Raw genomic sequence first — 57,671 nt, 5'->3', positions numbered from 1 at the left:
ATTAGTCGTCAGTTGCTTGTTGCTTTGTTGCCAGATTTCTTTATTTTCAACAAATAGATGTGTTTTAATAGTTAGGCTCGCCACTTCCCATAATAAGTTATATTTATCAAATGCTTACCCCTATTACCAATATATCATCTACCTGCTTTACTTCACTGTGTTCCGGCAAATAACTCATCCAGTTTTTCAGGGTATTTTCCAGTATTTTTTGTTGCTCCTGCATAGGCTTTTGATGAATCTTAATTAACAATTCTCTTAACTGTTGCTTCATAAATTTTTTACCTTTTTGGCCACCAAACTGGTCTTGATAGCCATCCGAGAATATATACAACACGTCTTTTGGTTGTAAATCAATGGCATGCAAATCAAATTGTTTCATTTTTTGGTATTGCGAGCTCCCTCCTATAGGAAACCTGGAACCTTTGTACTCTATCAGTTCACCATTGCGTATGAGCCATAGTGGGTTTTTGGCTCCGGCAAAATCAAGAGTCAAGCTTTGAGGATCAACACTAAGGATTGCCATATCCATACCGTCGTTTACCTGATCGCCTTCATTTTTTTGCAATCGCTCTATTACTCTTTGTTCCAGCTGCTGTAGTATACGGTCGGGCTGGGTCATTTTTTCTTTGCATACAATGTCATCCAGAAAATCGCTCCCCATCAAAGTCATGAACGCCCCTGGTACTCCGTGCCCGGTACAATCAGCTGCCACCAGTACTATTTTTTGTTGTGCCTGTTCAGTCGTTACTTTAGTGCTCCAGTAAAAATCACCACTCACTATATCTTTTGGCTTTAGCAATACAAAAGCATCGCTAAAATACTGGGCAATATCTTTGGCTCTACCCAGAATAGCTTGTTGAATTTGTTTGGCATAGTTAATACTTGCCGTGATATTTTCGTTTTTAACTTCTATCTCTCTTTTTTGAATTTTCACCTGATTGAATACATTTGAGTTTTGAGTAGCAATTGCCACATAAGCGCTTAGGCTGCGTACCATACTTACATGATAATCAGCATACGCATCAAGCTTTCGTGCTTGCAGTGTCATTACCCCCAATGCTTGTTCTCCCTCTAGAATAGGTACACACAACATAGAACTCAACAAGCTACCTTCAATGTATGCATCTTTGGCACTGGTATAATTCACAAAATCTTTTTTTACATCACCCGATACCAATTCTTTTTTATTTAAAAAACAGTGCACTGACAAACGCTTTGTTTGTGTGAGTGGCAATGTTACCTGGGGCAAACGATCATTGCCTACATAAATCAGGTCAAAAACCAAAGCTCTTTGCTCTGCATCATACAAACCAATCCCAAACTCATCTACCTCCATTACTGCAGTTATTTGCTCATAAAAAGTTTCAGCAATTTTTTGTACCGAAAGATTGGCAGTTACTTTTTGCCCTATTTCGCTCAATAACTTTACATTTTGAAACGACCGTTCTAATTGATCACGCTGCACTTGTATTTCTTCATTTTGCAAATGAATTTGCTCATTCTGTACTAGTATCTCTTTTTTTTGCTGCTTTAGTTCTGCGTTTTTCTCAAGTATTTCTTCATTTTGGGTTCTCACCTCTAGAGTCTTTTCATCTACCAAACGTTGTAGCTCTTTTTGCCGAGCTTTAATGGTACTCAAGCGCCACCTAAACCCCAGCACAATCAATAGCCCTGCTATCAATGCTACCAATGCTCTAAACCACCAGGTTTGCCAGTAAGGGGTCATTACCTCAAACTCATACACATAGTCTTGCCCTGTCCACTGCCCCCAACTGTTACGGGCTTTTAATCTAAATGTATATTTGCCCGGGGGCAAGTTGGTATAAGTTGCTTTTTGTGATGTGGATACTGGTGACCACTCTTTGTCTAAACCGTCTAGGCGCCATTTATAAGCTACTTTTTCAGGAATAAAATAACTAATCCCTTCAAAATAAAGAGTAATATGGTTTAAGTGGTAAGGGAGCTTCAATTGACGAGGCACTGGAAAAAATGCGTTTATTGACTGGGCATATTGCTTGTATTCATCGCTTTGCCAGTCTACTTTTTTCAAAAACAACCTCACTTCCTTAATATTTAGTTTGGCTTTTTGATGATACAACCTTCGGGCATTAGGAGTATATTTCACTACCCCACCCAAGGTGCCAAACCATAGGTTTCCTTGGGCATCTTTATACACTGCTTTGCCGTTATTTTCTATGCCCATAAAACCGTCTTCTTGCCTGAAGTGCTTGATAGAAACAATTTTGGCTTGTTTGTCCAAAATAATCTTATCTACTCCTCCTTGTACTCCCAGCCAAATATGCCCCTCATCATCTTTTATAATAGAATAGATGGTATTATCACTAATTCCTTGTTTAGTAGTCACATAACTAAACTTGCCACCCGAATGCCTGATCACTCCTTCGCCATAAGTAGCAATCCATACACCTCCATTATTATCAGTCGTCATTTGCATCACTAACTCTGTCTTGAGAGTATCTGACTTATGCCAAGTAGTCACTTTTTTGCCATCATAGCGAGATAAACCACCTGTGGCATTGCGAAGGGAACCAAACCACATGTGACCATTGCCATCTTTAGTAATGGACGTAATGATATTATTAATCAAACCATGCTTTTTAGCACTTAAAGTATCTACTCCGTCAGGCGAGTATTTGATTACCCCTAAGCCAAATACACCAAACCAGTAAGTGTCACCATCTCTAAAAGAAACCCCTACCCCCCGATTTGCAGGAATACCATAACTCGTATTGGCAGGCACAAACTTTTCTCCATTGTACTTTAAAATCCCTTTTCGGGTGGTTGTTACCAAAAATTGTTGATCATCTATCCTTGTAAAATCATGTACTCTTCCTACCTCGTTTTCGGCAGTACTAAAGAAGCTGACTGCACTTACACCATCAAAGCGGGTAATGCCTCTGCTATTTGTTCCAATCCAATAATTACCTACACCATCCTGATAAATTGCACGAGTAAAATTAGAGGCTATTTTGGTGTGTTCCTGATCAAACAATGTAAAGGTGTCTCCACTGTACCTTATCAATCCTGCTCCTATAGTGCCTATCCAAATATTTCCTTCGCTGTCTTCCAGCAAACTGGCAGTAGTGTTAGCAGGCAAGCCGTTTTGCGTAGAAAAATGCTGAAATACCTTACCGTCATATTTCAACACCCCATTGCGGTTAGTAGTCAGCCATAAGTTCCCCTGGCGATCTTTTAGACCAATAGCGTTCACCCTAAATGGAGGTATTTGTGGAGGCAAGGTTATTTCTTTAACTTGTCCTTTGTTATACCTAAACAAACGCCGGGTAGCAGGTTGCCCGTTGGTGGGTGGCTTGGCTGCCCACAACCATAAATTACCTGCATTGTCTACTAAAAAAGGATTAAGCCTTGCTCCTTTAAACTTTGGATGCAATGCTATGGGGGACTCCCGAAGTACTTTGCCATTGTATTCAAGCAATGCTTTGCCAGTGGCAATAAGAAAATTACCGTTATTAAGTAAGATGAAATTTAAGAAAGGAACATTTTTTAATTGTTTAGGATATTGGTCGGTAAAATCAACTACTTGGTCTCCATCAAAATACTGAATCTTTTGGTTGAGTATAGACATGCTCCACACTCTGCCAGGTTTTCGGGGGTCTTCGCAGAACTTAAAAGAAATCTCACTAGAGGCCGTAAGCGGCAAAGGAAAGCTTTTGGTCAATTTCCCATCAAAACGGCTAATACCAGTCGTAGTGCCTATCCAAAGCCGATCTTTACTATCAAAAAAAAGTTGATTTACTTGGTCATGAACAAACCCATGGGTTCGCTTGTTGAATACTTCAAACTTATGTCCATTAAAGCGAGCAACTCCTCCCCCATTTGTTCCCAACCAAATTCCACCTTTGGGTCCATTTACCAAAGTATATACCTCTGACTGGGGAATACCTGCTTTTAGTGAATAGTTTCGAAAGAAATATTGCTGTGCAGAGACCTGAAAAAAAACACAAAACAAATACAGTGTAATCCAAAACCTCATAGGTTGTTTTTATAAAAAATCAATGATAAGATTATAGCTATATTCATTCTATAACTTATCCTACTGGCACATAGTTGCAGCAATGTGCTATAATGAAGGATAGTTTGCGTTTTATAACTTACTTAAAAGCCCCGAGAGGGGGTAAGCTTCAAGCAACAAGTCGCAAGTCCTTAGATACCGATGAATATCGGTGCTAGACCCTATCGGGGCTTTTAACTCTGAAAAACAAACGCTCATATCATCTCTTGTCTCAAAAATTATGCGCCAATAAACAAAAAAGCCCTGAGTAAAAACTCAGGGCTTTTTTGTTTATTAATATCAAATATAAGGCTTTGTTTAGATTGAAAAACCTAAAAAACTCAAAAACCCAAATGACATTAAACCTACCAAGATAAATGTGATTCCTAAACCTCTTAAAGGAGGAGGCACATTTGAATATTTAATTTTTTCACGGATGGCAGCCAAGGCAACTACTGCCAATAACCAACCTATACCTGAACCAAGACCGAAAACAGTGGCTTGTCCTAAGGTATAAGGCTTACCTAACATAAAAAGGGCACCTCCTAGAATTGAGCAGTTTACGGCAATCAAAGGTAAAAATATACCCAAAGCTCCATATAATGCTGGGGAGAATTTCTCTACAATCATCTCAGTCAATTGTACAAATGAGGCAATTACTGCAATAAACACAATCAACATAAGAAAACTTAGATCTATACCGGGTCCAAAGATAGATGCCAATGCATCCTTCTTTAGCACATAGTTGTAAATCAAATAGTTGATGGGGATAGTCATTGTCAGTACGAAAATCACCGCCATTCCAAGTCCTATGGCTGTTTTCACGTTTTTTGATACAGCCAAATATGAACACATACCCAAGAAATAGGCAAAGATCATATTTTCGACAAATATAGAGCGAATTGCAATGCTAATTAGTTCCATAATATATTCTTAAATCCTTAGTTCTACTTAAAAATCAGGCATCTTCACGATAGCCATTAAACGAACGTTGTGCCCAAATAAGCACACCAACTACAATACAAGCACCAGAAGAGTAAAGCATCAAACCATTGGTGGCAAGACTCTCTGGAAATACTTTTAAGCCGAATAGTGTGCCAGACCCCAACAACTCACGGAAAAAAGCTACCAATAAAAGAATAATAGCGTACCCCATTGCGTTGCCTAACGCGTCTAAAAATGAAGGCCAAGGCTTATTAGCCATTGCAAAAGCTTCCAGGCGTCCCATTACAATACAGTTAGTAATAATCAAGCCTACAAAAGCTCCCAAATCTTTAGCTGTATCGTATACAAAAGCTAAAAGTAGTTCGTTTACCAAAATTACAAATGTAGCAATAATGGCCAACTGTACTACAATACGGATGCGTGAAGGAATGGTGTTTCTCAGCAAAGAAGTAAGTACACTTGAACCAACCATTACAAAGATAACAGCAATACTCATTACCAGTGAAGGCTTCAATTGTGCGGTTACAGCAAGCGCTGAACAAATACCCAATACCTGTACCGTAATCGGATTATCTCCATCTAACGGGTCAGTAAGAATTCGTCGGTTTTTCTTAGAAAATAATGCCTCTTTCTTTTTAGGCTTTACTTCTTCAATTGTAGTTTCTGCCATAATGATTTATATTTTTAAAAGGCTTGATACCTCAGGGTTTCTATAAAATTTTATTAAATATTATGAGGCTTACTTCTTATTCTTTTTTTGAATAAAGCCATCATACAGTTTCAAATACTCTTTGAACATCGCATTTACTCCGTTTCCGGTAATAGTAGCACCAGACATTCCGTCTACTTTGTGCTCTTGCCCTTTGTAATGCTGAATACTCTTCCCCTGATGCTCGCCTCGCTGCATTACTACACGTTGTAACTGCCCTTTGTCGTCATAGATTTTTTTACCAGTATATCGGTCGTGAATTTCTTGGTCAGAAATTCTGGCACCCAAACCGGGAGTTTCACCTTTTTGAGCCAACACTACACCTTTGATCGTATTTAGATCTTTAGCATCCAGTGCAATGTAGCCCCAGATAACGTCCCACAAACCAAAACCATATAAGGGAAATACATAATATAACACCTCTCCTTTTCCGTCTTCACCGTATATTTCATATACAGGCAAGTTTCTTCTTCTGGGGGTTTCACGCTTTGCCGAATACTCTTCTCCTACCTTTACTTTAGAGGCCTTCATTCCTTTTATTACCTCTCCTTGAGCATTTACAACATAGTTTTTTACCCGTTTGTTGTAAACTTCTACTATTTTCTCTTTAGACTTAGGTAACTCCATAAACGTGTTTACAATGCTCTTCTGGAGTTCCAGTTTTTTATTAGCATCCTTGTAACTCTCCAGCCCCTTTGACGCCATTGCAAGCAACGAACCTGAAATGATGGTAATCAACAGGGTATATGTAATAAGATAAGCTTTAGAATCCTTTTTCATTGTTCCTTATTATGCTTTTTTTAACTCTAATCTTTTCAAACGACGCTTTTTGTTAGCAGCTACTACGTAGTAGTCAATCAATGGAGCAAAAACGTTCATCAACAATACAACCAACATAATGCCTTCAGGATATGCAGGGTTAAATACACGGATCAAGACGGTAAGCGCACCTATCAAAAAACCATAATACCATTTGCCTATTTCAGTTTGAGCGGCAGTTACAGGATCAGTTGCCATAAACACTATACCAAAAGCAAGTCCTCCCATTACCAAGTGATAATGCGCAGGCATTGCCATAAATGCGTTACCTCCAATGGCGTTAAATAAAAGTCCCATGAGATAAGCTCCTCCAAAGGCACTGACAATAATTTTCCAGCTTCCTACACCTGTCAATATGAGAATGATTCCACCAATTAGACACATTAAAAAAGAAGTTTCGCCAATAGACCCTGGGATAGTACCTATTACAAAACTTTTGAGCGAATAGATGCCTCCTTTCTTAGACTCAAAGGCATTGGTGACGTGAGAAGGTATTTGTTCTTTAAGCTTTTTGACTTCTGGTAAATTATCCGCTTCCTTGTACATTTTTTGGTTAAATGCCACAGGGTCCTTTATTTCACCCTTTGTTTCAGCTTCTTTTACCTTTTTATCTACATAAGCTTCGCGGGCATTCTGTATCTCAGCCGCCAAATTACTGGACTGCTCTGCAGCCAGCCCAAGTGCAGTGGCACGAGTGTATCCATCTAATTTTTGTTCAATGACAGTAGGCTCTCCTGCAGTCCATACTTTGATATCGCCAGCCATATAAGTAGGATAAGCAAAATACAAGAAAGCACGCGCAGTCATAGCTACATTCAGAATATTCATACCTGTACCTCCAAAAACCTCTTTGGCAATAATTACCGCAAAGGCAGAGGCTAAAGCTACTTGCCATAAAGGAATAGTTACAGGTAAAATGAGGGGAATCAACATTCCGGAAACAAGGTAACCTTCGTTGATAGCGTGTCCGCGCATTTGGGCAAAGGCAAATTCAATTCCTAAGCCTACACCATACGACACAATCACTATTGGTAATACTACTTTGGCTCCATAAATGATTTTGGCCATCAGGTCGGCTGTTTCGCCAATTGCCAAATAGTGTTGGTGCCCGGTGTTCCAGATACCGAACAATAAGCAAGGCACCATAGCTACCACTACTGTGATCATCAGACGCTTCATATCTATGGCGTCGCGTACCTGAGCACCTTTGTCAGGAGTAGTATGTTTGGGGACAAACAAAAAGGTTTCGAAACCATCAAAAACAGAGTGAAGAAAATGTAGTTTCCCCCCTTTTTCGAAGTTTGGTTTCTGTTTATCTAAGATATTACGTAAGAATTTCATATCATTAATAAAAGTTCAATAGATAGCAATCCGCTAATGCTGCTTCTTATCAGTTGTTGTATTTCTCTTGATTGTTTCAATATGCTTGGTACAAGCAAAAATTAGGCATCCATGAGCGCGTTGATCCCTTCACGTACAATTGCCTGCACATCTATTTTAGATACATCCACAAATTCGCACAAAGCAAAGTCTTCTTCTATGACCTCATAAATACCCAATGCTTCCATTTCTTCAAAGTCATTTGCCATAATGGCTTTCAGCAGATACACCGGAAAAATATCCATAGGCACTACTTTTTCAAAGACTCCAGTTTGTACAAAGGCTCTTTCTTCGCCTTTCATATTGGTATCGAGAACATATTCTTTTTTAGGCGTCAGAAAAGACAACAAACCTATTGGACGATGTATGCTCAACTTGTTTTTGCCTGGTGTGATCCAACCCAAAAACTCATATTGATCGCCTTCAGGTATTACTGTAATGAGGTTGTTGTAATAACCAACGGAACTATCCATTTCTATTTTTTCACCAGTAAGTACATTGCCAGACACTATTCTCACATTGTCTTGTTTGAGGTTGTTTTTCAAAAACCCAATCACTGTAGCACCTACACAGGTATCATAGTAGCAAGGGTTTTTAAGTTCCGAACCAGCCACTGCAATGGTTTTAGAAGCATCATAACGTCCTTCTAAGAAAAGCTTGCCAATTTGCTGTAAGCCATAAGGAGTGGTGGTCCACACAATGTCACCTTTAATGATGGGGTCAATGTGGTGAATCTGTATACCTACGTTACCCGCAGGGTGTTTTCCTTGTACTTCATGCTTTTGTACCCCAGTAAGGTTTTTAAGTACCGAGGCTACTCCTGCTTCAGTGCTTAGGTGTACTTTACCAGAGGTAAGCTTGCTGAGTATATCTATTCCTGCCTGAAGGTACTTTCCCTGATCTTTGAATACAAAATCGTAATCAGGAGCAAGGGGACTACTGTCAAACCCAGAAATAAAGATAGACTTGGGTGTGTTTTGGGGGTTTGCCACTATACCATAGGGGCGTTCAATAATATTTGGCCACACACCGCTTGCAGAAAGGTTTGCAATGATTTGTTCTTTGCTCAAGCCAGACAGCTGACTGCTATCGTATTTATCGAACTCAACGTATTGAGTTTCACGATCAGCTTCTATTTTGATCCCCATTGGTTTGCGTTTGGCACCTCGAATTACTTCGGATACTCTTCCACTTACCGGAGCAGTATACTTTATCTGCTCATGGAGTTTGTCAAAGAAAATAGGGGTTCCAGCTTTTACCTCATCCCCTTCTTTCACCATCACTTTTGGTCGCTTGATGCCCATAAAATCAGTGGGCTTAAAAATGTATGACTCAGGATGGATGGTATCTCCCTTTTCGGCTTTCGCTTTTCCAGCCAAATTTATATCAAAACCACGTTTTAATTTGATAGACATCTTCTATACCGTAACTTTCTTGTGTTTTATAAACTGCGCAAAAATAGTAACTTTTTCAAGAAAAAAAATGCCTTCTTTTAGTTTATAAAAGAGGGATTGTTCTTTTTATTCTCAAAATGCAACATACTGAATGTAAAATGCACTTCGTTAACTCATGTTTTGTGCTTTTTGTTAAAAATTAATGGCAAAAGTATATGTTTGGTATGTGGGAAACAATTAATTAAGGGCTTTAGATTCCATTTATTGGAAAGTCTTTTTTGAAGTGAAAAGTTAAAAATCAGCCACTATTCACAAAAAAAGGCTGTATTTATCCCTTAAACCTTTCGTTATGATGGTATGCTAAAAACTCTTGATGAGGCAAATATTTTTTTGGTAAAATGATGGGTTGATTGTGATAAGGGAGAAAGAATGAGGTAAGTTTTTTGTCTTTTGACTGCCTGATTTCTGTAGCTACTTGTACATAGTAGTCTGTATTTATAGTAATCAGCCCAGTTTCAAAGGCTTTGTCATGCAGTGAGTTGAGAAGAATGCCATTATGAGGGTTTAGCCTGTTTTGTTTATCTAATGCCCAAGGTTTAATATGCCCTGCAACTAATAATTGGGGTTGTTGCATACCAGTGATACAACAAGTATTGTCGTAAGAAGCCAAAATGCTTTTTCTGAAGAAGTGTTGATTTACCCGTTGCTTACGTATTACTTCTGTGTCTTTACCTACTGCCTTAGGGTCTATCAATCGTTCATCTGGTTGAACAAACTCAGTCATCAAATGACTTTGACTAATTTGCTCTCCTTGCAAAACTAAGCTTTCCCATTTTTGATAAAACTCTGCCCATATAGTTCTATCTAGTTTGCTTACATTTGAAGCCCCCTTCACCCCTCGTTTTTGCAAATCAGAATCTAAACTAGCAAAATTAACCAGTTTGAAAGCTATAGAACCTGGTGTCCTGTTCAACCCCTTGGCAAGTTGCATCACTTCTGTATTCTTTGCGTGCATTTTACCGAAAGGAAGCTTGTAATAAAGACATAGAGTCAATATCAACTCTTCACGTGTCCATAGTTTTTGTCCTTTTTTCATTCTTGACTAGTCATCATCATCAATTAACACAAATTCAAAGAAACAAGATAAACATCTGTGTAACTGACAGTAAGGTCTGGTTTGTGTATACTCTGCAACTATTTCCGTTCTGGCACCACACTTCGAACAGCAAGGAGTTTCGTCGCCCATAATGAATACATTATCAAACTCAGAAACTCCACTCATTCTTCATATATTTATAAAGTATTTTCTAACATCTCACCAATGACTCTACCAACCCTACTATTTCTTCGCTTTGTTGCTCTATAGTCATGTGGGTAGTATCAATGGTGTGGGCATCAATGGCTTTAGTCAGGGGGTTTTCTTTACGGGTGCTATCTTGGTGATCGCGTTGGCTCAGGTTATCTATAATTTCTTGCAGGGCTACCTCTTGTCCCTTAGCGGCTAATTCTTTCTGACGACGCTCAGCCCTTACTGCTACATCAGCTTCCATAAAAATCTTTAGTTCAGCATTTGGAAAAACATTGGTGCCAATGTCTCTGCCATCCATTACAATGCCCTTGCCTTTGCCCATTTGACGTTGTTGTGCTACCATTGCTTTGCGCACTGCAGGAATCGCACTTACCGGACTCACCTTTGCCGATACATACATTTTACGTATCTCGTCTTCTACTACTTTTCCATTCAGTAGAGTAACATTTTGCCCAGAAGAAGTATTGTACTCAAACCGGATTTCGATATTTGCCAAGGCTTTATCTATTTGTGCTTCATCGTCAAGCACAATATTATTTTGACAAAAGTACAAAGTCACAGCTCTGTACATAGCACCTGTATCTATATATATATAGTTGAGCTTTTTGGCCACAACTTTTGCGGTGGTGCTTTTGCCACAACCTGAAAAACCGTCAATGGCAATGATGATTTTGTGTTCGTTATCCATTAGATTCATATTAACCTGACTGGAAAAATATTTTAAAGGGTGATAAAATTGTCGACTTACAAATATACCGTTTACAGCTTGGTATTGCTAAGTTTAATATGCATTTTTATGGTGTATGTACAGAAAATGCATAAATAACTATTAATCAAAAAACTCCTTTTCTATCAATCTATTATAAGAGCCTGGATAAAAGTTTATTCTGCCAGATAGCAAGACAAATTGCATGTGGGCAACATGTTATCATTTAGCTATGCCTAAAGCCTCATCAACTGCTATTTTCCCCTTTTAGGAATGGACAAAGCTTTAAGTAGTCTCTTATTTTCTAAACTTATCAACAACTATGACCACTATCAATGGAAACTTTAGGGTAAACGGTGTACCATTTGCCGACTGGTTTAACCAAACATTTCGCCTTACTAACCCACAAATCTACTCTCACTTTGTAAATGCCTCCAATTTTACCAAACTGATGGGCTATATTCCTGATTTTACAGGTAAGCAAGCCATTACCTTAGGAGAGTTTTGCGGGCATTTTGCCATTATGTACAACGAAACCGGAGGCACTTTCACAGTTATTCGCGAAATGGGAGGCCCTAAGTATATGTTTGAGCCAACCTCTTGGGGTAAAGTTACCTATAATAAAGCACCTAATAAATTGGCTGGAGATCAACTTAAGGAATGGGGACTCATTAGCAGTGAATTGGATGTAGCCAAATGGAATGGCCATGTATACCCTGGCGACTTGCCTAATAATGCCCAAAACCGTTGCGATTTCTATCGCTATCGCGGGTATGGCTTCAACCAACTTACCTGGCGCAACAATTACGAAAAATACATGCAACCCGCCTTGCCCAAGCCATTAGATGATTATGAGGCAGAAGAGTTTGAAACAGCCATCAACAGTTTAGATGTTGCCTGTAAAACTTTTCATAATTTTATCTCACAGGGGGCTACTGCACAACAGGCAATTGCTAATTTGACAAAGGGTAGTTTTCAAGCTTATGGCATGCTAGTAAGTGGGGGTTGGGTAGCTTATGTAAATAACAAGTATACGCCACGTGCACTTAATTTATACAACGTACTAAAAACAGCTGCCATTACACCTGACAATGACAACCAGGCTCCACCTGATACAGACATACCATCCAAATACGCTATTAATGGTATGCACCTCACCCCTCAACAAATTAAGATTATTCAACAAGCTATTATAAACTCAGGCAATACACAATCTGCTCAACTGATGAAGAGCAGTGGAGGCGCGGACGGTATTTGGGGGAACTCTACCGAAAAGGCTTTCCAACTAACGGGTAAAACTATTCAAGAATTACTCAAGGGTGCCAGTGATAACCACATTACGCATATTAGTGGGCTAAGTCGTGAAGAAGTAAAGGGTGTACAACAAACTATCATAGATGCAGCTAATTTAGTAGCCTACAATGGAGGTGCCGATGGTATTTGGGGCAAAGACAGTGCTATAGCATTTGCAAAGTTGGCAAGGTTGATTGAAATGACTGAACAGCAAATACAAAAAGACAGTTTAGCCATTGGCAAAATGTCGCCTAAAGAAGTAAAAGGTGTTCAAAAAACCATTATGACTGCCGGAAGTATTGTAGTAAAAAGTGGAGGAGCAGATGGTTTCTGGGGAGATGCGAGTGAGTCAGCTTACAAGTTACTTATTCAAAAAATGAATGCCCTGTTTACCTAAACCTTTCCTATCAAGGTTACCCAAAACTATCACTATTCATTTATCAAATACCCCTGATTTTCAGGAAATAAACCCATAACACAGATACAAAAAAGCAAAAAAACTTACATCATTTTTTTTGCTTTTTTTCTAATTTTCCCCGTCTTTTGGCCCTATTCACTGCATTTATTAAGTAAAAATCCACTATCAAGCGTTTTTTGAAAGAAAAAATAAAAGCTAACTCATTATTTAACTATACCACTTTAAATTATAATTTTTTTAATAAAAAACTTGCTTGTATACCTTTTGTTTACCCTAAAAACCTCAAAAACACCCCTTGTTTACTTTTTGTTTACTTGCTTTTTTTTGTGAATCGCTAAAAAACCTCGACCTTTGGAACATACTAATAAAATCACCCAGGTTATATTACACTTTTTAAAAACACTTATTATAGTAAAAAAAATACATCTAAATTTTATTATACTTTTTGAACTTTTAAATTTATACCTTACCTTTAAACCTAAACTAATCCACGGTTTGTATTTTGCCTGATGGTACAAACTTATCACGAAGACAGAGATTGAATAAATCTCTGTTTTCGTTTTTTATACCCCTATCAAAAAAAAACGTTTCCCCTCTTACTATTCTGCTTGTCCAATCGCTTGATAACCTCTTGGTGGGTAAGTACTTTTTAGCACCTGCTTTACTCAAATTTACTTGTCATAATTCAAACAAAACTACGGCTAATGAGTAATTTTGTCGAGATTCACTCATCACCTATTCAAAACAAATTTTTATTATGACTATCAAAGAAGCCCAAGAAATTGTAGATCAATGGATAAACACTACTGGTATAAGATACTATAATGAGTTGACCAATACTGCAGTATTAATGGAGGAAGTAGGCGAAGTAGCGCGATTAATGGCACGTATTTATGGTGAGCAGTCTTTCAAAAAGTCGGATGAAGCACATAACCTTGCCGACGAAATGGCAGATGTGTTGTTTGTATTGATTTGTTTGGCAAACCAAACTGGCATTGACTTGACAGAAGCTCTACATAAAAACCTGGATAAAAAAACTAAACGAGACAAGGAACGCCACGCCAATAACGAGAAGTTAAAGTAGTGTAAGTATTGCCTATAGATACGCTTTAAGCGTACTCTAAGCAACCATAAAGTCCCTAAAAAGTCATCATCTTTTTTATGGGGCTTTTTGTGTAACTTACAAAATCTACTATCAAATAGCCCCCTCCTTCTATAAAATCAACACCTAACAAACAATTAAACACTTCTCATAATAATCGCAAGGGGTATTTATGCCTAGTGCACTGGGTACTAAGTTACTCACTTATTAGCTATGCTGAGCTCGGCACAGTAGAACTGTACCCTCGGTTCTTTGGCGACTTTTGCCTCCTGACTTCCTCATCAAAAAGTTAGATAGCTATGGCTATCCGCCATTTTAATGACTCGTCAGAAAACAAAACCGAGCTTTTCGCGAGCTCAACGTAGTTAATTCATCCAAATTAATAGGCAACTTATTTAATACCCAGTGCACTAGTCGCAAGAATCTTTTCTAACGCTTGAGCAATGCCTCACCCACCAAAGTAACTGTATACCTTAAATAAAAGTGATATTATACACAAGTATCATTATATAATTTTAGTCATAGTACTTCGATTTATCCTATTCATTTTAGTTCATCAGCCTAATGGTTAACAGGAGTTTTTATTAAAAAAAAACTGTTTTTCACGAATTTTTGAGTAAAAAATTGGGGAATGAAAAAAAGTCAAGGAAACAAGGAAAAAAAAACTTTACTCTTAAACTACTACAAAAATTATTGTAACCACCTGTAAATAAAGCTGATGCAAAATATGCAACCTAACGAAACTTTTTGTTTAAAAAGTTTCACCTACTATACAATATGTAAACACCCAACATAAGCTATTGTATCCTATCTTTACTCCTCCTACTTTTGCATCAGTGTAATATAATAACCTACTATGCAACAACTTAGTTGTATATTGAGTGAATAGGGTATTTTTATACCCTACTCACCTTATTACACCCTGATACATCAATTGCACTTAATATACTTAGGATAATGATTGAACAAAAAGTTTTAATCAATACAAATGAAGCCGCTGAGCTTAAAGTATTGATCGATAGTATCTCTTCTTTTTTTGAGATTGACACTGACACTGAAAATGTGTGGCTGTTGTGGCTTGATTTCTTGCTAGAAGTACAAGCAAAACTAATGGTAGTAAGTGAACAAACGAATGATGAAAGCTTTGCCTTTAGATGTAGTGAAAACTTTGCCTCACTCAGAAAAACGCTGAATACTCTTGCCCATAATAAGGTAGGAATAATTCAATTAGAGGCTCTGAAAACAACATTGACTCAAAAAAAGACTTAGCTGTTTTGTAGTCCGAGTTATGAATAAATATTTTATTCTTAAACAATCGCTTTCTCACATTTTAGCCGGCTCTGGTATTATTCAATAGTATGCTAGAGACCATGTGTGCAAAGCCACCATGCATAAGTCTCTGGATTAGGGTGGCTCATCTGGAACTTATGCTATGGTGTTTTTTATATACAAAAAGACGATGATTATGCATATACTTGAAATGCTAATACTCACCATTTTGGCAGCCATGAGTTTGCTAGGGGTTTACCTCAATATATATGACAGGTATACAGCTTTACTTGTATTTACCAGCATTAGCGTGGGGGCTTACTTAACTGCTAAGTGGCTTAAGAAAAATATTCAATAATCGCTCAAAGAACAATATGACCACTGCTGTTACTGCACGCTTCTACCGCTATTTGTATTTATTTACAAGTACAGCTTTCTTTTTTTTATGGTTTTACTTTGACCATCATGATTTTAGTTGGCGCACTTTTTTACAAGGCTACGGGCAAACCAGGTTTTACATTGCTTGGGCTCACAGTATCGCTTGGGTAGGCTTTACCGATACAGTACTCAATTACTCGGCAGCACACCATGTTTGGTTTATATGTCGTTTGGGACTTTGGGCAGCTCTTTTGGGAGTATTGATGTCAGGGGTGCTTGGGGTTAGTTGTATAAAAAACTAACAAATCAAAATAACTAAAAAAATAAACTTTTAAGCTAATTATATGAATCAAAATATTTTACTCAATTAAAAAATAAGTGAATAAAAGATTCTCTTTATAATCAGATTATTTATAATTCACTTTCTTCATTGGCTTGTAATTTTGCCAATATATCTCACTTTTAATTATCACAAAACACAACACAAAGATGTATTACCAAAACTTTTCATTTTAAATTATGAAACTAAATAAGATAAACTGAGCACACTAAAAGCATACTCAGTTTATCAGGGTTAATTAAGCAATGAGTTGCTCAAATACTTAAGGGTATTTGGGCTCATTCACTTACGAATAAAGATTATTTTTTAAAAAACTCTATTTTCAGACATAATATACGCACTTTTTGGAGGGTTTGGAGGAGGAGGAATAAGACCTCCACTATCTTCTCCTCCGCACCCGCAACCTCCTTTTAAAGAAGTTAACTGATGAGAGCTAAGTGAATTTTCGCTGAATTTTTTAAACATTTTGTTTAATTTATTGTTTTTTTTCATTGTTTTGTATTTTAGTTGTGTAAAAATACACCCGGCATTGTGCAAGGCAACAAAGCTTCTACAAAAACACTGCCTACAGACACAAAATAGATCAGTAAATTTAAGATAAACCTAATTGCACTTATTTAAATGAAAAGTTTCATATTATCAATAGTATTATTGTGCTTTAGTATGTGGGGACTTGCCCACACTAAAAAACCTGCGAACTATCGACAGTTATGTAAAAAAGCACAGGACTTGTATCAGGCCCAGCCTGACTCAGCCATTCATTATGCTCGAAAGGCATTAAATGCTGCCCAGAAAGTAACAGAAAAAGCTTATGCACACGAACTTATTGCTTATTACTCTCAACACTTGGGATATTATGGAATGGCTACCCAGCATTATAAAGCAGCCTATAAGTTTTACCACTCACTGGCAAATAAAGCGGCTATGCTTAACAATATGGCTTTTTGCTACAACAATGCGGGAAATCACCAGACAGCCATATCTATCAGTCATAAAGCGATTGAACACTTTAAACGCCTAAAAGACTCTACTAAACTTATGCATGCCTACAACTTATTGGCAAACTGCTACCGTGCAAGATTGAGCTTTACAAATGCTGACAGTACTTACAAACTCGCATTGAGTATGGCTATCAAACGAGGTACTCCGCAAGATTTGGCAAACTTGTATGATGACATGGCAAGATTTAAAGAAAAGCTAAACGAATATAACTCGGCTATAAGCTATCAACAGCTTGCATTAGACACGCAGCCTAATGCTTGCCGGGCAAAAAAAGTAATAAGACTTACGCGTATGATACAACTCTGTTTGCTTGCCCAAAAACCAGAAGCTGCTAAGCTGTATTTGACCAAAGTAAATGCTTTAGGAACCACCACCTCCAAAGCCTTGATACAACTATATGCAGCCAGAGGCTTGCTACATTTTATCAACCGAAACGAAACTGCTGCCAAGCTTTCCTACAAACGTTGTGATTCATTACTCACACTTTTGTCTGAATCTTCCCAAAACTACTTACAGCAAAAATATGTACATAAAACAGCATATGAAATTTATCACCGTGCCTGGCGGGTATTGCATACCCTTTGGTTTTATGGCGATCGCGTAAGGTTTAAGCCCGCCAAAACTTGGGCAAAGGCCCGTATGAAAGCAGAAAAAAATTGGTATAAGCGCTCTAAGGTAGCAATGACCCTTAAGGATGCTCTAGTAATAGAACGCTACCGCCCCAAAACCCAGATAGTGCGCCAAATCAACCTTTGGTGGTTACTTGTTATCACCTTGGTGCTTATTACTGGTGGTCTGCTTATTTATCGTAAACGTGAACAGAGCTTGCATGCCCACACCAATTTTATCAAGGCAATCAAAGCCAGTCCAGTGAAGGGGTTTGAAGAACTCAGCCCACAAGAGGTAGATATGCTTCAGAGTATTGAAGGGCATATACAAGGCAAGCTTAATACGGATGATATTAAAATTTTGGTGATGGTAGCAAGAAACTATAAATATGCTCAAATATCAGTGGCTGTAGGGCTCAATGTAGGTGCTATTAAAACCAGGATAAAAAGACTGAAAGACCAATGCCAGGTAAAAAATATAAGGGATTTGATGTAAAAAGATGGAAACACCATAAACTATATCAACAAAAGATCAATAAGTTTAAAGTTTATGCAATTCTCTTTTATCGAGAAAACGAATGATCAATGTCTGCTGTAGCTGACAAGCTCTTAGGTCTAATACTATGTCAATGAAAATGGGTGTTTATTTTACACTTGCGAGTTAATTTGATTTTTTTCACCTAATCACACAACTCAGTAAGTTTCTATACGTTATGGTAGGTATATATAAGACACATTTTTTTCTTGTTTTGATTTACAACACTTAATTAGTAAATCTTTTAATAAGTTGTATTGAAAATAGAATATTACAAGAAATTACATAAACAATCAAAGTGTCTTTCAACTATAGGCAAGGTTATAGCTATAGTTTAGATCAACTATCAAATAGTATTGATAAGATATAAATTGGTTGAAAAAACAACCATCCATATAAAGATCTCAATTAATAACCATAGCTTAATATATATATCTTTTATTTTAATGTTGAGCCGAAGCTTGTCTTCGGCTTTTTTTATGCTTTACTCTCTAATGCTCTGGAAACTGAATCCCTATTACATTAACTGCACAGAACCTGACACGGTAGAGTTGTAGTCTCGGTTCTTTGGAAAATCCCCCTTCTATTCCATAGACTTCCCCCAACATTAAGTTCTTTAAGCTTCCTATAGTTGGTTCACTGGATGTTGTCGTTCGTAAAAAAATTAGGTAATGATGATTATCCACCATTTTTACGACTCGCCAAAGCACACAATTCGTTTAAATTAATGACATGCTTAGACTCCAGCACACTAATGTTTCATTTTAAACTTGCGATAAGCCGCTGATTTTTTGTATTGGGCACGCAACTCTTTTGGATTTTTGTAAATCTTCCACAGTCCTTTCTTTCTAGATTTGGCTTTGGCTTCCAGTTTTTCAAAGTAGGGGGCTTTCTTTACATTGGGCTTATAACGTTTGGCAAAAGCATACCCATGCTTTACCAGAGAAGCATTGAACAACTCTCCATTGCCCAAGTATACATAGGCAAGCAAACGACCAAATTTATCCTCTTTCTCTTTATCGTATCTTAATACTACCCTTTGACCTTTTTTGAGTCGTTTTTTAGCATAATCAGAAGCTTCTTTACCAAAGGGTTGCACATTCATATACATTGACCTCAAACTCTCAGGGGTGTCTACACCAATCAATCGCACCGTTTTTTTGTTTTTTTTGGTACCCACATGTATAGTATCCCCATCTACCACCTTGTATATCCTGGTAATTTTACCCCGGAAAATAGCACCAAAGAATAATCCAAATATTTTCAAACAACGATACACAAAAAATAACACAATGATTACGCCTACTATAATCAGAATGTATTGGGTAGACTCAGGCAGTTTCTTCCAAAAGTCAATGATTGGTTCAAACATAGAAAACTCTGATTTTAAAAAATATTTTGCTAATGAAAAGTATCTTATTGCTACAAAAATAAGCATTTTTCAATAACAGACAAGTCTAAGGAATAGTACCAAAATAAATTTACATTTTTAACGTCATCTTTCGCTGACAGAATTCGTTAAAAAAACTTGCCGTAGCGCTGCTATGACGCGTTTTTTTGCCTCTTCTGCCAACAAAATATTTTGGCGTTACTATAGAACTTTATTTTTACACTATTCCTAAGAGGTGAATAGTAAAGGAGTGATGTAAATAAAGGGCACAAAAAAAGCGCTGGAAACAACCCCAGCGCTTTCAAATTTGGTAGTAATGATATTTAATATATTGCTATGTGATATTTTCTCTTTGTAATTAATATATAATTAAGTTTTTTTAAGGTCACTTAGTGTTTGCTTCTACTGAGTTGTCAAGAAAATTACTCAGACTCACTCCAGCTTTATCAAGGAAAGAAGTGAGGTTTTAGTAAGACAAAACATTTGTTGTTGTGATAGGTGATAATGTTCTGAATGATTTAATACAAAGATAGGGTGTAGGGTTGGTTTATCCTAAAAAAGGTAAAAACCGAAAAGTACCAAAATCACCAAAAAACACAATAAATCACTTCTCACCACTATAATTTACTAAAATACAAACGGTCATATTGACCAAATCTATCATTCCTGATCAGGTGATGTATTACAGGGTGTGAACCTACATATAAAATCTGATAATCAAATACTTAACAGGTCAACTAAAATCATTTAAAACAAAATATAATTCCGGTACTTGCAATAAAAACAACATATTACATACAAAACACAAGACTTTATGTACAAAAGTACTATTTTATCAAACTAAAAACGAAACATTTAAAATCCATATACGTAAAACAGCTTTTTTTCTATTTACAGCCCCTCAAGCACCTACTAACTAAACTTTATAAAGTCATATTATTGTACTCTCTAAAACACAAAAAACCCTGACCTTGCAGGTCAGGGTAGTTGCTTTTAAATAAAAGTCTGAAATATGACTAGTATAGATTCTCTAATGCAATGATATCAAAGTTAGAGAACTCACCATCTTCGTTAGAGCTGAAACAAGCCAACATTAAAGAGTTCATATCAATATTAAACTGACCAGGAGTTCCTGCGATTTGGATAGCCCCTACCCCAGCAGAACCTTCGTTTCCACCAGAACCACAGCTAATAGAGCGGTTGAAGTAGTCAGTGTGACGTAAGCCTAAGCAGTGTCCAATTTCGTGGCCAATTACGTGCTCAGCTACGTTAGTACCAAAGTTGGCAGTTCCAGCCTGAATCTGAACCCACTTATAAGGAGCTCCACCACTTGGGAATCCAGCTGATCCTCCACCATTACCACTTACCTGATATACAACAATGTCTTTAGGTTGGAAGTTAGTTCCAAAAGTAAGGTTAAAACGTAAACCAATGTTCAAACGGTTGTAATTATCCACAGCCCAACGTAGACCATTTTGCAATGTAGAGCTTAGTCCGTTAGAGTTGTTAGCAGTGTAACCAATCACGTCAATTGTTTGGTTATTGCTTACGAGGTTAGAAGTGCGGTATTGCTCACCATTTAGTCCTGCTATGACATCACCTGTTAACATCTCGTCATACTTTTCTTTAGATACAAACATGTCTCCTTCAAGTGTATAACCAACTTGTGTTTTGCCAGTCAGTGGATTGGTTACTTCTCCATATTTGGCATCACGGGCATCAATGCCTAGTTTTAAAAAATTGTCAATCACTTGTTGACTTATGCCATTTTTAGTTACTGGAGCTGGAGTTACATTGTTCTCTTGCTGCTTACAAGAAAAAGTAAATGCAGCAATTGCTACTGCAAGCATTACGGTTAAAAAAGAACTCTTCTTCATAATTTTTAATATTTGTGTAATATAATTGATTATTGAATAAAATATTCGTTGGCAATTTTAGCTATTCTCAAAATATTTCACAAAAACCATGGGTGAACAAAAAGTAAACAGGACGTTAAAAAGGAAAAAACCACGTAAACATTTTCATTTAAAATGGGCAATATCTAACCTTAAATGATACAATATTAACCCTGTATACTTCTGTTAGTCAGCATTTTATTTTGACATAGAGGAAAATATACGAAGTAAACAAATGCGATAAGAGGGGGTAAACAAGGAAAGAGCGTTATTTTTTTTACTTAAGGCATAAATTGGGCACTTTATGCATCAAAACAAGTATAAACAGTACTATTCTGACAAAAATCAGGTACTATTTAAAGATTCTTCTGCGTATAAATACAGTATTAAAAACTCGATTTTATACTACTATTGTAATCATAAGTAAAGCCCTAACGCATTCATCAGGGCTTTACTTGGTTTATAAACTTAACGCTATGTTCTTAGTATAGAAAGTTCAAAGCAGTTACGTCAGAAGATGTAAATACACCATTTGAGCCAGAGTTAAAGCAAGATACCATAATAGAAGTATTTCTTGTAACATTGGTAGTTGGAGTACCAGGAATATGGATAGCACCTACCCCAGCAGTTCCTTCGTTTCCACCAGAACCACAGCTGATAGAACGGTTGAACCAGTCAGTATGACGGAAACCGATACAGTGACCAATTTCGTGCGCAATTACATGTCTGTTTACTGCAGTTGAGTAAGCGTCAGTTCCAGAGTTGATTCTTACCCACTTGTAAGGGTTACCTCCACTTGGGAATCCAGCTGATCCACCTGCACCACCACTTACTTTGTATACTACAATGTCGGCGTTGGTACTGGTAGCAAAAGAAAGACTAAAGCTTAAGCGCAATGGTAAAGCGTTGTAGCTGGCAACTGCCTGCTGTAAACCGCTTCTCATTTTACTGGTTAAGGCAAAAGAACCGCCAGTGTATCCAATTACTCTAATTGTACGAGTACCGTTTACTAGGTTGGTGGTTCTGTATTGTTCACCACCAGGACCTGTTTTTACACTGCTGCTCAGCATTTCTGCTAATTGCTTTTCAGAAACAAACAGGTCTTTCTCTAAGGTGTATCCTGTTTGCTTTTCACCAGTTAACTCATTGGTTACTTCACCAAATTTAGCATCACGGGCATCTATACCCAAGCTTTTAAACTGTGCTATTACTTCTGTGCTGATAGGATTGGTTTTTACTGGATTTACGTTTCCTTCTTGTTGCTTACAAGAGAAAGTAAATGCAGCCATTACAACAGCAAGCACTGCGGTGAACAATGTGTTCTTTTTCATAATTTTTTAAGTTATTGTGTAATATAATTGAAACTGAATAAAATATTCATTGGCAATTCTACTATAACTCAAAATATAATCAAAGAAACAGGGGTAAACAAAAAGTATACACCATCAAGATGCGTAAAAAACCCAGTAAACAACAGTAATTGTACACAACAACAGTATGAATAATAAATGACCCAAAAATACTCCTCAATCACTGAAACAAAGCTTTATATCACTATATATAGTGCTAAAATGAGTAAACAAGCATAGTAAAAGTAGGTGAACAAATCAATCGCTTTTATTTTCCTAATTGAGCTTATTTTAACCCAAAAATTAATAAAAATAAGATTTTTACGCTATTAAAATATCAATTCCATCTATTTTATAATATTCAAAGTACTTCCGTATTTCACCATTTTTTTCTTGTTACTTGATTTTACTTCTTTACTCTCCCAAAATAATCTAATAAAGTTGTATAACACAACATAGCACAGTTATACACTCTCCTATACTCAAGCACTCACCTGGAAGTGGCAACCATCCGAAAAACATCATACCAAAAGCTATACTAGGATTAAAGTGATTACCTGCGGTGAGCTCGTCACAGCAAGCTGTAGACTCGGTTTTAGGATTTACAGGATTGATTAATGTTGGTATTCAGACAGTTAGTCAAAATCCATCCTCAAAACCATTTTTGTTTAAGTATAAATACAGTGCTTCACCGAATTTTGAGCGCTGGTGCTTTCTTTATTTTTATACTTCTGTTATCTTTCAACACCAATCACCCTCATGACTTAAAACTTTTATGAATAAGATACTGAATAAAATTTTTCGCTCTCGCCAAAGCCTTGGGCAATTTTTATTTGCCGGATTGGGTTTTTTGTTAGGTCTGCTTATGTTGTTACTTTCAGTGCAACTATACATTCAGGTAAATAAAGTGCTCAACCCTAAAAACACCTATCCTGAATACTTGATTGTAAGCAAACAAGTAGGATTAGGTAATATGTTGACTATGGCACGGGCTAGTTTTCGCAAAAAAGATCTTCGCAGTCTGAAACGACAGCCATTTGTAGAGGATATAGGTGAGTTTAAGTCTAACCAATACAAAGTAATTGCTTTTGCTAAAGGGAAAATCCCCTTTTATTCTGAACTATTTTTTGAGTCAGTGCCTGACCAAATGATAGGTGAAATACCTGAAGGGTGGGGTTGGAAAGAAGGGCAAAAGTTGATTCCGGTAATTATTTCTAAAAACTTTTTAGACTTATACAATTTTGGTTATGCTCTGGGTAATGGGTTTCCTCAAATATCTAAATCAACTATTGGCTTACTCAAAGTAAGTATACGCATAGAAGGACCTCAGGGTAAGGCAAGTTTTAAAGGCAGAGTGGTAGGTTTTAGTGAACGTATTCCATCTATGATTGTACCTGAAAGCTTTATGGATTGGGCAAACAAAAATATTGGACGCAACGAAGAGGTAAACCCCTCGCGTTTGATACTTAAGGTAAAAAACCCGGCAGACCCTGCCATTGCAAATTACTTTGAAAAAAAACGGATTCAAATTAATAAAGACCGCTTGAACGCCAGCAAAGCAGGTGGTGTAATCAAAATAGTCATGTCGGTGATCAGTATTTTAGGGGCGTTTTTTATTGCATTATCGTTTGTTATATTTATGATGAGCTTTAGGGTGGTGCTTGCAGAGTCTAAAAACGAAATTAAGCTTTTGATACAACTAGGGTACACTGCCCAAATGATTGGCAAAAACCTCATCTACTTTTTTATTGCATTTGTTTGTGGCTTGTCAGTGCTTACTTTTGGTTTGGTATATTACGGCATTCAACTTACCCAACGCTTTATGATTGACAGTGGACTGGAGGTTACTCCAGGTATTGAGCCTATTACCATTTTGGTGGGGTTGGCATTTACGGGGCTTACTATAGGCATTAATATTTTGGTAGTTATGCGCCTACTCAGCAAACAAGCTTGATTAACAGGTGCCCGCCTTTGTGGTATGCGGGCACCTACTACAATTACTGTATTTTGATTTTGGGATGTCCAAAGCGTATTTCCCCTTTTCTTCGTTCAATAATGTTAACAAACTGTGTTCCGTGTGGCTTTAGCTTTTGTAAGCCTTTGCGTAAACGATGAATGCGTAAGTTAAGGTTGTATTGGTCTACTTCTTTTAATTCTTCTTTTGACAACTCATAAGTGAGTGCATCTATACTTTGCCATCCTTGATCTTTGGGGTCTAGCCCTGCTTCTATGTCTTCTTTGCGTTTGCGCGCCAAGGCAAGCAACATATAGTTATGGGCGTGTTCACCCATATCCATTGCCAGTTCATTGATTGTAATTTGAATATTCACTGTTTCCTGATCGGCGCTTAGGGTAAACTCAAACCACGCGTTTTGTTTAATTCGCCCATAGTCCACAGTTTCATCCACTAGCTCATTTCTTACAAAACGCCATTCTTCATTATTGCACACAAACACTTGATGGTGTTCAGGCTCAAAAGTTTCTCCGGCACGCTCTGCTTTCCATTGCCTGTCTGGTGTACAAAAAAAAGCTATTTCGGGTGTATCTTCATTGGGTAGTGCATAATAAGACTCCAGCGGAATGACTTGTGGTGAATTATTAAGCAACTCCAAATAGTTGAGTGGTGGCGCAATATCGAGTACTTTCCATTGAGTAGCAGGGTCTTTGCCAAACTGTATAGTTTGCCCCTTTGCCAGTCGCTCTACAGAATTATGCAAAAATTTGCCATTCACCACTGTCCCGTTACGGCTGTGGTCTTTGATATGCCACAACCCTCCCTGCCAATATAAAGTGGCATGTGACTTAGACACGTCTTTCGCATCAAGTTGGGTAGAACTGTGTGGGCTTCTGCCAAATATATGCTGGGAATTAAGGTAAATAGTATTTTTAGTGATTGTATTCTCAATTGTAGCCATAAGTAATAAGTTTATTCCATCTCTCCAACATTAAAATAAACTCAAATTACTACCGAATGGATTAGAAATCAAGAAATAGTTTATGCACTATGGCTTCGAATGCTCCTCTGGCATAAACATTTCAACCAAATTGCCTGCACTACGAGTGTCTTTATCATAAGGAATATGCTTCACTTGTCCTTCGCTTTCGGCATAAGGCGAAGCAAGGCACTTAAGGGCAAATTGTTTTGCATCATTGTCATCAGTCACTTCATCTATAGACACACAATGTACATCGTTCATAAACACAGGGCCATTAAAAGGTTGTTGCAAACCTTTGACGCGTTTTTCGGCTTCCTGAAATATATGAACAGCTTTTGCCAAGGGAATTCGGAAGCTTGCCTCTGCATTATGATTAAGTTCTACAAACATATAATAAGGCTGTAAACCCAAAGCTACCTCTTGGCTCCATAAGTTTACCCAATCTTCTATAGTATCATTGATTCCTTCTACTACTGGACCTTGACATATAATCTTAGCTCCAGTTGCCTGAATGTTCTTCACGGCTTCTATCACATTGTCATTCTGCAACTCTTTCACGTGGGTAAGGTGGGCACAAAAAGTAAGTGTACGCCCTGATGCCACAATGTGCTTAAACAATTCCAGTATATTTTTAGCGTCTTTATCAGTTGTAAACCGAAACGGCCACCAGGTCAATGCTTTAGTATTGAACCGAATCGTTGTTACTGAGTCTATGGTCAGCAATGGATCAATATACTCTTTTATTTTTGCGGCAGTCAACGTGAGTGGGTCGGCACCAGTAAACAACGTTTCATTAATTTCGGGGTTGGCTTTTAGGTAAGTCACTGGAGTTTGAGGGTCTTTGTAAGAGGTATAACTTTGTACTTCGCTATTGTTAAATGCGATCCAGCGAAAGCAATAAGAGCAATACGCATGACAGGTTTTCAACATAGGATCAGGAAACAAACTAATCACATTATTAAAAGACCGATACAAACCTTTGATACGTTCACCACCAGCCGTAGGAAAGCACTTTTCGTCATAGGGAATTTGAGGAGTTGTTTTTTTTCTGATCAATTCAATGAAAGGTTGTAGCACCTCTATGCTGGCGCCTGCCTGATAAAGAGAAAGAAGTTGTTGATAGTCAGCCTCACTCAAAACATTTTTATGCAAAAAATTAAGTCTAAACAGGGGGTCAGTTTCCAGGTTATCCCAATCAATCAGTTGATCAAGCACATAGTTATTGGTTTTAAAATAAAAAATATTAGATAATAGGTCAAAGTCGTCTTGCTGTGCTTTTGACAAACGCCCGTAGTATTTTGTTTTCTTAAAAGAATGATTGTTATAAGAGATATATTTCATAATTCTTGAATTGATTTGTTGGGTTAAATAAATATGCTGATAGGGTTCAATGCTTCTTCTGCCAATGGCCGACTCAACCAACCCATTTTTACTGGAACATCATACAGTCGACCAGGTGCAGTTCTGCGCCAAAAATGCCGCATACCAGGCACAATTACTTTCACTACTGGCAAAACTATATCAGGCTGTGTCAGGTCTAACACCAATGTTTCTAAACCCTGTTGCCGGGCAGTGGCTATGCAATACTTTACACTGTCATAAATGGTTGGCTTGCATAACCTGGGATAATCGGTCTGGATGTTTTTGGTTGCTCCTTCCTTAGGCAAAAGGTAGCCATTACTTGTGAGGGTTTGGGTATCTAACCAATCTATAAAAGCCTGGTCCTGCGTTAAGTACTTATCTGAAGTGCCAATAGGTAGCAACTGGTTGAGTTCTATCACTGCACGTTCTACCGCAATACTGGCCTCCAGGTGTGCCCCAAAAGCATACAGTATTTTTTCTTTATTGCCCTTCAGACAGTGTGAAACGGCCACAAAAACTGGCACTCCTAAGTCATTGGTGATGTCTAATACCCACAAACTACGGTTGATTGACGTATAATATGCCCTCATCTTGTCGATATAAGGATTGTCTAAAGTATCAAGGTCTACTGCGGGGCGTTTTAGACGATTATACCACCATATGGCGGTTGCGTCGCGCTCTACCAACTCCATAAACCCCTGTAAAATAGCTTCTTCTATGGTATTGCCTGCTGCACAACCATTAGAGTCAGGATAAGCATACAATTGGCTCTCATCTTTAGCAGGATATTGGGCATAGCAAAAACAAGCAGGTAGGTATTTAAACTTCTGATTGGTCAATGAGTACACAGGAGTCCAATCCATTGTTTCTGAAGCATCAAAAGGAACCGGAATAAGTTCATAAAACTTGGCACTGCTGATATTGGTGGTATCCCGACTTTGCATTTGTGCCTTGCTGTAGTTCATGCATTGATTAGGATGAATGCCTTCTGGTAAATCCTGAAGAGCGGCTTTGATAGTGTACCTCTCCCCTTCTTGATACATCAGACTGTAACGCTCGATTGCCTCACCAACGGCGCCCATTTTTGCTTGAATATCGGTTTTTCCTTTTCCTCCGTTGCCACTACGCAAGTGGTGGTTTAACCAAAACATAGATACACTTTGCAAGGCAAGGTTTCGCCCTGATGAATAATTGTGAATGTCAGCATGATTCGTATTACCGTAAGGTTTCAAACCAGAGATAATGCCTGATATAGGGCTGATATGGTGCTTGTATTTTTGAAAACTTACTTCAGGCGACTCAGCACGGTAGCCCCCCAGGGTAGAAGCAACCGACACTGGCTGTAAAGTAATAGGTTGGGGAGATTTGATGGTAACATCGCCACATGCATTACACTGAGGACGTTTAACTACAGCGTGATGCTGTTTCTCAAGAGTTTGGGTATTGAATGAAGTAATTTGGGTTTCTGAAGCATCGGTTGGTTGGTGATACAACCATTTTACCAGGGCGAGTACTGCAAAACTCGCCGCCATTTGAAAAGTTGCGGGATGGCTCACCAAGGGTTTGGAGGGTGCTTGAGCCGTGTTTTTGATATTTTTATAAAATTTATTAATAGGGTTGTGTAGCTCTAGCCGATGATGCAAACACTGCCAGCAAGCAGTTTTGCCTGGTACAAACACAGGTCCCCACCATAAAGTTTGTCCCGTAGGTTTGACCAATAGCCAAGGGGTTTTGCTTTGTTCAAACTGTTGATTGAGTTGGCTAAGCTCAGGGTGGTTGTAGTCTTTGGTAATGACCAGGTATACATCGGGCGTAGCAGACAACTGCAATTGAGCTTGACAACAGGCATCTTCAAACACTTCTTGTGCTACTCCAACACTTATCAAACCTATAGTTTTTTGTTGTAATACCTGCGCCAAATGGGTGGTATTGAACCCTGCCGACTCCCAATAAGCCGCTTGTTCAGGGGTAAAAAAATCACTTACTTCTTTGATGTACCCTGCTTGTTCAAGTTTAACCAATACTTGCATGACTTCAAACAAAGGAACATCACTTGCCGAAAACTGAGCAATTAGTTCTTCTTTAGAGGGTTGGTTTTGGGCTATTTCGGCCAAAATAGCATTACTTAGCTTGTTAGAAAACATCACTTCGTTACTCTCAGAAACCAATAAGGTATAGTCACTGTTGAGTACCTCGAAGTAATAAGATGGGTTGAGCTGTTGGTTTTTCAACTAGTTATTCAGGTTTAAGATTTTGCCAAAAATGATGGCTTATTTTTTATAATAAACTTCAGAAAATTGGTGATGAATGCCCAACTTTCTGAAGTTTGACTGGTGTATAAGTTTACCAATTAAGTAGTGGTTAAAATAATGGCAGGATCAGTATCACCAAATGATAACTGTCCCAACATATCATGCCTCGCCGAAATATAAGGCATCATAATGATTAACTTTCCTCCTTTTTCGAAGCTCGAATCAGGGTTCAGACTATCAGGTTGAGTATAATCATAATAATCATAGTAGTCTATTTGCAAATACTTTTCTACTGTATGATCTTCTGGATTTTGCTCAATAATAGTAGTCATTCGGTGTCCTTGGGCTGCTTTTAGTTCCTGTGCAGGACTACCACCAGTGATGTTTAACAAGCCTAAAAATTCAGAGAAAAGGTAAGTTTGCTCTACTTTTACTGACTCTTCTAGTTTTTGAATGCGGGTGTTATTCAAGTCACGCCTTACGTACTTGCTTACATTTTGTATCACTGCCATGTCAAGGCTTTCTTCTCCTACAATAAAAATATTGTCTTTATCTTCAATAGTTGGTGTAGTAAATTTGGAAGCTACTCCATACTGGGTGTTAGACTTTTCTTTGAGATAAATTACCGGGTAAAGAATGTTAGAATCTAAAATAATCAAAGTGTTTTTAGGAATTTTCATTCCCACCCCGTTGTATTGTTGCAATCTTTCAGGGGTTTTCTTCCACTTCATTTTATTTTTATCATTTTTTGTCAGGTAGTTTTGCGGATTGCGCTCAAAATCAGCTACGGTGGCAAAATCATCCCCTGCATACTCAGGTTGTCCCAAACAAGCCATTAAAGTTAAGAAATTGACCGATAAGTCAAGAATTTCGTGGAGTACTCCCCGAGCTATCTCATTCTTGATTTTGAAATTTTTCACAGAACTCTGCGTCATAATAAATAGTTTTTAAGTTTAAGATTATGTACATTTAGTTATTTTAATACGCTTACTGCCTCTGTTACTTTGCTGTACTCGTTCAGTTTTAGCAATAGCTCTGGAGTAGCGGTAACCAATGGCAAGTACCAACCATCCATCAAAAGCCCTAACTTATGTTCTAAGGCCCAATCCAACACTTGTGATTGCCCCATTTGATGCCTTTGATAACTCATGATTTTTTTTGCTTCTTCTTCGCTTACTACATGATTTACAACTTCTGGTTTGGTTACTTTGCGTGAATCATAAATCATATACCGTCCCATAAAAAACATCATGTTCAGTTTACAGGCAGCCCAGTTTTTCTTCCAGTCAACTACTTCTTTTTGAATAACCTCCATTAAATGAATATTTTCGTAAGAATATGATTCATAGTCTCCTACAAAGTAATTGGCCAGTTGCTGAATATTGGCCTGCTTAGGAAATATCATATCGTATACTTTCCAGTAAGTCAATGCTTTGATGTTGTATTCTTCGGGGTTAGTAAAGTAAGGGGCATCCCGGCTTATTTGGGCACCATCAAATAGTTGGGGAGGCTGTAGATGTTTGAGCGAGGGAATCATGTCTAATAAGGAAGTGTATTCTTTGGCGGTATCTCCGGGAAATCCCCATAATAAATAATACTGCGTACTGATACCAAAACAGTAGGCATTTCTGATAAAATAGATGTTTTGCCTGCCAGTAGTTCCTTTTTTCATTTTCTTTAACAAACTGGTAGAGAACGCCTCTACTCCTGGCAAAATGTATTTGGCGTTTATCTGATGGAGTTTTACTACCTCGTCTATAGTACGCCCTACTTTTAGTTGCATTCCTAACACAGGGTAACTATCTGTATCAGCACTATAATTCAATAGCTTATCAGGAAAACCACTTGACATAATCAGGTCGGTAAAAAACAAAAACTTGTCTGGAACCTGGGCTTTTATTTTTTCTAAATCCTGGGCAATTTGAGCAATGCTTTTTTGTCGAAAGCCTATTTCTGTAATACCACAAAATGTACACTTGGCTTTTTCTGCCCACCAACACCCTCGATTGGTTTCATACCATACCGCTTTTACCTTGTGTTTATAGTACTCTTCTCCCATGATCGTTTTTACCTGACGGGCATACGCTTGATAGTCAGCAATGGGGAGTTTTTCTAAAGGAGCTGCTTTCTGGGGCTTAATAAGCCTGTTGGGGTAAGGTCGATTACTGAGGGTGTGTTCAATAAAATCAATGAACGTGAGTTCGCTTTCTCCCTCAAAAATGTAATCAATATTTTCACTCAGGGAAAACAAGGCTTCGGCCTTTTCTCCTTCACAATAGCTACCACCTATAATAGTAGTTGTGTTTATCGCATGGTGTTTGATGTGATTGATAAAGGCAACAGCAGCGTTGATTTGATTACAAAACCCTAACGAAACACCCGCTATAGCATAGTCAAGCCCTGCAATGATGGCGCCTGCACACTGCGCAAACTGGTAACATTGTTCTTCTAGTTTTTGGTACTTTTCTAAATCAAAGGCGTGTCCGTGGTTCAAATACATCTGTGCCTTATTGGTAGGGCTTATGGTATGAAAATGCTCGTTGGTTTGGGCACTGTCTTCACCTAGTGCGGGTAAACCATACGCGCTTCGAGCAAACATTCTCTCGCCTAGCATCCAAAATGACGGGCTTTCCTGAATTTCTATGTAATCTTCTATCCCGATGAGGTTTGCCAACAACAAGTCCAGGTGCAATACATCAACCTTATACCCGTGTTCTTTAGCAATGGCTTGTAATAAATAAGGCCCCAAGGCTATGAAGCCAATATTATAAAAAGGGGGTACAATAATAAGTATGTCACCTTGGTTTACTGCTGAGTCAATTTGCTGCTTTAGATAACTCAATAAGTTGGCATCAGGTGTAGGTTGATTCATTTGATACTGTTTTTAGAGTTCGTAATTCTATGAAAACATTCTAGTACCTCAACCACTAAATACCTAACCCATTAGCTTAACAGTTAAGGTGCTGTATTTCAAGCAGATATTTAGTATCTAGAGCACCAGTGATAGTCTTTTTTACTTTTGTTTTACTCCCTACAATTCTATAAAATTAAGTGCTTACAACATAGGTAGTTGCCTTTTTCCTTCCCTTGCTTAAACAATACTCCGCAGTGATTTTAGTCAAAGTTGTTTGCTGGTTCTCAGTTATTTACGAATTTTAAAACTATTTAATTGGGTGTTTAGGCGTAAAACCGACACACTTTTAAAAATAAATTGAGTACGCAACCTTAATATAAAATACTGGTTTACAGCATTTAACAAGGTAAACATTTACTCGAATCAGCTATCGACTAAATACTATGGACTATTGTTAAACTCACCTATTAGTTATTCAAACTCTTGATATTACTTAAAATTTTGACTGCACGTTTCCATTGTAAAGTTTCCTGGGCTTCTCCTTCTTTTTTAAAGAAGTCCATTACATTTTCAAGCTGCTTGTATATTTTCACCTTTTCTTCTATAGCTTCCTCGTCGCACTCCAGCAAAATATTGGCATAGTCAATCAGAGCTTCAAACTCAAACCATTTTACTTGTTGTTTTTGGGCAAGCTTCAGCGACTCCGTCATTTGCTCTTTTACCCTTGCACTTAGGCGTTGGTCTGCAGCATAATAGCTAAGCGCCAACCGTCTGGTAACCATAGGCAGTGTTCCCCATTCTTCGTGTTTTAAACAACGCTGTACTGAGTTTTCCATCAAGTCAATGGCTTCTTGTACCATTTCGTGATTCAGGTAAGTTTCGGCAAGGTAAGGTTCAAAGTAGCCTAAAGCATAGTGTTGCCCAGACGCTAAAGAATCTTTTACATACTGGGCAGCATAGTCATACTTGTTATTGCTCCAGTCGCTTAGCATCAGCAAATGAATAGTGACCCAATTTCCTTCTGAAAGCCCCGCGTGTTTGGCATTATGATCTGTCACTGCTTGTTTCACCATATTTTTGTCTTGCCTCAGGCTTCCTATAATGCCCTTGTAGTTGTAAGACAAGGTAGTAGTTACCAGGTGTTTGGTTTGCTCAGCCCAGACAATGGCGTTTTCTATGTAACCAATGGCTTTATCAGGATAACCCAAGCAGCAATAAATACGCGCCAAAATAAAGTTGGCGGCACTTTTAGCCTCCATCCCATGGGCAATGCCTATTTCTACATCTGTTGCCTCATTGTATATCTCTAACACTTTTGTACACACTTCTTTTGCCAATGCCCAATCACCATCAATTAAGAATGCCTGAGCAATCATAGGCGAAATGGCCACTTCTCTCAAACGGTCACCTGTAGTTCGGGCACTTTGTAGTATCTTCTCAGCTATTTTGCGCGCATCTTTACGCTTGGCATGAAAATGATAATTTAAAAATAACGCCCATTCAGTGTTGTTAGCCAGGGCTTCAAGGTTATGATTAGATAGTGTGCTATCCAGTGTTTTTACTTTATCTATCAATTCTTCATTGCGCTTGCTCGTTTGCAATACGCTTTTTCCACCAAAACCCTCAATGGCCATAAATGCAGGCAACACGGTGTTGTTCAAGGTAAGTTCAGTTTCAATTTTTGTAGTCAATGATGTAATCTGCTCTACCCAACCTTTTACTTTTTCATTTACCAATAAAGCTTCCTGATTGGATGAACCATCGACTTGTTTTTTCACCATTTGCAACCCATAATCAGCCGCATTTGAAAATAGTTCGGCTCCGGCAAAATGTCTGGCTACTTCAAAGGGGTTCTCATCTTTTATGTGAGGAAACTCACCTTCCAACGTAGTGGCTATGCGTTGGTGAGTATCTTTCTGTAGGGCGTTGGGCATACCATCATACGCTGCATCACGAATAAGGGCGTGACGGAAAATGTAACTTTCGCCCTGTACACGTCTTTGACGATAGACCAAATCGGCATTCATGAGCTGGTGCAAATCGGCTTGTACCAATGCTTCGTCACGCAACGAAGACCGGACTAATAAATCATAGTCAAAATTGCGCCCAATGGCAGCCGCGAGTTGAGCAGTTTCTTTGGCTAACCCCAACTTGTCTAAACGAGCATTGAGTAACGCCTGTAGGGTCACCGGAACAGCTTCTTCATCTAGATTTTCTTGCAAATGGTATTCATCATTGTCTAATACCAAGTATCCTTGCTCAAGCAACATCTGACTTAATTCTTCTATAAACAAAGGTATACCGTCGGCTCGCTCACTTATGTATTGTACAGTGGGGTCAGTTACTTTTTTGCCTTCCAACACTCCTTCAATCAAGTTTTTCACCGAATTGATTTCCAAGGGCATCAAGTCCATCACTGTCAAGTAGTTGTATACCCAAGAGGGTTTGAAATAAGGACGAGTAGTGAGCAATAACAAGTAGTTTTGCTGGTCTAAATTATGTAACAATCGCTCTAGTAACTCTTTACTGGTAGGGTCGAGCCAGTGCAGGTCTTCTACTATCAGTAAAAAATGTGCCGACTCTCCGAGGTTGAGGATGAGTTTTTCGAGCGCATCCATTAAAATTTCTTTTTGTTGCTCAGGAGTGGGCAATTGCATTGCTTCATAAGTATCAGACAAGGGTACCGATAACCAAGAACAAAGTATAGGCAACGCCATTTTTGTATCGCATCCTGCCTGGGTCAATACATCTTCTAGCCTTGCTATATTAAAGTCTTGGTTTTCACCTTCTTGCAAACCCCAATGTTTGCGCAACATGTCAAAAAATGGGTACAAAGCATTATTTTCATGTTCAGGCAAACAACGGCACTCTGCTACTACTACCCCTTCTTCCCGAAGTTGTTTTTTACACTCATAGGTCAAGCGTGACTTACCAATGCCTGCTTGCCCGCTAAATAGTACAGCTTGCCCCTCTCCTGCCTTTACTTTTTGCCATTGCTGTACAAATACTTGATGCTCTTGCTCTCGTCCTATCATTTGTCGCCCGGCACTTTGTGGGCGCAAAAAAGACAAGGCTTCAGTTTGCCGTTCCCCTACCAGCGCATACACTTTAAATTCGCCTGCTATATTAGGAAAATAACAAGATTCGGCTACTTCAAATTCAAGAAAAGGGTCTAGTAGTTTTTTGGTCGTTTCGCTTACCAACACCGATTGTTCCTTGGTTTGATACAAAAGGTTAAAGGCCACATTGGGCGTAAGCCCTTCAGGGGTATGCGCTTGTTTTACTACTACTTCGCCAGCGTGCAAACTTACCCTGATGTCGAGCGAAATACCATGCAAGGCCTGCAGCAATGCACTGCGTTTTTTGGTTTGGGTAACTAGCTCAAGTGCAGCTCTTCCGGCACGCCGGGCGTCATTGTCGCTTACTTCGGGATAACCATAATATATACAAATATTGTCGCCCAGGCTCCCTGCTATGTGTCCTCCATAACGTATGGCAATGTCACGGCACCCGTTGAGTTGATCTTTCTGAATGGTATCTAATAATTCGAGGCTCAAGTCATTGTTATCAGACAACACCAAACTTAACTTTACACAAAGTACTGTAATCTGTCGTTTTGCGCTACGCCCCACTACTACGTCTATGTCACTGTCCAAGGTAGGATCATCTTCATGATCAGCCAGTTGCCCGGCAGATTCACGAGCTAATTTACCTACTATAGAGCTAAAGTTAATGTCCAGATAGTCTTCATACAATTTGGCAGCATCTCCTGCCCTTGACTGAGGATTTTTTTCGAGTACCCGGCGCAGCAAACTTGCCAGTGAGTGGTCTAAAATTGCGGCAGGTAGCGGTACGTTGCTTGCCTGTAGTTGTTGTTGAAATATTTCAGCAATTGAATCGCCTTCCATCACTGTTTTTCCGGTCAGGCATTCTATCAAAATTAACCCCCAAGCATATAAATCAGACTTTACGGTAGGCGGTTCGCCTCGAAGCTGTTCAGGGGCACTATAGCTAGGAGTACCTACCATTTCTTTGGTGAGGGTCAGGCTTTTATAGTCTTTGGTACGATGCTCTTGGGTAAACGCTCCAATGCCAAAGTCTAAGATTTTGATATGACGTTGCGACCCGGTTTGAGACACCATTAGGTTTTGAGGTTTAAGGTCACGATGCACAATGCCTTGGTCATGGGCACAAACCAAGGCGTCTAACGCCTGTCCCATTAAGACTCCTGTCTCGGCAGCAGGTAAAGCTCCATTACGAATGATATAATCTTTGAGCGTTTCGCCAGCTACATACTCAAAAACGGCAAATAGTTCTCCTGTTTCTGTATAGCCTTTATCTAATAATTTTACTATATGGGGATGATTAATTTTTGCACTAAGTTGGGTTTCACGCTCAAACCGGGCTTGTTGATGCCTATGCTTTTGCTCATCAATGCCTGCATCATTTTTCAGTACTTTAATAGCAACCAACTGCCCTGTATTGCTTTGCTTGGCTTTATATACCAAACCAAAGCCTCCTTCTCCGATTTTTTCTAATAGCGTGTAATTCGGTATTGATGGATTTATCATCACTTTCTTAGGGATTTACATGAACCTTACTTTATTGAGGAATTATTACATGAGCTTCAGGAAGGATAGCCTTTTTTATTAAAAATAGCCAGATACTTAACCAAGATAGAAAGTATTGGGGCAAAAAGCAAAATAAAATTCTAAAAAAACCTTGTAATAACACCTTGCAATTAAGCCTTTCACCAACCACAAAACTCCCTCTTTTTCAACTACTTAACTTATCTTCTCAAACTTTTAGCACCTAAGGTTTAAAATAAAAGTGTGGCGCTTATTTAGCTGAGTGTTACAACAGGGTGAAATAGGGTGAAATATTTTTATCGGTCTTATATGGGTATTTTTGTAATGAAGGCATTAGAACTATTTTATATAAGAACATTACACGATATGATGAATGATAAAAAAATGAAAATAACACGGGATTACTCACTTTCGGTGTATCAGTGTATCCCTGAAGAAAAGTTATTTTTGATATTACTGGCAAGTGTTAGTTTTTTCTTTTTCACCCCCTCTTTATTTTCAGTAGCCATCATAAGTATCACATTTGCTGGAATGCTCTACATTTCTCAACAAAAAGCCTTTTCACCTGCTTTTCAAACGATACGTTCATTACATCAACCCAGAGAAGCTACCCCCTCTCACCCACAAGAGCCTGCACCTACAGGCGAGCTTGCCAGCTTTAAAAAACAAATGATCAACATGCTTATTCATGATCTTAAAACCCCTTTGAGCAATATCATTAGCCTATCAGAAAATGGTCAATCAGGCAGCGATATGGAGCGCATTTATCAGTCAGGGACTCACATGCTTGATTTAATTATGAATATTTTGGATGTAGAAAAAATAGAAGAGGCCAAACTTCCTATAAACCCTGTACCTCACCAGAGCTCAACTCTGATCGACAAAGCAATTGCGCAGGTGGAGGGCAAAGCACAGGCTAAAAACATCATCATCCAATCACCACCTCACCCTACTCAAGTAGCCGCTGACAGTCAGTTGGTCAAAAGAATCTTGACCAACCTATTGAGTAATGCTATTAAGTACTCGCCTCAAAACAGTGAAATATTGGTGGAAACCCAACAAGTAAACGCTGACACTGTCAGGTTTTCTGTCAGTGACCAGGGATGTGGAATACCACAAAAAGCTCAAAAAAATGTATTTGATAAGTTTTACCAGGTAGATCACTCACCCAAAATCAGTGGGGCTTATTCTACTGGCATAGGCCTCACCTTTTGCAAACTTGCGGTAGAAGCACAAGGGGGTACTATTGGTGTTCAGTCGCAAGTAGGTAAAGGTACTACATTTTGGTTTACCCTACCCGCTGGCAAGGTGAGTCAACCTAACAACACCTCTGTGCTCAGAAAAACACCCACTGCCTGTGCTCCTTGCTCCAACTATTTTACCTCACAGGATAAAGATTTACTCACTCCTTGGTTAGTACAACTGAGACAGTACGAAGTATACCAACTGAGTAAAATAAAAGGCATACTCAAAACAATGACATTTGAGCAAGAAAGCATCTACAACCGATGGAAAAAACAACTTGAACGAGCACTTTATACCAGCAACCAGGAACAATATGAGTGGTTAATTAAGTAAACCAACAACCTATCTATACCTCAGCCAATTACCTTCTTCTTTGCGGCCAATCCTACAGCCCATGTACTTTGATGTAATCACCCTGTTTTTTAGAGCAGGCATTTGGTAGATTTTACAAAATAAAGGAATACATAAAGAAGACGACAGAACTATGAAGAACTATAAAAAAACACCGGCACAAAAGGCAGTAGAGCTCATGAATGCCGCAGAAAGCATATTTTATGAAGAGAAGTATATTTTATCGATTGAATATTACTCTCAAGCCATTCCACAAATCAACTCACCTTCTAACCTGGCTTATGCATTATATATGCGTGGTTGTGCTTATCACGAAACAGGCAATGTAATAGAAGCAACAAAAGATTGGAAAGAAGCCCAAAGGTTTGGTTTTGAGCTACCTGTAGAAATGGCGTAGTCAATGAAATGCTCATTTTTTATGCCTGCTTGCTACAGTTTATCATAGCTTTAACTCATCATGGTTGCCCCCGTGAAATACGATGAAATATTTTAAATCAAATGAACTATCTATATTTGTAATGTCATTAAAAATCAAGGCAAATACATTACTAACAAACGCATAGAACTATGACTAGCACACATTACTCTTCACACTCACCTATAAGTGCCATTAGTCTTATGGACACTGCTGAACAAGTATTTGACCAGGCAAAGTATGAACTGTCTATTCAGTATTATACTCAGGCCATTGCCCAGATAAATGCTCCTGCTAATTTGGCTTATGCTTTATATATGAGAGGGTGTGCTTATAAAGAAATTGGAAACAAAGACAAAGCCCGCCAAGACTGGGAAAGCGCTCAAAAATTAGGCTTTCAACACCCTTGGGGCATCAACCTTATCGCTCAGGCGCTTAACGATTAACTTTTAATTACTGCTTATATAAATATCTTTACTTTAAACCATCTGGTTCCAGCTTTTTTTGATCCAATACCAGTTATGCTTTTTTAATTTTGTGCTTACGCAAAATTAACCAACACCATACTTTGATATCAATCCTAAAAACCGCTTGCCAATACTACAATGTATGGTGTTTTTATATTTTGTATCCACTTTTCCTCTTATACAGTGTCAGTCCTTAGACACTTATTCATAAATTACTTATAATCAAAATTTTACAAACTTATCAGTGCCCCCCACTTAGTGAACCATCAACTCATTAAGTACAAAATCATACCATTAAAACAACTACTTTAGGGTCTTCATCCAAAATAGGTCAGGCAAATACTCAATGAAAATAGTGAAGTGAATAAACCTATTAAATCGTTATGAATTTGCCATCAAAGTAACTACCTTGATGCTTAATTTAAGTTGTTCAATAAGAGTTTGTCTAAAAATCATTTGTTAGGTGTAAAATAGTCTTTTTTGCCATATTTCTCAGTGCCATAAGGCGTGTTTTGAGCATTTTTGTGCCTAAAATACATTTTCTTTTACCCTTCTAATTAACCTTTTAAACAAACCCGCATCAAATCTGAAAAATAATGAAATATCTTAATGGAATTTTAATGTTGGTTATGTTAGTTGCTTTTACAGCCTGTGGTGGCAGTGGTGATCCTAAAGCTACACTAACAAGTACTCCGTGGGCGTTGGATATAGATGCTGCCATGAAAGACATGCCTAAAGAGCAATTGGAAAAAATGCCTAAGGCAATGCTGGAAAAAATTACTGAAGGCTTAAAGAAGACTCGTTTTAACTTTAAAAAAGATGGTACCATGGAAATGACAGGTGGCCCTATGGGAAAATCTCTTACGGGCAGCTGGAAATTGAGTGATGATGGTAAAACATTGACCATGACTCAAGGAGAAGGTGGAGAGGCCATACAAAACAAAATAGTAGAGCTATCATCAAAGAAACTTGTTTTTGAAGCTGACAATAATGGCAAAAAAACCAAAGCAGTGTTGGTGCCTGCAAAGTAATAGGCGGATCATCAAAAATGACCAAGCTACAAAAATAATCAAGCCTTCTCTGACAAACCAGAGAAGGTTTTTTTATGCAAAAAATAACCAGTTTAATACAATAGCCTCTCCCCCTCTCCGTTTTGTTATGGTTTATAAAACCGTACTGTATTTTTTATTCACTTTTTAAATCATTTCAATGATGACATTCACTATTGAATTCGAGTCTTTAGACCGCATTGAGGGTAAAGAAGGGCGTAGCAAACTGTTGGCTACCCAAAGCGAGTTGTACCAAGTATTAACGCGCCTGAAACAAGCCGTCAAGACTCGGTATGAAGTAAAACCCGATCGTATGGACTTGCACATAGAAATTACCAAACAACGCAATGATCCAGAGTTCAAAAAGAAAGCTGAGGAAATTCACCAAGCTACAGTTGATTTGAGCAATGAAAGTAATTGGGGTTTTTTGGGCAAAGCCTTTGTGCTTTGGACACCTGAAGTACCCAGTTATGGGCAAACCCACATCACCATTGCTTTTTTTGGTAATTATCCCAAGCCAGCACTTGATGACTTACGAACAATGGTTGCTTCGATAATTAAGTAAACTAAGTATAGTTGGAACCGTGGAGGTTAGGGAGGTTCCATACTAATTGATAAAGTTTCAGGGACTAAGTTTTACCCTGTTTAAATGCGTTGGGTTCATCACGATGAATCGGGATTTAGAAATAGAGTTGGTTCAATAGCAGCTAACAAGTTTATAATTCTGCTAGTTAGAAACCTGCGGGATTTACAATAGCAAAAGCAGTGGAGCATTGAATATCGCTATAGAACAAAAACTGTATTGCTTTGCCATATCACAAAACAACACAGTTAAACTTTAGTAAGTACTGGTACTGAACTAGTCTACCATAAGCAAGTTATTCCTACTTACGGCTTATAGCTCATTACTATTTTTTATCTTTATCTTTCTTCTTGACAGCTTTTTCTGCTTTCTCAGCCTTTTCCTTTTGCTCAGAAAGCAAACGGTTCATTTGCAGCGAATCAAGTTTGATGCTTTTCTCAAGGGCATTACGAATCCCATCGAGGTTATCGTTAAACTCACCCATTTGCATTAATACCTGTCCCATCTGATCATTGGCACCAAAACCACTCATTTTCATGTTTTTACGGAAGGTTGCCTTAATATCTTCCCACCTGGCCGCTTCTTCTTCGGTCAATAACTCATTTAACTCTTTAAATTTCAGTAAATTAGATTCTGCTCCAGAAGTCAATGTTTGGGCTTCGTTTTCGTAATGTGACATAATCAAAGTTTGCAGTTCTTCATTGGTCATAATGGGTTGTATTTTTTCTGCAATTTTATTCATATTACGATAAGACCCTTGTAACTTAAAAGGTGGCTCAGTACGAAACTCATCTGCCTGGGCAGCCGAACGGATATACTCCAGATTATTTTTGAGTACATAATCGCGCACTATTAACAACTTTTTCAATACATTGATATATTCAGCCACTTCATCAGACGAATAGTTGCCTTCCAAATCCATTCCTTCTTGATTGTCAGTTTCTGCCACACGTATCAAAGTATAGATGTCTTTTTGACTGCGTGTAGCAAGCTTGTTTAGAATAGGGCTTGAAGTAAGCGAGTTTTCTATATAACTCATCTCAAAAGCGGTGGCTGTTCCGCCAATAATATCACCCAAGTTATAAGTATCGGCACGGTTGGCAAGCATATCTGGTATTTGAAACTTGTCGCCCGATTCAGTATACGGGTTTCCTGCCATTACCACACATACTTTGCGCCCACGCATATCATAAGTTTTGGTTTTGCCCTTATATACGCCTTCTATTTTTCGCTGACCATCACACAATGAAATGAACTTTTGCAAAAACTCAGGATTACAGTGCTGAATATCATCTAAGTAAATCATTACATTGTCTCCCATCTCAAAGGCAAGGTTTAACTTGTTTACCTCTTCACGGGCACTGGCATTGTTGGCTTCGGTAGGGTCGAGCGATGTTACCTGATGCCCAATGGCTGGTCCGTTGATTTTCATAAAAATAACTCCCAAACGATTGGCGATATACTCCATCAGGGTGGTTTTACCATAACCCGGTGGCGATATAAGCAACAGCATGCCCATTAAATCAGTCCGTTTGTTTTCGCCCACTACCCCTATTTGCTTGGCCAGGTTATCGCCCACCAGGGGCAAATATACTTCGTCAATGAGTTTGCTTCGAACAAAAGATGATAACACTCTGGGCTTAAACTCATCAAGCCGCAGTGTTTTTCTGAAGTGATCGGTCAACTCCTTTTTCAAGCGAATATACTCCAGGTAAAACGGCACATTGTACTGCTCAAAATAATTAAGCTTGAGCATAAAGTCATTATAGTTGAGGTGGTAGGTCTTGCTTTCTATTACTCCATGGTTACCCAACATGCCGCTTACATTGGTTACCACTGAGGTTTCTATCACCAGGGCTTGGTCATAAGACTCGTGAAAAAGCAATGAAGCTGTTTCGTCAATGTATTCATCTATAAACTCTACCTCTTTGTTCAGTTTAGACTGATGCACAAAAGCGTGTACCCAGGTTCTGATAAGTTCAAATTGCTCTAAAGGTACTTTAGACAGTTGTTTGAGCGAGTCTTTGTATATAGACAGGTTTTTATTACTACGCAATTGCTCTAAAAACCCATCATGAATCTGGGCTGCCTCTTTACTAATGATAAAAGCATCAGAAACAGTCAGTTCATAAAACAAGTATTCTCCGGCAAGGTCAGCTATTTCTATATCAAAGAGGCTGGTTTCTTCCAAAAACTGACGTATTCCGCTACTAATATCATGGATCAGATCGCCAAATTCACGGGTATTAGGAAAAACCTGTAAAATAACTCCAATGCCTTTCAAACGGTGGTTTAACAATTGTTTTTGGTCGCGGTCAAGGTACTTTTGCCAATAATAAGCGGCACAAGCCCTGGCAATAGTAGGATAGCGTAACAGTTGAATGTTTTGATTGAGTTTTACCAAAGCACCCAATATTTTAGCGGCATCCTGATCGTGCGTGCCCTTTACATACCCTTCACTATAACGCGATGCCATAAATTTTTGCACCAACTCCAAAAGCCCTGCTTCTTCTAGTTGGTGTAGATCGGCTATAGCAGGAACCACCACCTTTTCGCCTTCGTTACCTTCATCTGCCTGCACTTCGTTAGAGGAGGAGGCATCGCTGGCTTCCTGGTATATTTTATAAGCAAGGTACTCAGCTCGGTATACTTTTTTGTTTTCTGACACCAACTCCTGACTCCAGGCTTCTTCGGTGGCAAGAAAAGCCTTGTTGTCTATCTTCTCAAAAAAATTGGTGCCAGTCAGGTGGTAATACATCCCATCTGCCTTTTGAATAATGGTAAGGTCAAGGTTTTGTACATTGACCGAGAAATGATGGCGGCCAAATTTGATGACATTTTCGCCCGACACAAACATTTCCTGACGGTCTTTGAGTTGACGGACTGCATCTTCTTTGATGGTTTTGAGTCTACTTTGAATCTCATCAGCTTTTACTGAGTCTTCCAGCTCTACCAGTTTTTTGACAATGTCGCGAGTTTTGTCAATCATCAAATCTGCCGCAAAATACCCGTTGATTTCATTCACAGTTTCAAATCCCTTGATACGGTTTTGAATGCCTTTCAAGATACGGTCGGCAGAACTCTGCAAAGCAGTAGCCCTTTTGTTGCGGGCTTCTATCAAAGACAATTTCTTTGCCTCAAAAGCACTGTATACTTCTTCGCGTTTTTCGGTCAATTGGACAATAAATTCATCAAACTCCACAAACTTCCCTTCGAGTTCTTCTAACTGTACCATGAGTTTAGTCAGGTATTCTTCTGCTTTCTCAGGAGTATCCGCTATGTCCAAATAGTTAATCACCCCTTGGTTGATCAACTTGATCTGCGCATTAAACTCGGCTATTGCTTCCACACTCATCAAGTCTTTGCGCTTGGTTTTTGCCGCAGACTTCACTTGATTTAGACGAGCGTAAATGGTAGAAATATTTTCAATAATCTTAGTAGTTTGGGTAGAGTCCTCAATCTTCAGATTACTCACAATATCTATTAACATTTCCAGTTCTTTGCCTGCTTCGTCAATATTTTGCTCTATCTGAGTGATCTCCATCACCTTCGCTACCTTTTCTATCGCCTCGCTTTGCTCTTCTACCTTCTTTTTATAAAAGTCGAGGGCAGTTTCTTTGAGCAAATGTTTGACAGTCTTTTCTGAGACGTGCAGGGTGCGCTCTTCCAGCAATTGCTCAAACTCTTCTACCAATGGCAAGTTTGTATAACGTAAGTCTTTGAGCGAGATAGTTTCTCCTCGCAAGCTTCTGAGTTCAGCCAGTAGTTTTACAAACTCGTCTATATCTCGAAAACGGGCTTGCTTTACTTTGTCTTTAACCTCCTCTATTTTCCCCGATATTAAGTTGATTTGCTCTTCCGTGTTTTTCTTTACCCGCTGCACCTTTTCAAACTCATCGATGGCTCCTGATGCAGTGTCACGAATAGCACTCACAGGCTCTTGTATCTCAAAAGCTTCTGGGTTGCTCAACCAATAATAAGTATCTAAAATATCGGTCGTACGCTTTACCAGTTCCATATAAAGCGTAGTATAAATGTCTTCTTTATGAATAAGGTTGAGCACCTGGGTTGCTTCTGCCATTGCCCGCACAATGTCTTTGTTACCTACCTTAAACAAAAAGTTTTCGGTAGACACCGGTGGAATATAGTCAGGGCCTACATAAGGAGTTTGCCAGACTTGTATCACATGGCTTTTGCTTGGCTCTGAGGTTTCGCGGAAGTAAATCATTTCCCCCTCTTCAAACAATGAATAACCATCGCAAACAATCGGGTTATCTACTTTTTGGGCAATAATGTTGTAAGAAAGCAATACATAAGACCCTTCTTGATCATTATGAAATACATATAAGAAGTCTTCCCCATTAGGTGCCGGAACAGTCTTTTCGTACAGCAGGTTTTCTGATACATTCTCGAATACCTTCAGTTCGCCCGACTGTAGATAATAACCATTAGAAAATATCAAGCCCTGACTATCTGGCAATAGTATGCAAGCCTCTTCTATTTTATCAATGCGTACCACCTGATTTAGTTTTTCATTGAAAACCAGGTAACGGTATTCATTTTCGAGATAAGGGCGTATTTTAAGTAAAATAAGGTTGCCCAAATCGGTATATAAAATTTCGGCATCGTCCAGGTTCTGATCTTTGTGCTCTACTTCTTCGGCATAAATGCCTTCTCCTGTTTCGGTATTATCTTCTACTTTAATCGTCAGGTCGCCTCCAATGGTTTCTACAAATACCCGATCTTCGATAGAGACATGCGGGTGCTGCCCGGTACGATGATAATCGGCACGGGTACGTTTCCAGTCAAACTGTTGCTGCGATGGATAAGTAAATTCGTGGGCACTGCGATCGTCTACATAAGCAATGGAGTCTTCGTTGATGATCCACTTAAACACCTTGATGTCTTTGCTTGATTTTCCGGTTTGAAAAACCATAAACAGCTTGCCTTGAATGATGGTAAAACGCATAAACACTGTATCACGGTAGTATTTATACATTTCGTCAAAACGCTCTTGAAAATTATCATCTGAAAAAAGCTTGTCTAAAGGCTCAGCATGAAAAGAGTGGTTTTTGTTATCATACCTATATATACTGAACACATCTTTGAGCTCAGTTTTTGACTTCATTCTTATATTGACATTGTAACCAAAGATAAAGTAAGCCCCAATGGGTACTACATCGCGAGGAATACAATTATTTTCGGTAGTAATGCGGTTGGTTGCAATCAGGTCTTGCTCTATAGCTCCAAAGACCTCTTTGCGTGCTTCGTTGAGCTTATGGAGGCGTTCCTGCAGGTCACGTCCTTGGTTATCAAGTCGTTGCCGGATAATCTCATAGGCTCCCCCTTCAAGTTTGGTCTCTTGTTTATTTTCTTCCGGGTTATTGTTAGTAAGGTTTTCTGCTACGTCTGCCATAGTGTTTGTTTACTTGGAAGTTATGCAGGCAACAAGCTTTTGGTGTACCTGTTGCCTTGATAAAGGTCTGAAAAACAAACAGTTTCAAACGGGGTGTTTGAAACTGTTCATCCAGAAGGTGGTATACCTTCCTTCATTCACTTACAAAAATTTGCTGGCGTTTTCATCTGCCAAACCTATTTTTTTAGCCATGTCAAGCAAGCCCTTCAGGGTTGTTTGAGTAGCATTATTTTGGGTCATTCCAGACATTTTCAAGATCAAAGCCGAGATACTCAAATCTTTAATATCTTTAGCGCTTATTTTCATATCTGCAATATAGTCTCTCAACTTGCCTAGTAATGAAGCACCTTCACCGTTTAGCAAAGCACCTTTCAGTTCGCTGATAGTTTGGCTCCCATTTACAAACGTATCAATGGTTTTGCCACGACGAATTACATTCATAATGTTTTCGTAGAACATTGTTTCGCCACCGACAATATCAATTTTACTATTTTTGAGGGCTTCTGCCATTGCCATTGCCTGTGCTTCGGCAATTGCTTTTTGTACTTCTACATTGGCAAGTTCTACTTTGGTATCTTTTTCAAGCTGCAAACGGAACTCTTCCCGCTCTCTGCCTACCCCGTCCATTTTCTGCATTGCATCGGCGTTTGCCGCAATCTTTTTGGCCTCTACCAATGCTTTAGCTTCCATTGCTTCGGCTTCGGCAAGTCCTTGCTTGCGAATAGACTCTGCCTTGGCTTCTGCCACTTGTGCTTCTACAAAGCCCTTGGTTTTTTCGGCTTCGGCTTGCGCTATCAACACATCGGCTTCGGTCAAGCCTTTCTTCTTTTGTGCTTCAGCCATGGCTTCTTCTACTTCGGCTTGTGCCAAACCTTTAGCTTTTTCAGACTCGGCTATTGCCAAGGCTTGTTTCTTATCGGCTTCAGCACGTATTTCTAAAATTTTAGCTTCAGCAATTCCTTTTTCTTCCAACACACGGGCTTCAATCTTACCCTTTTCTTCCAGTAATCTAGCCTCAATATTACTCTGCTCTTCAAAGGCTGCATTTTCTGCGGCTTTTTGTGCTTCAATCCCTTTAGCCTCTGCAACAGCTTTTTTCTCTATAATATTGGCTTCGGTCACCCCTTGATCTTCCATTGCCTTGGCTTTTGCCTCCATTACCCTGGCTTCGGCAAGCCCCAACGAGGCCGACTCTTCTGCCTGGGCATCTGCCATTAGTTTTTTAGATTCAGCATCTTGTTGGGTTACTTTGTATCGGGTTTGAGCTTCCAACTCGTCTTGTTGGGTTTTCAACTCCGCAGAACGCTTGGCAGCTTCAGCAGCTTTTATTTGCTCTACCAACGCTACTTCTGCTTCGTTTTCGCGCTGTTTCATTGCCACTTGGTTGTTACGCTCTACTGCAGCGTGGGCACGGGTATCTTTTATTTTTTCTTCTTCTTTTACCGTTTCTACCTCTACTTCTACCCGTTGTCTTATCAGGTCCTGAATTTCTTTTCGTTCTTTTTCCAGTATTTTTTCTTTGCCAATTTGTGCCTTTTCTACCTCTTCCAAACGTAAATTTTGAGCAAGTTCCTGCTGTTTTTTCACATCTTCTATTTCTTTTACCTCTTCTTTTTCCCTTCCTTTCACTGCGCGCATTTTCTGACGGGCATTTTCTTCTTCTACCAATTGCTGCTCCAACTCGGTCTTCTTTTGTTGTTGCATGTTGTCCCTTGCCATTTCTTCGGCAACTTTTATGCGTTCTGCTTCTTCGCGGTCTTGTTTGGTCTTAATCTTGGTTTGTTGTTCGGCTTCTTTAACGGCTACTTGCTCCGCATAAAACAATTCTTTTTCGCGGGCATCAGCGTGTTGTTGCCCCAATACCGCTTTTTCTTCGTTACGAATCTTATCCGCCAATTTTCGTTCGCGGGCAGTTATTTCGGTGATTTTCTTGATACCTTCAGCGTCCAAAATATTGTTTTCATTCAAGGAATCTAATGGGGTTTGCTCCAAGAAGTCAATAGAGGCAGTATCAAGGACATAACCATTCAGGTCTTTGCCAATCACTTCCAGCATTTGCGACTTAAATTCGTTTCTTTTGTCGTATAGGTCTACAAAATCAAATCGTTTACCAACAGTTTTCAAGGCTTCCGAAAACTTAGGCTCAAACAGGTTTTGTAGCAAATTAACGTCTGAGGCGCGGGCGCAACCAATAGACTGGGCTACTTTTTTTACTTCATCTTCTTTATGATTTACTCGAATAAAGAATACTACTTTGATGTCAGCCCGGAGGTTATCCTGACAAATCAAACCATCTTTACCAGTCCGACTAATGGTAAAGCTTTTGAGCGAAATGTCCATGATTTCCAACTTATGGAAAACAGGAAGCACCATCATTTTGTTAAAACTTACTTTTAGGCCACCTGAACCAGTTCTTACCAAAGCCTTTCCTTGTGTAGCTTTTTTAAAGAATTTTGCAAACATTGCCAGCGTACCGAATAAGATCAATACAATGGTTCCGACAATTATTAAAATCAATTCAAATCCCATATTACTAAAGGTTTTCTGAGTTATTAGGTTAAATTAAATTTATATGATTAAATCACTTTTTGAAGTGTTAGTAAAATTCAGGTTTAATGATCAAAAGGCTCGATCAGATAAATCTCTTGTTCTTCGTTGTAATGCACTACCAAAGCTTTGTCTCCACTCTTAAAGCTGTTACCCTTGGTAGCTTTAGCTCTAATAGTTAATAGTGCTCCTCTTTCACTTTTCACATCTGCCTGTCCCATCATTGCATCAGTAATGGTCATACTCGTAATACATATTTTTCCTATTACATCTTCATTGCCTTTAAACTCGTTTACTTCATCTTTGAAAGCTCCCCGCAATGGCTGAGTAGCTGCTTTGGCAATGAACATGCCCACAAAGAAGTTTACTGGAAATAAAATTAAAGAAAAAGCGGTCGATCCCATTCCCAGATAGGGAGTAGTGCCTTTGCCTAGGTAAGAGTGTGCCATCATTGAAATAGCCCACATAGATAATATTGCCACACTCATGACAATCATAAAGGGCACTTTGCCAATATTGAAAAAACTCAAGGTAGTAAGGAACCAACCAGCCCCACCACCACTTACATCCGTATCAGCATCTGCATCTACGTCAGCATCTACATCAGCATCTACATCAGCATCCACGTCAACACCTACGTCTACATCCACATCTGCATCTACGTCAATATCTAAGGAGTTGGTATCGAACACCCCAATAATGACAGTAAACCAATACAAAAATACAAACAATAATAAAGTTGTATAGGCGATATTTGATCCAGAAAAAGCGGTATTTATCAATTCACTCATAAGATTGCGGGTATAGTTATCCAATATTACATAATTTTTACATTATGTAATTCAATTAAGGAGAAAAATAATGAAATTGTAATTGGAAACTATTCTTTTAATTTTTATATAAGGCGTGAGCCGATCACTTAGTTTTTAGTAAACTTATAATTCATAAGTTGAGTATGTTTACTTTATCTGCTAGGTAAAAGTTACATTATTTGATAATCTTTAATTTAGCTTTTTTGCAACTGCTTATCTTTTAAGGATATATCTAAGAAAAAAAGTCACTTTACAATGATACTATTTAAGCAAAAACCTACAAGTGTACTTTATGATCGTTTCGACCGATGTGACAATTCACAGCTTCTTTTTAATACCTTAATTCTTTTTAGTTCCACCCTGCTATCTATTAGGCATAAGCCATCCCCTATAAACTCATTTCACTTTTTTACTCAAGAGACCTTTCAAGCAGATTTTTCTATTTCTTAACGAATTTCTTTTACTTTGTCTTCCTCTTCTTATACAGGTATTAAGAAGCAACGCATTTTTGAAAATTTTATATCTCAATGAAAGCATACATAGAAGAAAATAAGCAACGATTCTTAGACGAACTGTTAGATCTTTTGCGTATTCCGTCGATAAGCGCTGACAGTCAGTATAAGGACGATGTAAACAAAACGGCTGACTTTGTAAAACAAAAACTGAAAGATGCCGGGGTAGACAATGTAGAAATCTGCCCTACTGCCGGATATCCTATTGTATACGGTGAAAAAATAATTGACACTAGTTTGCCTACTGTATTGGTGTATGGGCACTATGATGTGCAACCACCTGATCCTTTAGAACTTTGGGACTCTCCTGCTTTTGAGCCGGTAATCAAAAAAACCAAAATTCACCCTGAGGGAGCTATTTTTGCCAGGGGTGCCTGTGACGACAAAGGGCAAATGTATATGCACGTAAAAGCGTTTGAGACGATGCTTAAAAATGACGTGTTGCCTTGTAACGTCAAGTTTATGATAGAAGGTGAGGAAGAGGTAGGCTCTGACAACTTGGGTATTTTTGTTGCCAACAACAAGGAAAAACTGAAAGCAGACATTATTCTTATTTCTGATACCAGCACCTACTCTATGGAGGTACCTTCTATCACTACTGGGCTACGTGGCTTGAGCTATATGGAAGTAGAAGTTACTGGGCCTAACCGTGACCTGCACTCAGGTACTTATGGTGGTGGTGTTGCCAACCCAATCCATACCTTGTGTACAATGATTGATTCGCTCAAGGATGACAACAACTATATTACCATTCCTGGGTTTTATGACGATGTAGAGGAAGTAAGTGCAGACGAGCGCACTCAAATGGCAAAAATTCCATTCAGCGAGGTAGAGTACTGCGCCGACCTTGACATTGATGCTGTAGAAGGAGAAGCGGGTTTTTCAACCCTTGAACGCACCTCTATTCGCCCTACGCTTGATGTAAATGGTATTTGGGGAGGCTATACAGGCGAAGGCGCCAAAACGGTGTTACCTTCTAAGGCTTACGCCAAAATAAGCATGCGTTTGGTACCTAATCAATCATCTGAAAAAATCAGTAAATTATTTGAAGACCATTTCAAAGCCATTGCACCTAAAAGTGTAAGAGTAAAAGTAACTCCTCACCACGGGGGCGAGCCAGCCGTCACTCCTACCGATTCGGTGGGTTACCGGGCAGCAAGCAAGGCTTTTGAAAAAATATGGGGAAAAACGCCTATTCCTAAACGTGAAGGAGGTAGTATTCCTATTGTGGCTTTGTTTGAAGAAGAACTTGGACTAAAAACAGTGTTGTTGGGCTTTGGCTTAGACTCTGACAGTATCCACTCGCCTAACGAGCATTACGGCATTGTGAATTACTTTAAAGGCATAGAGACTATAGCTGAGTTTTATCAGCAATATGTTGCCTTGGTGAAATAAATCAATTTATACCAAAAGCGAGCTTTAAAACACTCGTTTTTGGTGTTTTTTATTATTATTCTTCTTCGATAGTTTCATACAAAGTAAAAGCCTCTCTATACTTTTACCCTTTTGGATTATTAAAAGTAAACCCCTGATTGCCCTCATCATCGGTTTCGTAGGCAAGTTCCAGCCCTATTACATACATTAAATGTGCCTTGTCTATGTATACGGGTAAACCTTCCAGGGTATATTCATGGTCTTGCTCAGTAGCAGTGTCAAAGCCAAGCAAAAACTGCTGGCTTCCGGCACACCCTTTTCCGCGTATGCCTATGCGTAAGCCATATTTTTTGGGAATCTGTTTGCTTGCAATAATCTGGCGGGTGGCTTCCAGGGCTTCCGAGGTTACTGTTAATGGTAGTTTCATTTTATATTCTAAATAATTTTAGCCTGGATCAATGATGATAAAAAAAACTCCACTGATCTTGTACACCTTAGTATAATGGGATATGTTTGCGAAAGTAAAATTACACCATGTATGGCAGTTTGCAACCCAATGGTAAAACTTTTGCAAACATCAATCAACTCACAAAAATAGTAAAGATTAGAACAAGCTGGTGAATTGTACATGATTCATTGAAGGTTCTTTCAAATAAGTATTTAAAAAGTATGGATGCAGTAATCGAAATTATAAAAATTACCCTACCTGCCGGACTGGTATTGTACGGGATGTTTTTGGTCATTCGGTCGTTTGCCAATAAAGAACTGAACGAAAAATATGCAACAATTAAGGCAGAAGAGCAAAAAAGGCTGGTAGAAAACCGAAAAGAATCGCTCCCCATCAGGCTTCAGTCCTATGAGCGTATTTGTTTATTACTAGAGCGCATTTCACCCGGTAACCTCATTAGACGTTTACACCCTGGCGAGCTGGTAGTAGGCGCTTTCCAACAAGTATTGCTCAACGAAATCAACAACGAATTAAACCATAACCTCTCTCAGCAACTCTACATGTCTGACACTGCCTGGGGTATGGTCAAGCAAGCAGTACAAGAAAGCATTATGCTGGTAAACAACTCAGCTGCCATGCTCGAAGATGAGGCTCCAGGTATTGAACTTGCAAAAAAGGTATTGGAAAATGCCCGCGAACACGAAATTAACCCTACAGCAGCTGCACTCGCCTATGTAAAAGATGAAGCACGTGGTTTGTTTTAGGGAGTGAATAAAAAATCATACTTGATACGCTCATTCATCAATGCAAAAAAATCTACCCCGGATGTGTCTATTCGGGGTAGATTTTTGCCTGTAAGACTACCTCATCTCCTTTGCCCCTTTCCTTAAAAATTGTACCTTTACTTTACAACCCGTCCCTTAAGTTACAAACACTATGGAAGACAAACAGACATTTATTGCCCAGATGGAAAAGTTGATGCAACTCAACCACATTGGCGAAGCTATAGAAGGCACTTTGGAGTTTTTGGATTTACGTCCTGAAACTTACCTCCGAGATGCTGCAATGAAGCTTTCGGGAAGATGGGCAGTAATGAATGAAGCTATAGAAGACCAATTGGTAGATAAAGTAACTGAGGTAACTTATTTGAAGGAGATAAGGGAAGACCTTGAACAGCTAAAAAAACTCATTATTCATACTATACAAGAAGATCAAACAGCACTTGCTCAACTCCCCCCACTGCCTAAGCTACTACCTCCCGATTTTAATCAACTGTTATTTGACCATAGTTTGCGCCCGGCTTTTACTGAAAAAGTAGCCAAGACTTTGTTTCTACAACACACTTCGGTCAATATATATGGCGAAGATGGTGCGGGCAAAAGCCGTTTGTTTACCGACTTGCTGAAAGCTTTGCGCCTGATTAGCTTTGATAACTACCGCCCAGTTTTTATCGATTTTAAAAATCACGCCTATGCTTATAATGATATGCTGCTTGAACTACACAAACAGCTGGGCACAGGGAGTGATGTTCCTACTGATTTTATGAGTTTTTTTGAGGAGATAGAACAACAAAATCGTTGGTACCTGCTATTTTTTTATCATTTTGACGCCATTCTCGACAACCCGAAAATAGACCCTGGGTTCAATGCTCACTTTTTTGATCAACTCAACGCCCTCAAAAACAAACGCAATGTTGGCTTGATTGTAACTACTCAGCAACCTCACCGTGGCTCTTATGTATTTGCCGAAGGGAAAGCTTATAGTAATTCATGGCTTAACCTAAAGATGGAAGCGATTCCGGCACTTACCGACATGCAGGTAACCATAGAGTTGGAAAAACGCTTAAGCAATGATTATTTTCAATGGCTACACCACCATCCTAATGAGCGTAAACAAATAGAACAAAAGATTAGGGAAACTCCTAACACTTATCAAATGTTGGTATTTTTGGCTGAGCAACTCAACGCCAAAGCCGACGAAGAAGTTAGGTTTGATGAAAGGCTCCATAAGTGGCAAAAAAAGTATGATGAGGCTAACAGCGAACAAAGAACTCCCGGAAAAACTCCTACAGAAAAATCGGGCTTTCAACTACTCAAAAAATCGTTGTCACCTTTGATTAACCTTTTTAGAGGCAAAAAATAGACACTGTAAACTTGAAAACCTTGAATTTTTCAGACTAAAAGTGCCAATAAACTATTGTCACCAACGTTGTATTGTTTGGGAAATCACAGCAGTTTGAGTATATTGTATAAGTGGTGTTCCTGTAAGGAATAATTAATTTTATTAAAAATCACACAGTTATCTAACCCAAGTCACAAATGACGGATAATAGCAACAAAAAAAGTTTTTGGCAGAAGTATAAATATATACTTCTTTTGACCCTCATCGTTCCTGTAGCATTGGTAATTATTCGCGCATTGCGCCCCGATAAAAAACAAGATACCAACCTCAGCAGTCAAGCTGATACAAATAAAAACATACTTGATACTTCCTCAAAAACAGATGCCAACCAAGCTAAAATAACTGATAAACAGAATAATACACCTCAAGATTCTTTGGAAAATAATAGCAAAAAAGAGGTGGTTGCTACTAAAGACAAAGTGGATCAAAGCAAACATGCTACCACCCAAAACACCCCTAGAAAACTCACCTCAAGTAACCCTTATATAGCGTATTACAAAAAGCAAGCTGCCAAAAACAAAGCTATTCCATCAAATGTGCATTTTTACTATCCCCCCAATAACAAAAATGTTCACGCGAAAAAAGGACGTATTTTAACTGCTCCTTCGCCAGTAAAACCTAAAAAGGTTAAAAAAACTTATAAAATAGAAGTATTGCCCGAACCTGCTGCTCAAATATTGTCTGACCAAGTAACCATTTATTCTGACATTGAGCTAGGTAAAACCTTGCTTGACCGTAAAGTAACCAAAGATGCTGATGGGTTGGTGAAAAAAATATACAAAACCCAAAAAGGCAAGGTAGGTGAGGTAGAAATGGAACTATGGATTTTGGCGCGCCACTGGCAACGTCAGAACGGGCGAATGATTAATAAGGTATATTGCACCAATGATGAGGGTAAGCTGGACTTACATAACCTGGCAGATGGTCGTTTGTATCTGGAACCATTACTGAGTGAGAAAAAAGCGCTGTTTGGTTCACTACAGCAAATACCTCAAAACAATAAAATTGAAATACTGGATACAGAAAAAAAGAAATTTAAAGCATACAATGATAATTATAACCAGTATACCTGGTTCAAAATCAAGGTAAAAGGTTATATCAAATGGAGTGGGGTACCCTCTACCAAAAAAGAGAGCAAAGACTAATAGTTGATTTACCCACTAAAAACACTAATTTTTGAATATTGATGAACAAGTGCGTTGAGAAACTGCTCCAATGATCATCAATATTCAAATCTCAGTTAGCATAAGTTATGCTTTACAAACTCATTCATTACTCATTATCAGCCACTTACCAACTACTATTTAGTAAAAAAAATAAATTAAATCCCCTCTCCCTCTCCTATAGTTTCAGACAAGTCAAATCCGTATATTTAGGTATAGAAATAAGTAGCAGCAAGTAATTAGCTATAAGCTACAAGTAAGGTTAACTCACTCATAGTATAACTGTTACACTTACTCATTAGGTATATTTAATTCTGCCTCGGTACTTATTACACTGTAAATTAAGTAAGTTGTTATTTAGTTCGAGTTTATTTTGTTTGCTGGCGATCTTTACAAATAGAGCATAGCCAAAGCTACGCGATTTTTGTAAAGAGAAGTCAGAGGGCAAAAGAAGCCGAAAAAAGCATAAGATATTTATTTTACAGTGTACTTATTAGTCAATTATTTTCCCACTAAAAGAAATAACACTATGCCAGAACTACCTGATTTGCAAGTTTTCAGAAGTAATCTACAGAAGCGATTTGTTGGAAAAACTCTCCAGATGTTTACCGTTCACAACCCCAAGAAATTAAATACGTCAGAAGAAAAGTGTAAACAAGCTTTAGAAGGTCAATGGCTCAAATCTGTCAAACGACACGGTAAAGAGCTCTTTTTTGAGTTCAACAACAAAGAAGTAATCGGTGTACACTTGATGCTCAAAGGACAATTTGTAGAGCTTCCCCACTACCAACCTACCAACCTCATTTTAGCATTACACTTTGACGGAGGAAAGGGTTTGGCTATTACTGACTCTATGAGCCTTACCAGAATAACACTTAACCCTCCCTCTCCGCAAGCCCCCGATGCACTAGACCTTGAGTTTAATATAAAGTACCTGTTGAATACACTCCATAAAAATACTAAAGTACCTGTCAAGTCTTTTTTGATGGATCAAAAGATAGTGCGAGGAATAGGCAATGCCTATGTAGATGAAATTTTGTGGGAGGCAAAAATTTCGCCTTTTTCACACTGCGATCAAATTCCCGAATCGGCAGTAAGAGAGTTACACAGACACATAAAACAAGTACTTAAAAACGGTGAAACTCAAATCAAAATCAGTCACCCAGATATTATTGCCGGAGAAATCAGAGATTTTATGAAAATACATCATCCTGACAAAACACACTCGCCTACTGGTGCCGATATACTGATTCAAAAACTTAACAAACGTAAAACTTATTATACCAAAGAGCAGGTGACTTATATAACAGAGCAAAGCCCAACAGTTGCCCAAAATACCCAAAGAACAGGTAAAAAGTCAAAGGGTGTAACCACCGCAAACAAACAATCTATTTTAGATGATTTGCCTTTTTGAGTAAGCCCCTACAGGCCACTCGGTACCCTTTCACCTGTGTTTTTAGCTGACAGTACAACTACTGTCAGCTTTTTTTATCTTTGGCGACTTTTGCCCCCTGACTCCCTCGTAAAAAAGTTAGATAGCTATCGCCATTTTCACGACTCGTCAGAAAACAAAACCGAGCTTTTCGCGAGCTCAACGAAGTTAATTCATCCAAATTAATAGGTAACTTAGCCCAGGTAAGTTTTATACAAAATTAATTATTATCATTTTATGTCCTATTTCAGCTTATAGCAGTGTTTTTGTAATTAATCTGGCATATATGACAGGCATCTACCGAACTATTCTCATACATACTTTGTGGTGGTTGAGCATGACTTGCAGCGCTCAGGTATCACGTACTTTTATTGTTCACCCCGAACAAAACGCATTGCACCACCTAAATACTCACCTAAGCATTTATGAAGATACCAGCCGCCAGCTTAGCTTTCAGCAAATCACCCAACCTCATTACCAATCATTGTTTAAGCCGTACAATAGTCAGTTAGCTTCCCCACTTAATCCTCAATATGTATATTGGGGTAAGCTTACCTTGCTCAACAAAGTAGCCCAACAAAACCATTGGATATTGCAAGCACCTGGGCACAACAGTTCGGTAGAGGTGTATATCTATCACGACAATGGGGAAGTACACATAAAAAAAGCAGGGCAATTTGTGGCAGCTGCTGACAAAGACATCAACGAGGCTACCTATTCGCTTATTCCTCTACACTTGCCTTACAACCAACCACACACAGTGTATATCAGGATTGCCACCTTATACAAGGAGGTACCTTCTTTTGACT

General features: G+C 38.6%; 40 protein-coding genes (1 of these 40 only partly in view). 18 read left to right on the top strand and 22 right to left on the bottom strand.

Features of this window, described 5'->3' with window-relative positions:
* Positions 1 to 106 precede the first annotated feature (106 nt).
* The 8 genes from M23134_RS07845 to cmk form a co-directional block, all read right to left on the bottom strand.
* Positions 107 to 4,015 carry a two-component regulator propeller domain-containing protein gene (locus tag M23134_RS07845; protein ID WP_002695213.1) on the bottom strand — a complete coding sequence of 1,303 codons (3,909 nt, stop codon included), beginning with the start codon at positions 4,013 to 4,015 and terminating at the stop codon, positions 107 to 109.
* A 336-nt stretch (positions 4,016 to 4,351) separates the two neighbouring features.
* Positions 4,352 to 4,957, bottom strand: a complete 606-nt coding sequence (gene nqrE / locus M23134_RS07840) for an NADH:ubiquinone reductase (Na(+)-transporting) subunit E (RefSeq protein WP_002695211.1) — start codon at positions 4,955 to 4,957, stop codon at positions 4,352 to 4,354.
* 34 nt (positions 4,958 to 4,991) lie between these two features.
* Positions 4,992 to 5,648, bottom strand: coding sequence for an NADH:ubiquinone reductase (Na(+)-transporting) subunit D (locus tag M23134_RS07835; protein ID WP_002695210.1), 657 nt, complete (start codon positions 5,646 to 5,648; stop codon positions 4,992 to 4,994).
* 69 nt (positions 5,649 to 5,717) lie between these two features.
* A complete protein-coding gene (gene nqrC, locus M23134_RS07830; RefSeq protein ID WP_002695209.1) occupies positions 5,718 to 6,467 on the bottom strand; it encodes an NADH:ubiquinone reductase (Na(+)-transporting) subunit C in 750 nt (249 codons plus the stop codon).
* 9 nt (positions 6,468 to 6,476) lie between these two features.
* Positions 6,477 to 7,847 carry an NADH:ubiquinone reductase (Na(+)-transporting) subunit B gene (gene nqrB / locus M23134_RS07825; protein WP_002695208.1) on the bottom strand — a complete coding sequence of 457 codons (1,371 nt, stop codon included), beginning with the start codon at positions 7,845 to 7,847 and terminating at the stop codon, positions 6,477 to 6,479.
* A gap of 101 nt (positions 7,848 to 7,948) precedes the next feature.
* Complete coding sequence (locus tag M23134_RS07820) at positions 7,949 to 9,301, bottom strand: Na(+)-translocating NADH-quinone reductase subunit A (protein ID WP_002695207.1); 1,353 nt, start codon at positions 9,299 to 9,301, stop codon at positions 7,949 to 7,951.
* A 307-nt stretch (positions 9,302 to 9,608) separates the two neighbouring features.
* Positions 9,609 to 10,376, bottom strand: a complete 768-nt coding sequence (locus M23134_RS07815; protein ID WP_002695206.1) for an HNH endonuclease — start codon at positions 10,374 to 10,376, stop codon at positions 9,609 to 9,611.
* Positions 10,377 to 10,587: 211 nt separating this feature from the next.
* Positions 10,588 to 11,277, bottom strand: a complete 690-nt coding sequence (cmk, locus tag M23134_RS07810; RefSeq protein WP_002695205.1) for a (d)CMP kinase — start codon at positions 11,275 to 11,277, stop codon at positions 10,588 to 10,590.
* A 340-nt stretch (positions 11,278 to 11,617) separates the two neighbouring features.
* Between cmk and M23134_RS07805 the strand changes: the two genes are divergently transcribed.
* The 5 genes from M23134_RS07805 to M23134_RS07790 all read left to right on the top strand — a co-directional run bounded on the left by M23134_RS07805 (position 11,618) and on the right by M23134_RS07790 (position 16,057).
* Positions 11,618 to 12,985: a hypothetical protein gene (locus M23134_RS07805; RefSeq protein WP_002695204.1), complete on the top strand. Its 1,368-nt coding sequence runs from the start codon at positions 11,618 to 11,620 to the stop codon at positions 12,983 to 12,985.
* A gap of 778 nt (positions 12,986 to 13,763) precedes the next feature.
* Complete coding sequence (locus tag M23134_RS07800; RefSeq protein WP_002695193.1) at positions 13,764 to 14,090, top strand: nucleotide pyrophosphohydrolase; 327 nt, start codon at positions 13,764 to 13,766, stop codon at positions 14,088 to 14,090.
* Positions 14,091 to 15,065: 975 nt separating this feature from the next.
* On the top strand, positions 15,066 to 15,377 hold the full coding sequence (locus M23134_RS07795) for a hypothetical protein (protein ID WP_002695191.1): 312 nt from the start codon (positions 15,066 to 15,068) through the stop codon (positions 15,375 to 15,377).
* 196 nt (positions 15,378 to 15,573) lie between these two features.
* Positions 15,574 to 15,735 carry a hypothetical protein gene (locus M23134_RS40990; RefSeq protein WP_157558387.1) on the top strand — a complete coding sequence of 54 codons (162 nt, stop codon included), beginning with the start codon at positions 15,574 to 15,576 and terminating at the stop codon, positions 15,733 to 15,735.
* A gap of 16 nt (positions 15,736 to 15,751) precedes the next feature.
* A complete protein-coding gene (locus M23134_RS07790; RefSeq protein WP_002695187.1) occupies positions 15,752 to 16,057 on the top strand; it encodes a hypothetical protein in 306 nt (101 codons plus the stop codon).
* 344 nt (positions 16,058 to 16,401) lie between these two features.
* Here M23134_RS07790 and M23134_RS07785 read toward each other — a convergent pair whose 3' ends face one another.
* On the bottom strand, positions 16,402 to 16,587 hold the full coding sequence (locus M23134_RS07785) for a TIGR04149 family rSAM-modified RiPP (RefSeq protein ID WP_045113202.1): 186 nt from the start codon (positions 16,585 to 16,587) through the stop codon (positions 16,402 to 16,404).
* A gap of 129 nt (positions 16,588 to 16,716) precedes the next feature.
* On the opposite strand from M23134_RS07785, the gene M23134_RS07780 reads away from it, so the two are divergent.
* Entirely contained in the window at positions 16,717 to 18,201 is a 1,485-nt protein-coding gene (locus M23134_RS07780; RefSeq protein ID WP_045113201.1) for a tetratricopeptide repeat protein, read from the top strand.
* A gap of 790 nt (positions 18,202 to 18,991) precedes the next feature.
* Here the strand turns inward: M23134_RS07780 and M23134_RS07775 are convergent.
* From M23134_RS07775 to M23134_RS07765, 3 genes are all read right to left on the bottom strand, one after another.
* Positions 18,992 to 19,612 (bottom strand): thermonuclease family protein, encoded by a 621-nt coding sequence (locus tag M23134_RS07775; RefSeq protein WP_053337267.1) that lies wholly within the window; start codon positions 19,610 to 19,612, stop codon positions 18,992 to 18,994.
* Positions 19,613 to 20,646: 1,034 nt separating this feature from the next.
* A complete protein-coding gene (locus M23134_RS07770) occupies positions 20,647 to 21,507 on the bottom strand; it encodes a M57 family metalloprotease (RefSeq protein WP_045113200.1) in 861 nt (286 codons plus the stop codon).
* Positions 21,508 to 22,007: 500 nt separating this feature from the next.
* Positions 22,008 to 22,856: a M57 family metalloprotease gene (locus tag M23134_RS07765; RefSeq protein ID WP_002695170.1), complete on the bottom strand. Its 849-nt coding sequence runs from the start codon at positions 22,854 to 22,856 to the stop codon at positions 22,008 to 22,010.
* A gap of 793 nt (positions 22,857 to 23,649) precedes the next feature.
* Here M23134_RS07765 and M23134_RS07760 point away from each other — a divergent pair.
* Complete coding sequence (locus M23134_RS07760) at positions 23,650 to 24,828, top strand: ABC transporter permease family protein (RefSeq protein WP_002695166.1); 1,179 nt, start codon at positions 23,650 to 23,652, stop codon at positions 24,826 to 24,828.
* Between the two features lie 43 nt (positions 24,829 to 24,871).
* On the opposite strand, the gene M23134_RS07755 is transcribed toward M23134_RS07760, so the two are convergent.
* The 6 genes from M23134_RS07755 to M23134_RS07730 form a co-directional block, all read right to left on the bottom strand.
* Positions 24,872 to 25,789, bottom strand: a complete 918-nt coding sequence (locus tag M23134_RS07755; protein WP_002695165.1) for an FHA domain-containing protein — start codon at positions 25,787 to 25,789, stop codon at positions 24,872 to 24,874.
* 87 nt (positions 25,790 to 25,876) lie between these two features.
* Positions 25,877 to 27,151 (bottom strand): hypothetical protein, encoded by a 1,275-nt coding sequence (locus M23134_RS07750; protein WP_002695163.1) that lies wholly within the window; start codon positions 27,149 to 27,151, stop codon positions 25,877 to 25,879.
* Positions 27,152 to 27,174: 23 nt separating this feature from the next.
* Positions 27,175 to 29,403, bottom strand: coding sequence for a TOMM precursor leader peptide-binding protein (locus M23134_RS07745; RefSeq protein WP_002695162.1), 2,229 nt, complete (start codon positions 29,401 to 29,403; stop codon positions 27,175 to 27,177).
* Between the two features lie 119 nt (positions 29,404 to 29,522).
* Positions 29,523 to 30,359 (bottom strand): hypothetical protein, encoded by an 837-nt coding sequence (locus M23134_RS07740; RefSeq protein WP_045113199.1) that lies wholly within the window; start codon positions 30,357 to 30,359, stop codon positions 29,523 to 29,525.
* Between the two features lie 38 nt (positions 30,360 to 30,397).
* Positions 30,398 to 32,296, bottom strand: coding sequence for a RiPP maturation radical SAM C-methyltransferase (locus M23134_RS07735; protein WP_002695160.1), 1,899 nt, complete (start codon positions 32,294 to 32,296; stop codon positions 30,398 to 30,400).
* Positions 32,297 to 32,745: 449 nt separating this feature from the next.
* On the bottom strand, positions 32,746 to 36,849 hold the full coding sequence (locus tag M23134_RS07730; protein WP_002695158.1) for a TOMM system kinase/cyclase fusion protein: 4,104 nt from the start codon (positions 36,847 to 36,849) through the stop codon (positions 32,746 to 32,748).
* A 402-nt stretch (positions 36,850 to 37,251) separates the two neighbouring features.
* Between M23134_RS07730 and M23134_RS07725 the strand changes: the two genes are divergently transcribed.
* The 5 genes from M23134_RS07725 to M23134_RS07705 all read left to right on the top strand — a co-directional run bounded on the left by M23134_RS07725 (position 37,252) and on the right by M23134_RS07705 (position 40,959).
* A complete protein-coding gene (locus M23134_RS07725) occupies positions 37,252 to 38,445 on the top strand; it encodes a sensor histidine kinase (protein WP_198144991.1) in 1,194 nt (397 codons plus the stop codon).
* Between the two features lie 151 nt (positions 38,446 to 38,596).
* Positions 38,597 to 38,860 (top strand): hypothetical protein, encoded by a 264-nt coding sequence (locus tag M23134_RS07720; RefSeq protein ID WP_002695154.1) that lies wholly within the window; start codon positions 38,597 to 38,599, stop codon positions 38,858 to 38,860.
* Positions 38,861 to 39,030: 170 nt separating this feature from the next.
* Entirely contained in the window at positions 39,031 to 39,324 is a 294-nt protein-coding gene (locus M23134_RS07715; RefSeq protein WP_157558385.1) for a hypothetical protein, read from the top strand.
* Positions 39,325 to 39,941: 617 nt separating this feature from the next.
* Positions 39,942 to 40,376: a lipocalin-like domain-containing protein gene (locus M23134_RS07710; RefSeq protein ID WP_157558384.1), complete on the top strand. Its 435-nt coding sequence runs from the start codon at positions 39,942 to 39,944 to the stop codon at positions 40,374 to 40,376.
* A gap of 178 nt (positions 40,377 to 40,554) precedes the next feature.
* Positions 40,555 to 40,959 (top strand): hypothetical protein, encoded by a 405-nt coding sequence (locus M23134_RS07705; RefSeq protein WP_002695151.1) that lies wholly within the window; start codon positions 40,555 to 40,557, stop codon positions 40,957 to 40,959.
* Between the two features lie 343 nt (positions 40,960 to 41,302).
* Here the strand turns inward: M23134_RS07705 and M23134_RS07700 are convergent, their stop codons facing one another.
* From M23134_RS07700 to M23134_RS37690, 3 genes are all read right to left on the bottom strand, one after another.
* Positions 41,303 to 46,393, bottom strand: a complete 5,091-nt coding sequence (locus M23134_RS07700; protein WP_002695150.1) for a DNA repair ATPase — start codon at positions 46,391 to 46,393, stop codon at positions 41,303 to 41,305.
* Positions 46,394 to 46,534: 141 nt separating this feature from the next.
* Entirely contained in the window at positions 46,535 to 48,922 is a 2,388-nt protein-coding gene (locus M23134_RS07695) for a flotillin family protein (RefSeq protein ID WP_045113196.1), read from the bottom strand.
* Positions 48,923 to 49,005: 83 nt separating this feature from the next.
* Entirely contained in the window at positions 49,006 to 49,731 is a 726-nt protein-coding gene (locus M23134_RS37690) for an OB-fold-containig protein (RefSeq protein WP_002695148.1), read from the bottom strand.
* 548 nt (positions 49,732 to 50,279) lie between these two features.
* Between M23134_RS37690 and M23134_RS07685 the strand changes: the two genes are divergently transcribed.
* Positions 50,280 to 51,659, top strand: coding sequence for a dipeptidase (locus tag M23134_RS07685; RefSeq protein WP_002695146.1), 1,380 nt, complete (start codon positions 50,280 to 50,282; stop codon positions 51,657 to 51,659).
* A gap of 103 nt (positions 51,660 to 51,762) precedes the next feature.
* On the opposite strand, the gene M23134_RS07680 is transcribed toward M23134_RS07685, so the two are convergent.
* Positions 51,763 to 52,065 (bottom strand): HesB/IscA family protein, encoded by a 303-nt coding sequence (locus tag M23134_RS07680; RefSeq protein ID WP_002695144.1) that lies wholly within the window; start codon positions 52,063 to 52,065, stop codon positions 51,763 to 51,765.
* A 242-nt stretch (positions 52,066 to 52,307) separates the two neighbouring features.
* Between M23134_RS07680 and M23134_RS07675 the strand changes: the two genes are divergently transcribed.
* The 5 genes from M23134_RS07675 to M23134_RS07655 all read left to right on the top strand — a co-directional run.
* A complete protein-coding gene (locus tag M23134_RS07675) occupies positions 52,308 to 52,850 on the top strand; it encodes a DUF7935 family protein (RefSeq protein ID WP_002695143.1) in 543 nt (180 codons plus the stop codon).
* Between the two features lie 172 nt (positions 52,851 to 53,022).
* Complete coding sequence (locus M23134_RS07670; RefSeq protein WP_002695141.1) at positions 53,023 to 54,228, top strand: hypothetical protein; 1,206 nt, start codon at positions 53,023 to 53,025, stop codon at positions 54,226 to 54,228.
* A 176-nt stretch (positions 54,229 to 54,404) separates the two neighbouring features.
* A complete protein-coding gene (locus M23134_RS07665; protein ID WP_002695140.1) occupies positions 54,405 to 55,412 on the top strand; it encodes a hypothetical protein in 1,008 nt (335 codons plus the stop codon).
* 547 nt (positions 55,413 to 55,959) lie between these two features.
* Positions 55,960 to 56,844: a DNA-formamidopyrimidine glycosylase family protein gene (locus tag M23134_RS07660; RefSeq protein WP_002695139.1), complete on the top strand. Its 885-nt coding sequence runs from the start codon at positions 55,960 to 55,962 to the stop codon at positions 56,842 to 56,844.
* A gap of 304 nt (positions 56,845 to 57,148) precedes the next feature.
* Positions 57,149 to 57,671 carry the start of a 7TM diverse intracellular signaling domain-containing protein gene (locus tag M23134_RS07655; RefSeq protein ID WP_002695138.1) on the top strand. Its footprint extends 1,667 nt past the window's final position, so 523 of the gene's 2,190 nt are visible here — the first part of the coding sequence; the start codon lies at positions 57,149 to 57,151; the stop codon falls past the right edge of the window.

It is taken from the genome of Microscilla marina ATCC 23134 (assembly GCF_000169175.1).
GTDB classification, from domain to species: domain Bacteria; phylum Bacteroidota; class Bacteroidia; order Cytophagales; family Microscillaceae; genus Microscilla; species Microscilla marina.
Note: the sequence above shows the minus strand (reverse complement) of the source record. Positions and strands in the feature narration are given on the sequence as shown.

Bases quoted from the DNA above. Each gene is read 5' to 3' on its own strand.
- M23134_RS07845 (WP_002695213.1), bottom strand. From the start codon at position 4,015: ATGAGGTTTTGGATTACACTGTATTTGTTTTGTGTTTTTTTTCAGGTC.
- nqrE (WP_002695211.1), bottom strand. From the start codon at position 4,957: ATGGAACTAATTAGCATTGCAATTCGCTCTATATTTGTCGAAAATATG.
- M23134_RS07835 (WP_002695210.1), bottom strand. From the start codon at position 5,648: ATGGCAGAAACTACAATTGAAGAAGTAAAGCCTAAAAAGAAAGAGGCA.
- nqrC (WP_002695209.1), bottom strand. From the start codon at position 6,467: ATGAAAAAGGATTCTAAAGCTTATCTTATTACATATACCCTGTTGATT.
- nqrB (WP_002695208.1), bottom strand. From the start codon at position 7,847: ATGAAATTCTTACGTAATATCTTAGATAAACAGAAACCAAACTTCGAA.
- M23134_RS07820 (WP_002695207.1), bottom strand. From the start codon at position 9,301: ATGTCTATCAAATTAAAACGTGGTTTTGATATAAATTTGGCTGGAAAA.
- M23134_RS07815 (WP_002695206.1), bottom strand. From the start codon at position 10,376: ATGAAAAAAGGACAAAAACTATGGACACGTGAAGAGTTGATATTGACT.
- cmk (WP_002695205.1), bottom strand. From the start codon at position 11,277: ATGGATAACGAACACAAAATCATCATTGCCATTGACGGTTTTTCAGGT.
- M23134_RS07805 (WP_002695204.1), top strand. From the start codon at position 11,618: ATGACCACTATCAATGGAAACTTTAGGGTAAACGGTGTACCATTTGCC.
- M23134_RS07800 (WP_002695193.1), top strand. From the start codon at position 13,764: ATGACTATCAAAGAAGCCCAAGAAATTGTAGATCAATGGATAAACACT.
- M23134_RS07795 (WP_002695191.1), top strand. From the start codon at position 15,066: ATGATTGAACAAAAAGTTTTAATCAATACAAATGAAGCCGCTGAGCTT.
- M23134_RS40990 (WP_157558387.1), top strand. From the start codon at position 15,574: ATGCATATACTTGAAATGCTAATACTCACCATTTTGGCAGCCATGAGT.
- M23134_RS07790 (WP_002695187.1), top strand. From the start codon at position 15,752: ATGACCACTGCTGTTACTGCACGCTTCTACCGCTATTTGTATTTATTT.
- M23134_RS07785 (WP_045113202.1), bottom strand. From the start codon at position 16,587: ATGAAAAAAAACAATAAATTAAACAAAATGTTTAAAAAATTCAGCGAA.
- M23134_RS07780 (WP_045113201.1), top strand. From the start codon at position 16,717: ATGAAAAGTTTCATATTATCAATAGTATTATTGTGCTTTAGTATGTGG.
- M23134_RS07775 (WP_053337267.1), bottom strand. From the start codon at position 19,612: ATGTTTGAACCAATCATTGACTTTTGGAAGAAACTGCCTGAGTCTACC.
- M23134_RS07770 (WP_045113200.1), bottom strand. From the start codon at position 21,507: ATGAAGAAGAGTTCTTTTTTAACCGTAATGCTTGCAGTAGCAATTGCT.
- M23134_RS07765 (WP_002695170.1), bottom strand. From the start codon at position 22,856: ATGAAAAAGAACACATTGTTCACCGCAGTGCTTGCTGTTGTAATGGCT.
- M23134_RS07760 (WP_002695166.1), top strand. From the start codon at position 23,650: ATGAATAAGATACTGAATAAAATTTTTCGCTCTCGCCAAAGCCTTGGG.
- M23134_RS07755 (WP_002695165.1), bottom strand. From the start codon at position 25,789: ATGGCTACAATTGAGAATACAATCACTAAAAATACTATTTACCTTAAT.
- M23134_RS07750 (WP_002695163.1), bottom strand. From the start codon at position 27,151: ATGAAATATATCTCTTATAACAATCATTCTTTTAAGAAAACAAAATAC.
- M23134_RS07740 (WP_045113199.1), bottom strand. From the start codon at position 30,359: ATGACGCAGAGTTCTGTGAAAAATTTCAAAATCAAGAATGAGATAGCT.
- M23134_RS07735 (WP_002695160.1), bottom strand. From the start codon at position 32,296: ATGAATCAACCTACACCTGATGCCAACTTATTGAGTTATCTAAAGCAG.
- M23134_RS07730 (WP_002695158.1), bottom strand. From the start codon at position 36,849: ATGATAAATCCATCAATACCGAATTACACGCTATTAGAAAAAATCGGA.
- M23134_RS07725 (WP_198144991.1), top strand. From the start codon at position 37,252: ATGAAAATAACACGGGATTACTCACTTTCGGTGTATCAGTGTATCCCT.
- M23134_RS07720 (WP_002695154.1), top strand. From the start codon at position 38,597: ATGAAGAACTATAAAAAAACACCGGCACAAAAGGCAGTAGAGCTCATG.
- M23134_RS07715 (WP_157558385.1), top strand. From the start codon at position 39,031: ATGACTAGCACACATTACTCTTCACACTCACCTATAAGTGCCATTAGT.
- M23134_RS07710 (WP_157558384.1), top strand. From the start codon at position 39,942: ATGAAATATCTTAATGGAATTTTAATGTTGGTTATGTTAGTTGCTTTT.
- M23134_RS07705 (WP_002695151.1), top strand. From the start codon at position 40,555: ATGATGACATTCACTATTGAATTCGAGTCTTTAGACCGCATTGAGGGT.
- M23134_RS07700 (WP_002695150.1), bottom strand. From the start codon at position 46,393: ATGGCAGACGTAGCAGAAAACCTTACTAACAATAACCCGGAAGAAAAT.
- M23134_RS07695 (WP_045113196.1), bottom strand. From the start codon at position 48,922: ATGGGATTTGAATTGATTTTAATAATTGTCGGAACCATTGTATTGATC.
- M23134_RS37690 (WP_002695148.1), bottom strand. From the start codon at position 49,731: ATGAGTGAATTGATAAATACCGCTTTTTCTGGATCAAATATCGCCTAT.
- M23134_RS07685 (WP_002695146.1), top strand. From the start codon at position 50,280: ATGAAAGCATACATAGAAGAAAATAAGCAACGATTCTTAGACGAACTG.
- M23134_RS07680 (WP_002695144.1), bottom strand. From the start codon at position 52,065: ATGAAACTACCATTAACAGTAACCTCGGAAGCCCTGGAAGCCACCCGC.
- M23134_RS07675 (WP_002695143.1), top strand. From the start codon at position 52,308: ATGGATGCAGTAATCGAAATTATAAAAATTACCCTACCTGCCGGACTG.
- M23134_RS07670 (WP_002695141.1), top strand. From the start codon at position 53,023: ATGGAAGACAAACAGACATTTATTGCCCAGATGGAAAAGTTGATGCAA.
- M23134_RS07665 (WP_002695140.1), top strand. From the start codon at position 54,405: ATGACGGATAATAGCAACAAAAAAAGTTTTTGGCAGAAGTATAAATAT.
- M23134_RS07660 (WP_002695139.1), top strand. From the start codon at position 55,960: ATGCCAGAACTACCTGATTTGCAAGTTTTCAGAAGTAATCTACAGAAG.